Source organism: Sphingobacterium sp. FBM7-1 (assembly GCF_020687765.1).
Taxonomy (GTDB): Bacteria; Bacteroidota; Bacteroidia; order Sphingobacteriales; family Sphingobacteriaceae; genus Sphingobacterium.
The window spans coordinates 1-57671 of the sequence record NZ_JAJEWJ010000006.1 but is presented as its reverse complement, the minus strand read 5'-3'; the positions used below and the strand labels follow the sequence as shown (position 1 = coordinate 57671).

Genomic DNA, 57671 nt, shown 5'->3' with positions numbered 1-57671 from the left:
AAAAAAATCAACAAAAACAATTTTTCCTTCATATATTTGTAACCTAATATTTGAGGAGAGAAATGATAAACGAAAGATTACCGGAACAAGGGCTGTACAATCCTGATTTTGAACACGATGCGTGTGGTGTGGGCTTCGTAGCGCACATCAAAGGCAAAAAGTCTCATCAGCAAGTTAAAGATGCCCTCACCATGTTAGAAAACATGGAGCACCGGGGTGCATGTGGCTGTGACCCCGAAAGTGGTGATGGAGCGGGGATTATGATCCAGCTGCCGCATGAATTTTTGTGGGAAGAGTGCATCAACCTCGGTATCCAGCTAGAAGAACCTGGGTATTACGGCACAGGAATGGTTTTCCTTCCGAAGGAGGAAGAATTGAACCAACTATGTCGTTCGGTCATTATCGAAGCGACGCAAGAAAGGGGCATGAAATTCCTAGGCTTCCGCGCCGTACCGGTAAACCGCGAAGGCATCGGCCCGACGGCTTTGGGCGCTGAACCGGAAATTGTTCAGTTTTTTGTTTCCCGTCCGGATGGTGTTTCATCCACAACAGATTTCGAACGAAAACTGTTCGTATTGAGACGCCTGATTATTCAAAAAATAAAAACACATCAATCCTATCCCCTACCTTTATATATTGCATCATTATCCTGCAAGACCATCATTTATAAAGGTCAGTTGACGACTTATCAAGTCGGTTCGTATTTCGAAGATTTGAGAGACCCACGCGTTGTATCCGCATTCGGATTAGTACACTCGCGTTTTTCTACAAACACTTTCCCTTCATGGTCGTTGGCACAGCCGTTCCGTAATATTGCTCACAATGGTGAGATCAATACCTTGACCGGAAACCTAAACTGGTTCTATGCGGGAGCGAGATCCCTTTCTTCACCTTATTTTACAGAAGAAGAGATGGAGATATTGCTTCCGGTTGTAGACCGTGGACAATCGGATTCGGCTTGTTTAGACAACGTCGTGGAATTGCTTTTACATAGCGGAAGAAGCTTGCCACATGTCATGCTGATGCTCGTACCGGAAGCGTGGGATGGCAATACCCAAATGGATCCACTGAAGAGAGCATTCTATGAATACCACGCGACGTTAATGGAACCATGGGATGGCCCTGCTGCCTTGTGTTTTACCGACGGCAATACGATTGGTGCCACGCTAGACCGAAACGGTTTAAGACCACTACGCTTCGCCGTCACATCTGATGACCGCGTGGTTGTAGCTTCTGAAGCGGGGGCATTACCTGTACCGGAAAGCTTGATCATTAAGAAAGGTCGTCAACAGCCCGGTAAAATCTTCGTCGTGGACATGGAAAAAGGCTGTATTCGTTCTGACGAGGAAGTCAAAGGCGAACTTATCCGCCAACAACCTTATGGCGAATGGTTAGATAATTACAAAATCCGCATGGCGGAATTGGAAGCACCTCGTGTTACCTATACGTACCTTAAAAAAGAATCGGTATTCAAATACCAACAAGCATTCGGTTATTCGCGCGAAGATTTAGAAAGCATCATCACGCCGATGGCAGTGACGGGTTATGAGCCAATTGGCTCGATGGGCACGGACGTTCCGTTGGCGATTCTATCAGACCAACCACAGCACCTGTCCAGCTATTTCAAGCAATTCTTTGCGCAGGTGACCAACCCACCAATTGACCCGATCCGGGAACGTATGGTCATGAGCTTAGCGACATTCATCGGGAATGCGGGCAACATTCTGGTAGAAGATAAAAAATTCTGCCACAGTGTAAAATTGGAGCATCCGATATTGACATCGAGCGAACTGGAAAAATTACGTTCGATTGATACGGGTATATTTCAGGCAAAAACGCTACAGACTTATTTCAAAGCAGACGGCAAACCCGGCTCTTTGGAAGCTGGTCTCGAAAGGCTATGCCGATACGCCGATGATGCGGTACGTGATGGCTTTGAGGTTATCATTCTTTCGGATCGCGCTATTGATTCGCAACATTGTGCCATGCCATCCATATTAGCGGTATCCGCGGTACATCACCACCTTATTAAAACAGGGAACAGAGGTGCGGTAGGCTTAGTGGTAGAAGCGGGTGATGTTTGGGAAGTACACCACGTTGCTTGTCTATTGGCATTCGGCGCGACAGCCATCAATCCTTATATGGCATTGGCTTCGATCCGAACCATGAAAGAATTAGGCCAGATCGAAACAGAACTGACTTGGGAGGAATTGCGTAAAAATTACGTAAAAGCTATTTGTGCAGGTCTGCTAAAGATATTCTCGAAAATGGGTATCTCTACCCTTCAATCATACCACGGAGCACAGATTTTCGAAGTATTGGGTATCGACAAATCCGTTGTCGACAAATATTTCTGCGGCTCGGTTTCCCGGATTGGCGGACTGACCTTAGATGATATTGCGACAGAAGCTTTATCCAAACATTGGCGCGCTTTCGGTCAATCACGCGTAGAACAGAAACTATTGCCAGAAGGTGGTATTTATCAATGGAAACGTCGTGGAGAGCGCCACTTGTGGAACCCGGAAACGGTACACCTTTTGCAAAAGGCTTGTCGCACAGGTGATTTTGAATCCTACAAACAATACGCAGCGTTTATCAACAATCAAAAAGAACGCATGTATACGCTACGCGGATTACTTGATTTTGCGAAGCATAGAACACCTGTTCCATTGGAAGAGGTCGAACCTGCGGAAAACATCATGAAACGTTTTGCTACAGGTGCTATGTCCATGGGTTCCATTTCCACGGAAGCACACAGTACCCTAGCCATCGCCATGAACCGTATCGGCGCGAAAAGCAACACCGGTGAGGGTGGTGAAGATGCGGCCCGCTTTAACCGATTACCTAATGGCGATTCGATGCGCTCGGCCATCAAACAGGTAGCATCTGCACGTTTTGGCGTGACATCACACTACTTAACCGAAGCGGATGAAATCCAAATCAAGATGGCTCAAGGTGCAAAACCAGGTGAAGGTGGTCAGCTACCGGGACATAAAGTAGATGAGTTTATTGCTCGCTTGCGCCACGCAACACCGGGCGTAGGATTGATTTCTCCTCCACCGCATCACGATATTTACTCTATCGAAGACTTGGCGCAATTGATTTTCGACTTAAAAAATGCCAATCGCCAAGCTAGAATCAACGTTAAACTGGTTTCTAAGGCGGGCGTGGGCACGATCGCCGCTGGGGTAGCCAAAGCGCATGCGGATGTGATCCTGATCGCCGGATTCGACGGCGGTACAGGTGCTTCACCGTTAAGTTCGGTAAAACACGCTGGCTTACCTTGGGAATTAGGATTAGCTGAGGCACACCAAACACTTGTGCAAAACAAATTGCGAAGCCGGGTGGTATTGCAGGCAGACGGACAGATGAAAACCGGACGTGACATTGTCATCGCTACCTTATTGGGAGCAGAAGAATGGGGTGTAGCTACCGCGGCTTTGATTGCCGGTGGCTGTATTATGATGCGCAAATGCCATTTGAATACCTGTCCGGTAGGTGTGGCTACCCAAGATCCGGAATTGCGGAAACTATTCTCCGGAAAACCGGAAGATATCGTTAACCTATTCCGTTTTCTTGCCGAAGAAATACGGGAGACCATGGCACAGCTCGGTTTCCGTACCATTAATGAAATGGTGGGCCGCGCCCAGTTCTTGAAGAAGCGTGAAAACATCGACCACTGGAAAGCGGCAAAAATCGATTTCTCGCAAATATTACACGTTGCGCGAAACGAACCCTCTGAAAGCTTATACAATACACAGGAGCAGGATCACGGAATGAGCATGATTTTGGACTGGGGATTATTGAACCAAGCAAAATCTGCTATCGATACGAAGACACCGGTATTTGGCACTTTCAAAGTAAAAAACACCGACCGAACCATAGGGACCTTATTATCAAACGAGGTATCCAAAACACACGGAGCAGACGGGTTGCCGGATAATACCGTCAACTTTAAGTTTGAGGGCTCCGCAGGCCAGTCGTTCGGCGCTTTCGCAGCTAAAGGACTTTCCTTTGAATTGGAAGGTGAAGCGAACGACTATGTAGGCAAAGGACTTTCCGGGGCACAACTCGCTATTTACCCTACAGCAGATAGTCCGCTAGTCGCCCATGAGAACATTATCATCGGTAACGTCGCTCTGTATGGTGCAACTTCCGGACATCTCTTCATCAACGGTATGGCGGGCGAGCGTTTTGCCGTGCGGAATTCGGGAGCTACAGCCGTCGTGGAAGGAATCGGCGATCACGGCTGTGAATACATGACCGGAGGACGTGCGCTGATCCTGGGCGAAACAGGCCGTAACTTTGCTGCTGGTATGAGCGGTGGTATCGCCTGGATTTATGACATAGCGGGCAACTTCCGTGCTAACTGTAACCAGGAGATGGTAGACCTTGATCCTCTGGATACCGAAGATGAAAACAGCATCATCGCTTTATTGAAACGCCACATAAATCTCACCAACAGTGAGCGGGCCAATTTCATCTTGCAGAACTGGGCAAGCGAAAAAAGTAAGTTTATCAAAGTATTCCCACGTGAATACAAAAACGTGTTACTTAAAAAATTAATGGAAGCTTAATTAGCGGAGGAACAATCATGGGAAAACCAACAGGATTTTTAGAATTTGAAAGAGTGCTTCCGCAGAAAGAATCGGTAGCGAGCAGAAAACAAAATTATCAGGAGTTTGTACACAGCTACTCCGACGAACAACTCAATCATCAAGCAGCACGCTGTATGAATTGTGGCATCCCTTTTTGTCATTCGGGATGTCCTCTAGGGAATGTCATCCCGGAGTTTAACGACGCTGTTTATGACGCTCGTTGGGAGGAAGCTTATAATATATTGGTTTCAACCAATAACTTTCCGGAATTTACGGGACGAATTTGTCCGGCGCCATGTGAATCGGCCTGCGTACTAGGGATCAACAAACCTCCGGTCGCGATCGAAGAGATTGAAAAACACATCATCGAAATTGCGTACAAGAAAAACTATGTACAACCGAATAAAAGCTATATCAAGACGGGTAAGCGCGTAGCGGTAGTAGGTTCTGGCCCTGCTGGATTGGCTGCAGCTGCACAATTGAACAAAGCGGGACATGATGTCGTGGTATACGAACGTGATGATAAAGTCGGCGGTTTGTTACGTTATGGCATTCCAGATTTCAAGCTGGATAAATCGGTCATCGACCGCCGGGTGGAAGTCATGGAACAATCGGGTGTCGTGTTTAAGACAAACGCGGAGGTAGGGGTGAATGTTCCGGCTAACGAATTGCAGGATTACGACGCGGTAGTATTGGCAGGCGGCTCGACCATTCCGCGCAACTTGCCAATTCCGGGACGTGAACTGAAAGGAGTTCACTACGCGATGGAGTTCTTAAAACAGCAGAACAAACGAGTGGGCAACTCTCCTATTGAGGTAGAGGAAATCTTAGCGACGGATAAAAATGTATTGGTAATAGGTGGTGGCGATACGGGCTCCGACTGCGTTGGAACATCCAACCGTCACGGGGCGAAAAGTGTCACGCAATTCGAGCTGATGCCGCAACCACCACAGGAGCGTACCGAAGCGATGCCTTGGCCTACTTATCCGATGTTGTTAAAAACGACGACCTCGCACGAAGAGGGCTGCGAACGTAACTGGGCCGTAAGCACTAAGGCTTTCCTAGGTGATGAGAAAGGGCATGTACGGGCGGCCTTGGTCGTGGATTTGAAATGGGAGACCGATGCTTTGGGTAGACCGACTAAGTTTACGGAAGTAGAAGGATCGGAACGGGAGATTCCATGTGAGCTCGTTACCTTAGCCATGGGATTCTTGCATCCACAGCATGAAGGATTATTACAACAGCTTGGCGTAAAACTGGACGCCCGCGGCAACGTAGAAGCACGAGAGGGCGAATACAAAGCGTCGGCAGATAAGGTTTTCGTAGCGGGGGATATGCGCCGCGGACAGTCGCTTGTGGTTTGGGCGATCTCCGAAGGTCGTGAATGCGCTAGAAAAGTAGATGAGTTCCTAATGGGATACTCGGAACTGGAATGCAAGGATAAAGCAGTTTCGTACGCCTAGTTATAGAATTACTTATTTAAAACAACGAAGCCGGACAGTGTCCGGCTTCGTTGTTTATTAATGCAATTTTCGGTTGATTATTCTTTTCTCCCGGTTTTCGATCTTGATTTTCACGTAAGGATACACGAAGACCGCTCCTAAAATAATCAATGCTCCGATATAGAATCCGAGACTCATCGTTTCTTGTTGGCCAAATATAAGTACGGCCAAGATAATACCGTAGATGGGTTCCATATTCGTGGTCAGCGCGACGGTGAAAGCGCTGAGCTCTTTCATCACCGCAACGCCCAACACGTAGGCAACGGCAGTACAGACTACACCAAGTAGCAAAATATACGCCCAGTCGGCGTCCTGTAGCCACATTTTTTCATTGAAATCGCCCATGAAAACCATGATCAGGGAGACCCAGAAAAATGCGCCCAGCATCTCGTAAAATGTAATCACGGTAGGGCTGGTCGATTTCACCATGCGGGCATTGAGGATGGAAAAGATGCTAGCGCACAAGGCCGCAGCTAGCCCAAATACGATTCCCCATACATACTGAAACTCAAATTTAAAGATCAGGTAGATCCCCAAGATGATAATCAGCCCGATCGCCACATCGGCTTTCGATATTTTCTTCCGGTTGATCAGCGGTTCCAGGATGGAGGTAAAGAGGGTCAACGAGGATAGGGTTACAAGCGTAACCGAGACGGTGGAAATCTTGATAGAATGAAAAAACAAGACCCAGTGTACGCCCACAACACCTCCTACCATCAGAAACTGTAGCAGTTTTTCCTTCGTAACGTGTATCGATTTCTGTGTGAAGATAAAATACACAAAAAGGGAAAGCGCTGCAATCAGTACACGGTACCAAACCAAATGTACGGCGGATATAGACAAAAGACCGCCCAATACGCCGGTGAATCCCCAAATCAACACGGTGAAATGTAGGATCAGAACATTTTTATTTTTCACTATTTCGGTGCTTTATATTTAAGCCAAAGGGCCAGGATCAAAAACAAGATGTTCGGGATCAAGATGGCAATCAAGGGCGGTAAGCCGCCTTTGAGGGAGAACATCGTCGAAAACTGAACCAGTACCAGGAAAGTAAAACTCAAGGCAATACCTATCCCCAGACTCAACCCTATACCGCCGCGGACCTTTTTGGAGGACAGCGACACGCCCATCAGTGTTAATATATAGGCGGAAAAGGGGCCGATGTAACGCTTGTATTTTTCCAGCAGCAAATCGGTCATCATGCCGGTTCCGCGGGTTTCTTCTTTGGCGATCCGCTGATTGAGTTCGTGGGTGTCCATCGCTGTGAAAACATTGTCGTAGGTTTCGAAATCACGCGGGAGCATATCTAACGTGGTATCCCGGTCTGCCCCCTGCTCCATCCTTTCGTTCAAACCATCGATAATCCGCACGGTATAGTCTTTTATTTTCCACTTAGTGGCTACAGAATCCCAAGTGATACTTTGTGCCATCAACTTCTCCGTCAGGCGGTCGCCATCAAATTTCTCCAGCGAAAAATTATAGCCTATATTGCGTTTGGTATCAAAGTTATCGATGTACACATAGGTATTGGAATCAATCTGCATATGCGTAGACATCGTGGAGGTACTGATCTTATGTGGTTTTACGTACACATTTTCAAAATTCACCTTAACCTTATTGGTATAGGGGATAATCCATATATTGGATACTAAGGTGAATAAAAAGATAATACTGGCGGCAATCATATAGGGCCGCAGAAAGCGGTTAAAACTCATGCCACCACTCAAAATAGGCACTACTTCCGTTTGATCTGCCATTTTGGAGGTAAAGAAAATAACCGCAATGAAGTTGATCAGCGGCGTGAGCATGTTCAGAAAAAAGGGAATGCTACCTAATGCATAATATTCCAGAAATACCTTCGACATGGGAGCCTTATATTTAAGGAAGTCATCCAGCTTCTCCGATACGTCAAAAACGACGATCACAATAATAAAAATACCGACCGTGAACACAAAGGTGCTCAGGTATTTCTTAATGATATAACGGTCGATAATGTTCATTACTTACAATCGCTGTCCTAAAACTTTCACCATTTTTTCTTTCCATGTATAAAACGTGCCTTCGATAATTTTTTCGCGGGCTTGTTTCACTAGCCACAAGTAAAAATGGAGATTATGTAATGACGCAATTTGCGCACCTAAAATCTCCTGTGAGCGAATTAAATGCCGTAGATAGGCTTTTGTATGGATTTGGTCGACCAATAGGTCGCTTTCTGCTTCGATCGGCGAAAAGTCGTCCTTCCATTTTTCGTTCTTAATATTAATGATACCGTTTTGGGTAAACAGCATCCCGTTGCGGGCGTTACGCGTCGGCATCACGCAATCAAACATATCGATACCCAACGCTATATTCTCCAATATATTAATTGGTGTACCTACCCCCATCAGGTAACGGGGTTTTTCTTGCGGCAGGATGTTGGTAACGACTTCGGTCATCGCATACATCTCTTCGGCAGGTTCGCCCACCGACAATCCGCCGATGGCATTTCCGTCCCGATTGAAAGAGGCGATTACTTCTGCCGATTTCTCCCGTAAATCTTTATATACTGAACCTTGGACAATCGGGAACAAGGTCTGCTCATAGCCATACAGTGGCGCGGTACTATCAAACTGATCGACACAGCGCTTTAACCAGCGGTGAGTCATATCTAAGGACTTTCGGGCGTAACTGTACTCGCAGGGATAAGGGGTACACTCATCAAATGCCATGATGATATCCGCGCCGATAATACGCTGTGTATCCATCACATTTTCGGGTGTAAATAAGTGTTTCGAACCGTCGATATGGGAACGGAACGTAACGCCTTCCTCCCGGATTTTACGCACTTCCGTCAAGGAATAGACCTGATACCCGCCTGAATCAGTTAATATGGGTCCGTCCCAATGGTTGAACTTATGCAGACCGCCTGCTTTATGTAAAACATCCAAACCAGGACGTAAGTATAAGTGGTAGGTATTCCCCAAAATAATCTGCGCCTGGATATCCTGCACCAGCTCGTGCTGATGTACCGCTTTGACCGTCCCTGCTGTACCAACAGGCATGAAAATAGGTGTTTGGATATTCCCGTGTGCAGTTTCTAAGACGCCGGCGCGCGCCCTAGATGCTTTGTCCTCTGCCTGAAGTGTAAATTTCATATATTCATGCAAATTTAGAATAAAATTGTCAGTAAAAGAACGAGACAATGTATCTTTGGCGTTTTATATGACGATATTAGAACCACTCTTACCCTATCTTCCATATACACCACTAGGCGTACTGGGTATTCTACTGCTCTTCCAGCTGTATTATATTTATTTTGTATATGGGAAATTAGCTTTCTATACGACCAAATCTTTTCGGGAGGCACCGCAACAACATCCGGTTAGTGTGATTGTATGCGCGCACAATGAGGAAAAAAACTTACAGGTATACTTACCGCAGTTATTGGAACAGGATTATCCGCTTTTTGAAGTGGTATTGGTCGACGACTGCTCAGACGACGAGAGCAAATGGCTGCTCAAAGAGTTTGCATCCCGATATCCGGAACGGCTTAAGATCGTGGAAATCAAGGAGCATATTCGCCTGAAACACACTAAAAAATTCGCAGTTACCATGGGGATCAAGGCTGCAAAATATGAACATCTTGTTTTCACCGATGCCGATTGCCAACCGGCAGGTCCCTTTTGGTTGGCAGAGATGGCTGGGGCATTCGCGCAGGAGAAAGAAATCGTCTTGGGTTACTCGCCTTACTTCAGGTATCCGGGATTATTAAACAGGTTGATCCGATTTGAAACTACCCATACAGCGATGAGCTACTTATCTTACGCATTACGCGGAAATGCCTACATGGGCGTGGGTCGGAATCTAGCCTATACGAAGTCTCTTTTTTATAAAGGAAAGGGCTTTAACAAACATATGCATATCAAATCGGGAGATGACGATCTTTTTGTCAACCATAATGCGACGCGTACGAACACCGTTATTTCCCTACACCCCGATGCACACATGTTATCGGTACCGAAAGAGACCTGGAAAAGCTATTACAAACAGAAAGCTCGCCATTCGGGCGCCTCGACACTTTATAAAAGCAGACATAAACGTATGCTGGCTACCCAGTTGCTGTCTGCGCTGTTGTTCTACCTGTTACTTACGGTGTGCCTTGTAGCATATCCGGCATGGTGGTACATCCCCCTCGGCATGTACGGCCTACGCCTGCTGAGTCAGTTTTTAATTTTCAACCGGGTATACCGTAAGCTACAGGTGCGGGATCTACTTATTTGGTTGCCTCTATTGGACGTATGCTATTATTTCTATATTTGCATCAACGGTCTGTTTAACCGGGGTAAGAAACAAACATCATGGTGATGAATACGCATATGAATCCTAACGTCGATATCATTTTCAAATACTTTCCGAACTTAACGGAAAAACAAAAACAGCAGTTTGCACAGTTGGCGGAGATATATCCTTTCTGGAATGATCAAATCAATGTAATCTCTAGAAAAGATATTGATAGCCTATATTTAAAACATGTGCTGCATTCGCTCGGTATTGCCAAGTTTATCCAGAAGTTTACACCGGGTACGCGCGTGCTCGATGTAGGCACGGGGGGCGGATTTCCGGGCATACCACTAGCCATTATGTTCCCGGACGTGCATTTTCATTTGGTCGACGCTATCGGCAAGAAAATTAAGGTGGTACGGGAAGTGGCAGCGGCTATCGGACTGGAAAATGTAGAAGCAGATCATATGCGGGCGGAGCAACTGGATGGCAAATATGATTTTGTGGTATCCCGTGCGGTAACGCGTTTGGGAGAATTTACTTCCTGGATCCGGAACCGTTTTGAGAAGCAGGACCGGAATGGTATTCCCAATGGTATTATCTACCTAAAAGGGGGTGATCTGCGGGAAGAGATTAAAGAATCGCGGCTCAAAGCAGAGCTGCACCCGTTATCGTCTTATTTTAAAGAAGACTTCTTTGATACGAAATATGTGGTCTATGTGACCATGTAACTATGCTGGCCGGCAGCCAGCCATCACTGGTTTGCTTGATCAATGTGCTGCCCCAGCAAATTCACCTCTTCATCCATTCCAAATAAGGGCAACTCGGTTTCAGGATTCAACTTTAACCAGGAGGTCTCGGTATCCCGTATAATCTTCACGTATTCTTTGCCTTCTTTGAAAACAAGGTACACATCTTTCTCTTCGGGAAAAACGGAATATACGATGTTTCCAATCTCGATATCAAAGGGTTCTTGAGCACCTTGTAATTCCATGGCTTTTTTCTGTCTATTTGTGTGTTAAGTAAATCTTGAACCTTACCATGCCACTGCGCGTGCAGCAGGAGGGTTCGAGAACGTTTTAATTTTAACCAAAGTTAGGGTTTTTATATAAAATTCCTTAGTTTTAGGTTTCTGAATTATGAACATGCTCAAACAAATAGCCCTTACTAAGATTAAAGGGGTAGGCGCCAAGACGGCGCGTACCTTACTGGAACATTGTGGTTCGGTGGACAATATTTTCGAAGCGAAAAAAAAAGAACTACTTGCTATTCCCTATATCCGGAACGCAACCGTAGACGCCATTCTTTCTAAAAATTCACTAGCTGAGGCCGAACGCGAGCTGGCTTTCATCGAAAAACACCATATCCAAGCCCTATGGATAGAAGACAACAATTACCCCAGACGACTCCGGGAGTGCGAAGATGCTCCGCTTTTGTTGTATTACAAAGGGTCCGCTGATTTAAACCCAGAACGATGCGTCAGTATTGTGGGTACGCGAAATGCGACCGCCTATGGAAAACGGATTTGCGAAGAGTTGCTTTCGGCGTTGCAGGATTATGGGGTACAGGTGGTAAGTGGACTGGCGTATGGAATAGATATACAGGCGCATCGGCTGGCACTCCGACATCATATACCGACGATCGGCGTACTGGGGCATGGACTCGATCGAATATATCCGGCTGTTCATCGGGATGCAGCCTCTCGCATGCTGGAAAACGGCGGCCTACTTACCGAGTACGCGTCGGAGACGATCCCGGACCGCAACAATTTCCCAGCTAGAAACCGCATCATCGCTGGCCTAGCCGACGTTACCGTGGTCGTCGAGGCAGCAAAAAAAGGCGGCGCACTGATTACGGCAGAAATTGCTAACAGCTATAACCGAGATGTATGTGCTTTTCCTGGGGGGATAGATCAGGAGTATTCTGCCGGCTGCAATTATCTCATTAAAACACATCGGGCACATCTCATCCGGCATGCGGAGGATCTGGCCTACCTCATGGGTTGGGAAAAATCCGTTCCGGTTAACAAGGAAGGAATACAGTTGCCGCTGTTGACAAACCCACTAAGCAAAGATGAACAACAGGTTTATCATTTTCTGAGCGAACGGGAGCAGGCTTCTGTAGATGAGATCGCGCGTCATTTGGATTGGCCCCTGAGTAAATTAGCCTTTCTATTACTAGGAATGGAAATGAATAACATCGTCCTTTCTTTACCCGGGAAAATATACCGGATACTATAAAACAGGCACGTCGAGATTATTTATAACTGAAAGTCAAGCCCGTAGGTAATGGTTCATAAAAAGTTTTCCCGGAAACGATTTTTTTACTACTTTTGTGGCAGGCAAGTCTCCTACGACCAGCTCCCTTTGACTCCCCCAGGTTGGGAACAAAGCAAGGGTATTAGGTTGAGCGGTGCGATAGGAGTAGCTTGCCTATTTTTTTTTCTTTCTTCTTCTTTTTACTTCCCTAATTTCATCATTCCTTTATTTTTTAAATTAAATATTGATTGTAGGTTGCTACTATCGGTAATTTTTTCCCCTTGGCATTCGTGAATGCTAGGCATTTTATCTAAGTTTGTAATCCGAATTATCGTGATCTTATGAGTTGGTTTAAAAGAAACAAGGCAGGAATCAGTACTGCGACCGAAAATAAAAAGGAAGCGCCTGACGGCATGTGGAATAAATGTCCAAACTGCAAAAAGCCGCTATTGAACAGCGAACAAATTGAAAATCAATATGTCTGTCAATATTGTGATTACCATATCCGTATTGGCTCTGCAGCCTATTTTTCTATCCTTTTCGACAACAACAATTACACCGAGCTATTTGAAAATTTGACATCGGGAGATCCGCTTCAATTTGCTGACACGAAACCCTACCCGGTCCGCTTAGCGGATAGCCAGGCGAAAACGGGTTTAAAAGATGCTATCCGTTGTGCGCAGGGCAAGATGAATGGAGCAGATATCGTGATTGCCTGTATGGATTTCACGTTTATCGGCGGGTCGATGGGATCGGTGGTTGGCGAAAAAATCGCGCGCGCTATTGATTATTGTATTGCCCATAAAATCCCGTTCATGTTGATATCGAAATCTGGCGGGGCACGCATGATGGAAGCAGCGTTTTCTTTGATGCAAATGGCGAAAACATCAGCAAAATTAGCCTTGCTAGCGCAGGCCAAAATACCTTATGTATGTTTATTGACTGATCCGACGACGGGGGGAGTAACGGCTTCCTATGCGATGCTGGGTGATATTAATATTGCTGAACCCGGCGCGTTGATTGGATTTGCTGGTCCGCGTGTAATTAAGGAAACAATCAAAAAAGATTTGCCCAAAGGCTTTCAAACATCAGAATTTGTATTGGAACATGGTTTCCTAGATTTTATTGTAGACCGACGGAATCTTAAAGATAAAGTATCGAGTTATTTACGATTGGTTAAATAGGGAAAAACCTTATGACGGCATATAACGAAGACAGTATACGTTCCTTAGATTGGAAAGAACATATCCGTCTACGTCCGGGTATGTATATCGGTAAGTTGGGTGATGGCTCTGCTTATGATGATGGCATCTACGTCTTGCTGAAGGAGATTGTCGACAACTCGATTGACGAGTTTGTCATGGGAGCTGGAAAAACCATAGAAATCACCGTACACGATAATAAAGTGGCTGTACGGGATTATGGCCGCGGTATTCCGATCGGCTCGGTGGTGGACGTGGTTTCGAAAATCAATACCGGCGGTAAGTATGATAGTAAAGCTTTCCAAAAATCTGTGGGACTAAATGGTGTGGGTACAAAAGCCGTTAATGCGCTTTCCGATCAGTTTACCGTGCAATCATACCGACAGGGGATTACGCGTATCGCGCAATTTCAGCGTGGCGAATTGGTAAACGACGAGCAGAAAGAAACAACGCAACGAAACGGCACCGCAACAAGTTTCTATCCGGATGAGACTATTTTCCGAAATTATAAGTTCCGCACGGAGTTTGTTGAAAACATGATATGGAATTATGTATTCCTTAATTCGGGGCTGACTATCAGTTTCAACGGACAAAAGTTTGTTTCGGAAAACGGTTTAAAGGACTTGCTGGAGCGCAATATTGATGCGGAGTCTATGCGTTATGGTATTATCCACTTGAAGGGAGAGGATATTGAAATAGCGCTGACCCATGGACAACAGTATGGCGAGGAATACTATTCGTTTGTCAATGGACAACATACCACACAAGGTGGTACACACCAAGCGGCTTTCCGTGAAGCGATCGTTAAGACCATACGCGAATTTTATAAAAAAGAATTTGATGCATCCGATATACGCTCCTCCATTATTGGCGCCATTGCCATTAAAGTGCAGGAGCCGGTATTCGAGTCGCAGACGAAAACAAAACTCGGTTCGCAAAACATCGGACCGGACGGTCCAACCGTACGTACGTTCATCAACGATTTCGTAAAGAAGGCGCTGGATGACTATCTGCATAAAAACGCGGCTACGGCAGAGGCCCTGTTAAAACGTATTTTGCAATCGGAGCGGGAGCGAAAAGATATTGCTGGCATTAAGAAGTTGGCTAATGAGCGTGCTAAAAAAGCTTCTTTACATAATCGAAAACTCCGCGACTGCAAGATTCACTTTAATGACAAAAATGAACGCAACCAAGAAACAACCTTGTTTATTACCGAGGGAGATTCTGCGAGTGGCTCCATTACAAAATCACGGGATGTACAGACCCAGGCGGTGTTCAGTTTGAAAGGTAAACCGCTCAATTCCTACGGCATGTCGAAGAAGATTGTCTATGAGAATGAGGAATTTAATTTATTGCAACACGCGCTGAATATCGAGGACGGACTGGATGGCTTACGGTATAATAATATCGTCATCGCGACGGATGCGGATGTCGATGGTATGCATATCCGTTTGCTGCTGCTCACCTTCTTTTTGCAATTTTTCCCAGATCTGGTGAAGGCGGGGCATGTATCTATTTTGCAAACACCCCTATTCCGGGTGCGCAATAAAAAGGAAACAATCTACTGCTACTCGGACGAGGAACGCCAACGAGCAATTGCTAAATTAGGAGGTAAACCAGAAATCACCCGCTTTAAAGGCTTGGGTGAAATATCTCCGTCTGAATTCGGACTTTTCATTGGTAAAGATATGCGGTTAGACCCCGTTATTCTATCGAAAGAGAATAAACTACCGCAATTACTGGAGTATTATATGGGTAAAAACACGCCCGACCGACAAAAACATATTGTTGAAAACCTCCGTATCGAAATCGATCTAGAAGAAGAACTTGCGAAAGCTGCTGTTGCGTCTTAAAAAACGCGACAGTTTTTATGATAACATAAATAATGAACAACCAAACCTTAATATTAATCCAGTGCCAAGATGCAGTGGGCTTGGTCGCCAGTGTGGCTCAAGTAATCGCTAAGCATCACTTGAATATTGTCACAATGCGTGAGTTTGTGGATGAAGAAAACCGAAAATTCTTTGTCCGTGTGGTATGCAGTGGCGTACCCGCTGAAGCCTCCTTACTACAACAGGATCTGGAGATCAACTTGCCTGCCGGTGCTCAGGTTTCCATCAACCCGGCCCGCGAAAAGAAGATTGTTATTTTGGTTACTAAAGAGCATCATTGCCTGGCGGATATCTTAGTTCGCCATTTTTTCATGACACTGAATGCGTCTGTACAAGCCGTTATCGGAAACTATGAAGTGCTGAAGGAGTTTACAGAAAAATTCGATATTCCCTATCATTATGTTTCGCACGAAGACAAAAGCCGAGAAGCGTTTGAACAAGAGCTGGCAGAAACGATTATGCCCTATCAAACGGATTATATCGTCCTAGCGAAGTTTATGCGGATCCTCTCTCCTACTTTCGTGGCGAAATTTGAGAATAAGTTGATCAATATTCACCATTCTTTCCTTCCGGCATTTATCGGTGCTAATCCCTACCGGCAGGCGTATAAACGGGGGGTGAAGATTATCGGGGCAACGGCGCATTATGTCACGAACGACCTCGATGAAGGTCCTATCATTGTGCAACGTACGAAATCGATCAACCACAGCTACGATGTGCCTGACCTGGTTACCGCCGGGAAGGAAATCGAAAAAGCGGTGCTCAGCCAAGCGATTCAGTTACTGACGGAAGACCGAGTGATGCTACAGGGTAATAAGACCATTGTTTTCGAGTAAATAGCTGGCTTTTGGCATTCGTTTTGCAATCTATATCATATACAAAATCTAGTTTTGATATGAAAACAATATTATTTACTGGCTTAGCCGCTTTGGCATTTTTAAGCTCCTGTGAAAGTGATGACTCTAAAACAAATAGAACTCCGGTATCGGTAAAGATAACGGACGCACCCGGGCGATATGATGCCGTATTGCTCAATATCGATAAGATTGAGATATTGACGAGTAACGGGCGTACAACTCTTGATGTTGACGACAATGAACCTTTCGACATTTTAGAATTCTCGATGGGTAAAGACACGTTGTTAGCCAATGAAACGGTAGCTTCGGGCCGCTTGCAAGAAGTCAGATTGATATTGGATGATGAAGGCAATGAAATTATCGTCGACGGTGAACATCACCCGTTGTTCACCCCAAGCGGGCAAAGTTCTGGTGTTAAAATTAAAGTACATGACGAATTAATTCCTAACGTAGCGTACACCCTTTTGTTGGATTTTGACGTCGCGAATTCCATTGTACAACAAGGTAATGGCGAATATAGCCTAAAACCCGTCGTTCGGGCAATACCGGAGGCTGTTTCGGGGGCTATACACGGTGTGGTCATGCCTTTGGACGCTGCGCCCAAAACATATATTGTAGTTGATGGTGAGCGTATTGGTGCCGTTACAAATGCAGATGGCAAGTTTTACTTTCCGGGTGTAGAAGACGGGACATACACCATTATTATCGAACCTGAAAATGATGCATATGAGAATAGTACCATGGAAGGGGTTATCGTCGAAACAGGTATTGCGAAGGATGTAGGCACGATTACGCTCGATCTAACTTCTTGATAATATTTTGAAATAGCATTCGGGTTCTATTCATGCCATCGAATAGTGGCCCGGATGCCGTCTTTATCCTCGTCCATCGCAATATTCGACTTTTTGTCAAAAAATGACCTAAATCATTTTTATATAGTGCGAACGTTATTTTATCATCCTCTCGGATTCCCTTATTTTGTAGGGATACACAGTAGATATGAAACACACGTTCCACATTCCCGTTTTAGGGTTAGCTTTTTCCATAGATTCGCCTTTAAAAGTGGCGAAATTCGGAATATCTTCGGTTATGTCTATTGTAGACGACGAACTTATCGAGCGTATTCGGGCATTCTATGCAAAGGAGAATCAGTTCTATTATAGTCCGATCAAAAAGACGGAAGAGGATTACCGAGCAAAACGAATTACCGCATACCTCAATCTCGTACAACAAATTATCGACAACCAAATCTTTCATATTAAGCAGGAGGATTTTTCGCCAAATTCGGACTTAACCAAATATTTTGAGCTCTTGCCGGAGCACGACTGGAGTAAACAGCGCTATAAAAAAATGCTCGGCACGCAAGATGTTCTCGAACAAAAAGCCTTACAGGAAGAACTTAAAGCGTCGATTGTCCCGGGAGATATCGATGTCAATATCATGGCAAAGGTTGATAAGCTGAATGTGGATGCTAAAGGAAATATGTTAGACGAAAAATATTCGGACGCGTTAGCGGCATTACGTGGTTTCGCCAATTCCAATTTACGTTCTTCCGTAGTCCTCTCGGCAGGGATGAATCCGCGTCTTTATAATTACCTAACGGAACTTCCTTCATTTTTTCCCAATCGACACGGGGTGTTGGAAAAGAAAATTATCTTAAAAGTATCGGACTACCGTTCGGCTTACATTCAGGCAAAATACCTGGCAAAAAAAGGACTTTGGATTTCGGAATTCCGTATTGAATCGGGTTTAAACTGCGGAGGACATGCCTTTGCAACGGAAGGTTACTTATTAGGACCTATCCTAGAAGAGTTTAAACAAAAGAAAGACGAGCTTATTCAAGAGCTTGCTGCTATTTATAAAACAGCGCTTCTGGAAAAAGGTATATCGGACTACCATACGCTACCCATCAAATTTGCGGTACAGGGAGGGATAGGAACGGCAGAAGAACAGGCCTTTCTTTTAGCGCATTACGGCCTTGATAGTGCCGGCTGGGGTTCGCCTTTCTTATTGGTTCCCGAGGCAACGACGGTGGATGAGGACACCTTAACTAAATTAATCGCGTCGGATCAATCAGATTTCTATTTAAGTGATTCTTCTCCACTGGGGGTTCCTTTCAATAATTTCAAAGGCAGCACAGCGGAACAGAAAAGGATGGAACGTATCGCTAAAGGCGTTCCGGGAAGTCCATGTACAAAAAAATACCTCGTGTCTAATACGGAGTTTACCGACGAACCGATATGTACTGCTTCCCGTGTCTATCAACACGCTAAAATCAAAGAATTACACCGTCTAGAACTTCCGGAAGCTGTGTTTCAGGAACGCTTCGATAAGATCACGGCAAAAACTTGTTTATGTGAAGGGCTCGCCGTGTCTGCTTACCTAAAATACGACATACAGAAGCCCAGAGAAAATACCGCAGTATCGATCTGCCCAGGCCCCAACACCGCATATTTTAAGGGGGCATATACCTTAAAAGAAATGGTCGACCATATCTATGGTCGCCGGCCATTGGCGCTCAAGGAAAGATCCCATATTTTTCTGAACGAATTACAGCTTTATGCAGATTATCTAAAAAATTTAATGAAAGATAGCGCAGACGATGTAAAAAAGCAAAAGGTTGTTCAAAAATTCCGAGATCAAATGATGAAGGGCTTGGCATACTATCAAACCCTTACAAGCGACATGGAAAAGTTCGGCTTTAAAGAAACGGCTAGCTTCTTATCGAGTCTAGGTGCTTATGAAACAGACTTACAAATACAGACGACATAGCGAATTAACCTACTATTTTCCGAAATTTCCCAAATACGCCTAACGGAAGCTTCTTTCCTGCCGTGGCCTGTAAATAGAGTTCTCCTATTTCCAGGTTTTCTACCTGTGGGAAAGCAGTCCGTATAAGGTTCTCCACAATAACCGATGAGAATCCTAAAGAATAGGTATTTAAAATAAGAAAATGTTCCTTCGGATCCAATAGTTGTACCACCTCCCGCATCATCTCCATAATATGGTCTTCGAGCTTCCACTTTTCTCCTTTAGGTCCATGTCCGTAAGCTGGAGGGTCTAATATGACACCTTGGTATTTATTACCGCGCTTCAGTTCTCTTTTCACGAATTTCAGGGCGTCCTCTACGACCCAACGGATATTATCCAATTGCGATAGTTCCTGATTCTCGTTGGCCCAGGTAACTACTTGCTTGATAGAATCGACATGCGTGGTGTCCGCTCCAGCCGCTTTAGCGATCAGGGACGCTCCGCCGGTATAGGCAAATAGGTTAAGTACTTTGGGATTGGGCGTATGAAATGATTTAACAGATTCGGAAATATAATCCCAGTTTACAGCCTGTTCGGGAAATATCCCTACGTGCTTGAAAGACGTTAATCCCAATCTGAACTTAATAACGACGTCGTTATTGCGGTATTCGATGTGCCATCGGTCTCGCATGTTGGGGCGCTTCTTAAGCCACTCTCCTGAAGTTGCTGAACGACCTCTAAAACGGATATGATGTTTATTTGTCCACTCCGCTTCGGTTAATGTTTTTGGCCACACGGCTTGGGGTTCCGGACGAATGAGTATCACATCGCCAAAGCGTTCGAGCTTTTCAAAATCGCCACAGTCGATGAGTTCATAATCCTCCCAATGTTGGGGCGTAAGAAGTTGTATGTTTGTTGTAGAAGTCAATTTCCGCAGTTAAAGTCAAAGATTTAAAAAAACGTCACAAAGATAATAAGGAAATGTGGCATTATTTAATGGAATCTCGTGCAGCTTTCATGAGTGGACTAGCAAAAACAAAATCATTTAACTCCTGAATATCCGAACGCAACATTTCCTCGTTCGATCCCTCCCAAAATTTTTGTCCTTGGTACAAAAACAGGATGTAATCGCCTATGCCCATGACGGAGTTCATGTCGTGCGTTACCACCACGGTCGTACATTGATATTCTTCCGTTAGTTCCTGAATCAACTCATCAATCAATATCGCAGTAGCCGGGTCGAGCCCGGAGTTGGGTTCATCGCAAAATAAATACTTCGGACTCATACTGATGGCCCGTGCGATACCTACCCTTTTTTTCATACCTCCAGAGAGTTCCGATGGATACAGCTTATTGACATTTTTCAGATTCACCCGGTCCAAGCAGAAGTTGGCCCGTTCTATTTTCTCTGCGCGGCTCATATCGGTAAACATATTCAAGGCGAACATAATGTTTTGTTCGACAGTCATGGAGTCAAACAGCGCAGAATTCTGGAACAACATACCAATGTTTCGGCGAATCGGCACACGTTCTTCAAAGTCCATTTCGGTAAATGCTTGCTGATCGAAAAACACCTTTCCTTGATCGGGCTCATGAAGCCCGACAATACATTTTAACAGCGTACTTTTGCCCGATCCGGATCCGCCGATAATCAAGTTCACTTTACCCGGCTCGAAAATGGCATCAATTCCTTTTAAAACGTCGTTATCTCCAAATGATTTGTATATATTTTGAATCTCAATCATAAAATAAATGCTACAACATTAACGCGGTTATAATATAATCACATGCTAAAATCGCAATACAGCCTATTACTACTGCTTTTGTACCAGCTTGCCCCACTTCCAATGCTCCACCTCGAACGTAGAAGCCTTTGTATGCTGGAACCGACGTGATGATAAACCCGTAAATAATGGCTTTCACGATGGCAACGGCTACGGTAAAACCATTAAACCCTTCTTGTATGCCTAGAATATAATCTGACGGGGCAACTGCACCCGACAGCCCCCCTCCTATCAATCCCCCGGTGATCGCACAGAAAATAGCAATAATCACTAAAACGGGAACCATGATAACGCCAGCAATGATTTTTGGTAAAATCAAAAAACCGGGTGCATTGATACCCATAATTTCTAAGGCATCGATCTGCTCGGACACACGCATGGAGCCAATCTGAGAGGAGATGGCTGATCCAACTTTCCCCATTAGTACCAAACCCGAAATGGTTGGGCCTAATTCTAAGATATTAGAATCTCGGTTAATTTGCCCAATAACCGTTGTAGGAATAAGATCCGACACCAACTGAAAAGCGATTTGCAGCGTCATCACAGCTCCGATGAATGTGGAAATAATCAAAATTAAACTGAGGGAACCTAGCCCAATTTCATTCATCTCATGAAAAATCTCTTTTAAATATATCCGCCAATTTTCCGGTCTTTTGAAGACTTTTCTCAATAACAAAATGTAAGAGCCAAAGTGATGAAATATCATAGAATAATCGAACTTTCGTTAAATAATATTGCAATATACGCATTTGCATGGAAGATATTTCACCGACGTAATGTATTATTTCACCGAAATTTTTCGTCTTATGACCTAAAATAGATGGCATAAAAAATGGATAACTTGTAGTTTTGTGGAGCATTTTAGTTAGGTTTACGAGGAAATAGCGAGTATGGAGAATAAGATAACATCGGGCATTTGGTTTGTCTTTATAGGCTTGGTGCTTTTATTGCATAACCTGGATATCATACATTTTAATTTTTGGGCTATTATTAAATACTGGCCTTTGCTAGTTGTTATTGCGGGTATTAACCTTATTGTCCAGCATAAAACGTACGGCAATTATATCAAAATTGGCTCCAATGTTTTGTTTCTGGCTTGGATGCTGTATGTGGGCATGACTGCACCAAACACAAATTGGTCTGAACAACTTTTTAATAGCAAACATATACACGTGGGTGATATCGAAGGCGATGGGCCCATGATCAACGCCGTACACAGTCCTTTCGATCCGGCAATAGAAGAAGCCACATTGGAGTTTAACGGCGGAGCCGGAAAATTTGAAATGCAGACGCAAGAAAGTACAAACTTGGTTTCAGCTCGAGCAAAGACGGACGATATGGGTATGAATATCCGTACGACACGCGAGGGAGCCCATCAAAAAGTAGTGATTAATGCGCAGCCGACTGCTAAAACCAAAAAATCAAACACGGTACTCGTCGATCTTCATCCGGAGGTGCTCTGGAACATCCAACTGAATTATGGTGCAGCTACCATTAATAACGACATAGCCGCACTCCGATTTAAGCATCTGGAAGTGAACACTGGTGCCAGTAAAATGACGCTCACCTTGGGCGTTCCCCAGGTAGGTAGCTCAAAAATCGATATTGCTACGGGGGCATCAACTATCCTTCTCCATATACCGAAAGCGGCGGCTGTAAAAGTGGAATATACGTCGATCCTGTCAAAAAATTCCTTTGAAGGTTTTGAAAGCAATGAAAATGGGGTAGCAAAAACTGCAGGTTACGATCAAGCGGTCAACAAGTTTGATATTGAACTGGAAGGCGCCGCTAATAATTTCACCATAACTCGATATTGATGACGGACGGTACACCGCACTATCCATCATTAACCTTAGAGGTCGCCTCCGGATGTTTGAGACATGTAGAAGCTTCCCCTTTGCACTACAATCCTACTCAAATATCCGAAGCGACGATTTTTTGAAGTACTTTTTTCTAAAAAAAGTACTCCTAAAAAAACACTAACTTTGTACCTAGGTATGGATACAAAAGACACAAGCATTTTATCTGGAGAATATTGTAATTCCAAAACATCTTATAGTCGGTTTTTGACTCGGGAGGTTACGGTAGGTAACATTCCTATGGGAGCAAACCATCCTATACGGATTCAAAGTATGACGACCGTTGACACGATGGATACATTGGGCTCCGTGGAACAGACCATACGCATGGTGGATGCAGGATGTGAATATGTGCGGATTACTGCACCAAGCATCAAAGAGGCGGAGAATTTAGCGAATATCAAGAAAGAGCTGAAATCACGAGGTTACGATGTCCCGCTTGTGGCAGATATCCATTTTACACCTAATGCCGCAGAGGTAGCGGCCCGTATCGTCGAAAAAGTCCGGGTCAATCCGGGTAATTATGCGGATAAGAAAAAGTTTGACGAGATTGTGTATACCGACGCTGCTTACCAGCAGGAGTTGGATCGTATCTATAAAAAGTTTGCACCTCTAGTCAAAATTTGTCAAACGTACGGCACCGCGATGCGTATCGGCACGAATCATGGGTCGCTCTCCGACCGCATCATGAGCCGTTATGGCGACACGCCTGAGGGGATGGTCGAATCTGCCTTGGAATTCATTCGTATCTGTGAAGATTTACGGTACTATAATCTGGTGGTGTCCATGAAGTCTTCCAATCCACAGGTCATGGTGCGGGCTTACCGTTTATTGGTTGAAAAAATGCAGGCGGAAAACATGAATTATCCGTTACATTTAGGCGTAACCGAGGCGGGAGATGGCGAAGACGGACGTGTTAAATCTGCGGTAGGGATCGGTACCTTGTTAGAAGATGGGTTAGGCGATACGATCCGGGTATCGCTAACTGAAGAACCCGAATTTGAAGTTCCCGTTGCAAAAGCTTTAGCCAATCGTTATGTAGACCGACAGGCAAAACTGGCGCAGGTACCTGCTCCCGACATCATTAATTTGTCGGGACATACCAAGACTACTCCTTATCAAGCGCTAGAAGTTAATGCTTTTATAGGCGGGGCTATGGTTCCACGGATAGTCGTTGATATTTCACGCGAAAATCTGAAAGATCCCTTTGTATTAAACGCCGTGGGGTATCGCTACGACGCCTTATTGGATAAATATCATATGGGTGAGCAATCGGTGGATTTTGTGTATCTCGGTTCGCAATTGCCCTCTTTCGCACTGCCGGGAAATCTCAAAGTGTTATATGATTATGATACCTGGCAAACTTTAGCAAATAAAGCGAACAAGCATCCTGTTTATTCGTTGAAACGCTTTCAGGAAGCTACGGTGCATGATCCGGTCTTGAATTTAATACTCCTATCAAACGACGATTTAAAAAGTGAATATTTTGCTAATCTAGCTATAGATAACACGGTTGTCTTTATCTCGGAAACGAACAGGTTACATGGTATGGCCGATCAACGGCAGTTTTTCAACAATTTGCAGGCTATCGGTATACATAATCCAGTTATTATCAAACGGCATTATTCACCATCGGATTTTTCAGGTCCGGTAGGTGACGTTATGGATCCGGAAGAACCAATTTCAAAGATACAATTGTATGCGTCTACGGATATGGGAGCTTTATTAGTAGATGGATTGGGTTCGGGTATATGGATTGACTCACCAGCGACGCCGTTAGCGAAGCTGGCATCCTTATCATTTGGTATACTGCAGGCAACACGTTCCCGCATTTCTAAAACGGAATATATTTCTTGCCCTAGTTGTGGAAGGACGCTTTTTGATCTACAAGAAACCACACAGATGATTAGAAGCCGCACCAATCATCTAAAAGGATTAAAGATCGGTATTATGGGTTGTATTGTTAACGGACCAGGAGAAATGGCGGATGCAGACTATGGTTATGTGGGGGCTGGCCCGGACAAAATCACCTTGTATCGAGGCAAAGAAGTGGTCAAAAGAAATGTAAGCTCGGCCGATGCCCTGGATGAACTGATAGAAATTATTAAAAATGATGGATTATGGGTAGAGGCCGAGGAGTGATCGCCGCAGTTATCGTACAGAAATACGTTTTACGACGGTTTCTGTACCGGAAGAGACTCTAACAAAATAAAACCCTGCCGTAAGCTTGCCATCCGTATCAAAGGAGAGACTTTGCAAACCTTCTTCCAAACGACCATTCAGCAGGTTCAAGACCTCATTTCCTAATGCATCCATCACTTTAATGACGACGGTATGCTGTTGGCTCAGTGTAAAGTTTAACGTAATTTGCTCGGCAACCGGATTATAAAACACCTTAACGTTATTGATCAACTTTTCGCTTTCTTGCTCTGCCGTTATTCCGTATAACGCATGAGTGGCAGCAGCTGCATTTTCCGAAATAGGATGAATAGTCATAGCTTTCCCCACACTAAGCACAGCGATGCTTGCGAGAGTAAATAATGCTATTTTTTTTCTTAATCCTATCATGCTGGAATGTTCCTTAAATATAGATTGGTGTAATTGATATAAACAAAGTTACTTTTTTTGTGGTATGGTTGGATATTTTTTTTCTTTTTTTTCACCCCTTTAACAATTTTTAACAAGAATATACGTTGTGTGCATTTGACGGTATAAAAATAATCGTGTTTTAGCGTATGTTTGTATTATAATTTTTGAAGCATGAAACTCCAGAAGCGTCCCGATGCGAATAAGCTCAGTTTAGCTGGTTTATTAATTAGTTTAGGCATCATTTTCGGAGACATCGGCACTTCTCCCCTGTACGTTGTGAAAGCTATTTTCAGTCAGGGAACTATCGAAAAAAACCTTATTTTAGGTAGTCTTTCCTGCGTTTTCTGGACGTTAACTTTACAGACGACCATAAAATATGTATGGATTACTTTGCAGGCGGATAATAAAGGAGAGGGTGGTATCCTTTCCCTATATTCCCTCGTGCGCAAAAAGGCGAAATGGCTAATTATACCGGCAATTATTGGCGCTAGCGCCCTACTTGCGGATGGTATGATCACGCCGGCAATCACGATTTCATCGGCCATCGAAGGACTAGCTATCCGAAATCCAGACATACCCACGGTTCCTATCGTGGTAGTCATTATAAGTTTATTGTTTCTCATCCAGCGGTTTGGGACCTCGGTGGTTGGACGTGTTTTCGGTCCGCTGATGCTCGTGTGGTTCAGCATGATCGGTATCTTGGGCTTGTTATACATTGTGCGTGCACCAGAAGTCTTTCAAGCGTTAAATCCGTATTACGCTATCAAAACAATTGTGGATCATCCGCAAGCTCTTTTCCTCGTCGGCGCTATATTTTTGTGTACAACCGGGGCAGAAGCACTTTATTCTGATATGGGACACTGTGGGAAAGCCAATATCCGCGTCAGCTGGCTATTTGTTAAACTGATGCTTGTGTTTAATTATTTTGGTCAGGGCGGGTGGTTAATGGAACATGTAGGAACACAAATGGGGGATGTAAATCCCTTCTACGCCATTATGCCGAATGCCTTTGTAGGCTATGGTATTATTATCGCAACCGTAGCAGCAATAATCGCGAGCCAGGCCATGATATCAGGTTCTTTTACCCTTATTTCGGAAGCTGTACGATTAAATATTTGGCCTAAAGTAGCGATCCGCTACCCGAGCGACCATAAGGGGCAGCTATATGTCCCCTCGATAAATCTTATTTTATATATCGGTTGTATGTTGATCGTCGCTGTTTTTCAGCATTCCTCGCGCATGGAAGCTGCTTATGGATTGGCGATCAACTTAACGTTTATTACCACGACCATTTTAATGTGTGTATTTTTGTTGCGCGTACATATATCCAAGATATGGATCGTGATTTTTGGCGTATTTTATTTCACGATAGAAGTCGTATTTCTCGCCGGAAATTTAATAAAATTGACGCATGGCGGATGGTTAACCTTATTACTTGCAAGTACTCTATTTACGGTAATGTTTGCCTGGTATGGCGCACGTAAGATAAAAAATAGTTTTGTACGTTTCGTCGATATCCGGCCGTATTTCCCGATTATTGCTGAACTGAGCGAAGACCAATCCGTCCCGGTTTTCGCTTCCCATCTGGTATATTTAACAAGCGCTAATAATAAAAATGAGATTGAGTCCAAAATCATGTACTCCATTCTGAATAAAAAACCTAAAAGGGCCGATGTATACTGGCTAGTACATGTAGACGTTATGGATAATCCGCACACCCGCGAATATGCGGTTGAACAACTGATACCGCAAAAGCTGATTCGCATTGATTTCAAACTAGGTTTTAGAGAGGAACAACGTATTAGCTTATTGTTTCGAAAGGTAGTGGAAGATATGGTCGAGAAAGGGGAAATTGACATCACCAGTAACTATAACACTTTACGGAAACATGGCTTCTCTGGAGATTTCAACTTTGTCGTGCTGGAAAAAATAATTGCTAAAACACATGCTTTGAAATGGCATGAAAAAATTATTCTAGAGATATACAAAACGCTGAAGCGATTTAGTTTATCGGAAGAAAAGGGATTCGGATTAGACAGTAGCTTTGTAACGCTCGAGCGTGTTCCCTTGAATATCCCTACTACAAAGGATGTTGCGATAAAAAGACTGCAATAGATCGTATTTCTAAATTTCGTACCTTTACGACAAAATAAATTAACAATTCATGTCGCATAAAGCAGGATTCGTCAGTATAATCGGAAAACCAAATGCAGGGAAATCGACCTTAATGAACGCATTGGTCGGGGAAAAAATGTCCATTATCACCCCTAAAGCACAAACTACTCGACATCGAATCATGGGGATTGTGAACGATGACGATCATCAAATTATATTTTCGGATACACCCGGGGTGATTACACCCAACTATTCATTACAAGAATCGATGATGAATTTTGTACAGGGTTCTTTGATTGACGCAGATGTAATTCTATTTGTGACCGATATCCACGAGAAATTTGACGAGAGTGATGTCGTAGAGAAATTGCGTAAAACATCTTCTCCGATTGCCGTTCTTATCAATAAAATTGATAAATCCTCGGAGGAAGAAGTAAGAAGCAAAATTGCATTCTGGCAGGAGAAGCTAAACCCAGATGCTATTTTTGCTATTTCCGCACTGCTCAATCACGGTGTGACGGGCATCATGGAATATATCAAGGAGAAGCTTCCGATCCATCCGCCTTATTATGAAAAAGATGAGCTAACGGACAAAAGCATGCGTTTCTTTGTATCAGAAATGATTCGTGAAAAGATCTTTAAGCTCTACGATAAAGAAATTCCGTATAGCACCGAAATAGTTGTAACGTCCTATAAAGAAGAAGACACCATCACAAGGATTGCTGCAGAAATTATTGTAGAACGTGATTCACAAAAAAATATTTTGATCGGAAAAAGTGGATCAATGATAAAAAAAGTAGGCACTTATGCCCGACAGGATATCGAAGCGTTTATCGATGGAAAGGTATTTTTAGAACTTTTCGTGAAGGTCATCCCCGACTGGCGACGCAAAAAGAACTATCTTAAAAAGTTTGGGTATGAAGATTAATTTGTTCTTTTTCCCGTAAAAAGAACCAAAACCTCGTCGCTTAAAAACTTTGAATGGAGGGGATAGTACTAAGGATGAATTTCTACATATTTCAAAATTTTTGATGCGACATTAAATGTTAAAGTGGGATGGTGCAATTGTTTAGCGTTCTAGACGAAATATTCGCGGAGTGCTGTGACCTGTTTCCGGGTAAGCACTTTGCTTAGTTCCTCGTCCGATGCTTCTTTCACTTTCTTAGTCGATTTAAAGGTCTTTAGAAGTTTTTCCACCGAGGTCTTCCCTATCCCAGGTATATTTTCCAATTCAGAGACAAAGGTTTTCCGGCTACGTTGGTTACGGTGAAAAGTAATTCCAAAACGGTGGGCTTCGTCACGTAGATGCTGGATAACTTTTAACGTCTCAGACTTTTTATCAAGGTACAAGGGGTATTGATCGCCTGGGTAATACAATTCTTCCAAACGCTTGGCGATGCCAATAACCGTCATTTCTTTTTCGATCCCTAATAATTTCAGACTTTTCATTGCTGCTCCCAACTGTCCTTTCCCGCCGTCAATCACAATTAATTGAGGAAGTGGCTCGTTTTCGTCCAACATTCTTTTATAACGTCGAAAAACGGCTTCCTCCATCGTCGCAAAATCATTCGGACCGACGACCGTCTTGACATTAAAATGCCTATAGTCTTTTTTGGAAGGTTTTGCATCCTTGAAAACGACAATAGCCGAAACAGGATAACTTCCCTGAATATTCGAATTATCAAAACACTCGATATGCTTGGGAAGTACATTCAAGCGTAAGTCTTTCTGCATTTGCTTTAAAATACGCTCTGTTTTTACCTCGGGATTCAACTTCTCGTATTGCAACATTCGCTCCTTTTTGAAATACGCAACGTTCTTTCGGGACAATTCCAACAGATTCTTCTTTTCACCCGCTTTGGGTATGGTAAACTTTATAGCAGTATTCCCTTCGATATGGATGTCGAAAGGAACAATGATCTCTTTGGACGTGCTTTTGAAACGCTCCCTAAATTCAGGAATGGCAAGCGCCAGCAACTCCTCTTCAGACTCATCTAAACGCTTCTTCATCTCTAACGTCTGCGTCTGGATAACCACGCCATGTACAACTTTCAAATAGTTTACAAAGGCGTAATTGTCCTCTGATGCAATGTTAAATACATCCACATTAGTAATAGAAGAACTAACAACGGTAGATTTACTTTGATAATTCGCAAGCTTTTCCAATTTCGTTTTTAGCTTATGTGCGCCTTCGAAATCCAATGCTTTCACTGCCTCGTTCATTTGAGCTTTAAGACGACTGGTAACCATCGCTATCTTACCATTTAATATATTTTTTATATCGGAGAGGTTTTGGTCGTAGTCCTCCTCCGACTGATATCCTTCGCAAGGTCCTTTACAATTACCAATTTGATATTCTAAACAGATTCTATATTTGCCCTTGGCTATATTTTCGGGAGAAAGGTTAAGGTTACAGGTACGTAAGGGAAAAAGCTCCCGGATCATATCTAAAATGATGTGCATCATGCCTACCGAGGCGTAGGGTCCATAATAGCGTGAGCCGTCTCGGATATACTTGCGGGTCCAGAAAACACGTGGAAAATGTTCCTGCTTAATAACAATCCATGGGTAGGTTTTGTCGTCCTTCAATAGGACATTGTAACGTGGCTTATGTTTTTTAATCAGATTATTCTCCAAAAGCCAAGCGTCTATTTCCGTATCGACAATGGTAAAAGCGATACGGTTTATTTTCCTTACAAGTACTCGGGTTTTACTGTTTAGCTGTGTCTCATTAACGAAATATGAACCGACCCGATTACGCAGATTCTTAGCTTTCCCTACGTAAATAAGCTCATTATTTTTATCAAAGTATTGATAAACACCTGGCTTATGAGGGATTTTCTTTAATTCTTCTCTGTAATCGAATACGCTCATATCAAAAAAGTGCCGAACAACAAATTTCGTTAAAACTTGCTGTTCGGCGTTTATAAATTCAATTATAATTAACCCAAAAAATTAGAACCCCAATCGGTCGTCGTCTAGGGAACCTTCATTAGCAGGTGAACCTAAAAACTCCCGATACTGATTACAATCGAGTTCACGCGTCAACCCGTCCGGAGGAAGCGGGAAATCGTCCTGGGTATAATTTAAATTTTTGTCCGCATATACCTTTTTCATGTACAAGCCAAAGATAGGCAGAGCAGCTTGGGCACCCTGACCATAAGCCATACTATGGAAACGAATCCCACGGTCTTCCGCTCCCGTCCATACTCCCGTCACCAATTCTGGCGTAATTCCGATATACCAGGCATCAGAGTTATCGTTTGTCGTTCCGGTTTTTCCACCCATCGGATTTTTGAACCCACCATATTCGGCACGCCGCAAACGAGATCCTGTGCCGCCGTCTACGACACCTTTTAACATATCCACCATGATATAGGCAGATTCGCTATTCAATGCTTTCACCACAGTAGGCGTTTTTTCATAGATGGGTGTGCCATTTTTATCTTCGACACGTAAAATCATCGTAGGCTCAATCCACGTACCGTGGTTGACAAATGCCGAATAGGCACCCACCATATCATATACAGAGGCTTCATATGCCCCCAGCGCAATAGAAGGGTAACTAGGAACGTTAGATGTAATTCCCATACGCTTCGTCAGGGAAGCGACTGTCGCCGGGGTCACCTCATTTATCACATAAGCTGACGCAAAGTTTTGCGAGTACTTCAAGGCATTTTTCAACGTGATAGGATCACCTCCTTGCGCCGTTCCCCGAGGTGTCCAATTACCATAGGTACGCGAGTGATTGGGCACCGGAAAACAAGGTGAGTATCCATTATCTATCGCAGCAGCATAAGTAAAGGGTTTCGCTGTAGAGCCCACTTGTCTTTCAGCCAGCTTCACATGATCAAACTTAAAATGTTCGAAACTAATACCGCCCACCCATGCCTTGATATGGCCTGTTTTGGGTTCCATGGACATCACCGCATTCTGGAGAAAAAGCTTATTATAACGAATCGAATCCATAGGCGTCATGACCGTATCTACATTCCCTTTATAGGTAAATAGGGTCATCGGTACTTTTTTATTAAATTCTTGCTTAATTTCCTCTGCCGACATGCCTGCTTCTTTCAGAACCCGGTACCGATCAGAGCGCCTCATTCCCGTCGTTAACAAGTTAGCATTTGCGCCTTTAAATGGGTCGGTATTCCGATATTGTCTATCAAAATCCCGCTGTAGTTTTTCCATCCATTCTTGCTGAGCTTCCTCGGCGTATTGCTGCATCGCATAATTAATCGGTGTAAAAACCCTCAATCCGTCGCGGTCTAAATCATAAGGGGTCCCGTCGGCTTTCGTAATGGCCAAGCGTTTAAATTCCTTCTTTAATTCCTCTTTCAGCACCGCACGAAAATAGGGTGCCATACCTTCCCCGTAATTCGCTATCCGTAGCTTCAGGTTTAACTCCTGTTCTTTCGCGGTTTGTCCTTCTTCCTTGGTCATAAAATTTTGGTCAACCATGTTATTGAGGACCGTGTTACGACGTCTTATAGAGTTTTCCGGAAATCGTACCGGCGAATAGATATATGTACCTTTCAACATACCCACAAGTGTGGCAGCCTGCGCAGGGGTCAATTGATCTGGAGTAGTATCGAAATATGTACGTGCAGCTGATTTTATCCCGAATGTGTTATAGGCCCCAAAATCAACCGTATTGAAATACATTGTGATAATCTCTTCTTTTGTATAACTTCTTTCTAGACGAACTGCGGTAATCCATTCTTGAAACTTTTGCATGATCCGCTTAAAGGTGTTACGCTCCCGCCGTTCGGAGAAAAGATTCAATGCCAATTGTTGCGTAATTGTACTTCCTCCTTGTTTTTTATTGAGTAAAGTGGTGTATAGCGCTGATGTAATGGTACGCGAATAATCGATACCAGCGTGATCATAAAACCGCTTATCTTCGGTGGATACCAAGGCATGTACCAAATGAGGGGATAATTCGCTATATTTTACATTAGAGCGGTTATGTTTGTAATATCGACCTAACACCTGTAAGTCGTCGGTCAATATTTCTGAGGCTAAATTACTCTTCGGATTTTCTAATTCTTCAAAAGAGGGCAATACACCAAAAACTCCCAAGCGTACACTGGTGAGGAAAAGTATCCCTAGCACAACAATACTCACTAATATTGTCCAGAAATTTCGGGTATACCGCTTGATATCAATGTCTGTCAACTTCTGCTTTGATTCTCTCTTCATAGCATCTATGATACGATTTTAGTACAAAGTTAACATTATCGTCTTAATAGTTTTAAAAAAGTTTAGAACGATCCCGTATTAAAATTTTACATTAGCCGAATTATTCAATCCGTCTGAATTATAAGTTATGCATAAGAAAAACAATGCGGGATTATTCTTTATTTTTCTAACGGTCGTGATTGATACCATCGGTCTAGGTATTATTATTCCGGTACTCCCGTCTCTCATCAAGGAACTCATACAAGGGGATCTTAGCGAAGCTTCTTATTACGGAGGCTGGCTTATGTTTGCTTATGCCTTTACACAATTTATATTTGCCTCCGTACTCGGAAACTTAAGTGACACCTACGGCAGGCGCCCGGTGTTGCTCATCTCTCTGTTAGGGTTTTGCATCAACTATATTTTAATGGGACTTGCCCCCAGCATCTTATGGCTGTTTGTCGGACGTCTCATTGCAGGGGTGACGGGAGCTAGTCATACCGTGGCAGCAGCCTATATTGCCGACATCAGCTCTCCAGAAAAGAAAGCACAAAATTTCGGGTTGCTCGGCGCTGCTTTTGGACTAGGCTTTATTATCGGACCTGTTATCGGCGGATTATTAGGCCATTACGGTGCTCGTATTCCATTTTTCGCGGCAGGCGCACTAAGCCTCTTTAATTTTATATACGGCTACTTCGTGGTACCCGAGTCACTTACAAAAGAAAATAGGCGCTCTTTTTCTTGGCGAAATGCGAACCCCATCGGAGCGTTTAAACATATGAAACGCTATCCTCAAATATATGCATTACTTAGTTGTATTATTCTAATTAACCTCGCCGCGCACGCGGTTCAGAGTACATGGTCTTACTATACGATGGAAAAATTTGCGTGGGATGAAAAGATGGTGGGTATCTCACTCGGGTTCATTGGCATTTTACTTACTATTGTCCAAGCCGGCCTGTTACGGATTATCATTCCAAAACTGGGTTTATCCAAATCCATTCTAATCGGGTTATTTTTGTTAACAGTAGCCTTGCCCTTAATCGGATTGGTTTCTTCGAGTGGGATGCTATTTGCAGCCAGCGTCCTCTATGTTTGCGGAGGTATCGGCGGTCCTGCCCTTCAAAGTCTAATTTCTAACCTTACTCCCCACAATGAGCAGGGACAAATCCAAGGCGGAATTGCTTCCGTAATCAGCTTGACCGCCATATTCGGCCCATTAATGATGAGTAATCTATTTGCCTTTTTCACCAAGGATAACACTAGTATTTATCTCCCAGGAGCGCCTTTTATTATGGGAGGTATACTAACACTCGCAGCTTTTTTTATTGCTTATATTTATTTTCGACAGAAATCTATACCTTCTCAATAAGGCATACGGCATATGCTACAACCCCCTCTTCCCTACCAATAAACCCCATCGTTTCATTCGTCGTTGCTTTGATCGAGATATCGTCCATATCAATGCCTGCTGCTTTCGCGATATTTTCTTTCATGGCGGAGATATATGGTTTTATTTTCGGTGCTTCCAAACATAGCATACTATCAATATTACCCAATCTAAACCCCCGCTCTTTTAAAAGCTTCACACACTCTTCAAGTAAAAGAAGACTGCTAATACCTTTCCATTTAGGATCGGTATTCGGAAAATGATAACCAATATCCTCCAAATTGGCGGCACCCAAAATTGCATCACAAATGGCATGTGCAAGCACATCTGCATCCGAATGCCCAAATGCTCCCGCGTGGTGGTCTAACTGTACCCCACCCATCACAAACGGATGCCCTTCTTTTATTTGATGAACATCAAAACCAAAACCTACTTTTATCTTCATAACAACGCGAACATACAAAAATTTATTTGCTACTTTTGATTTGTCATCAACTTGATGAAAAATTAAAATTAATCCAGCGTAATAGGTTACTATTTGATTAAAGAGGTATTAATAAGTGAGTAAGGAAAAAAGCGATATACAGATTGATGCTAGCATCATCGAAGGCATTAGAGACGGGGACAACCTTGCTATCCAGCAATTATATCAAATACATTTCCCTCCTATTGCTCAGATGATCATCACCAATCGTGGTAGCAGAGAGGAAGCTCAGGATATTTTTCAGGAAACCGTGATGGTGCTGTATACTAAAATCAATAAAGGTGATTTCGTACTGAGCAGCAAATTACAAACATTCTTGTATGCCATCTCTAAACGTTTGTGGCTTAAACACCTTACTCGTGGCGAAGCGAAATACCGTAAAGACTCGATAGATGATTATGGCGACACGCTAGCAGTTGAAGAAGCTATAGAGAACCATGAGATTATAGAAGAACGGCTTCTGCATATGGAAGGCTCATTAAACGGTTTAGGAGAACCTTGTAGAACCATCTTATATGATTTCTATATACGGGGAAATTCTATGGCGGAAATTTGTGAGAAATTTGGTTATACAAATACAGACAATGCCAAGACTCAAAAATATAAATGTCTCCAACGCTTGAAAAAGATTTTTTTTAAAAAGTATAGTTAAAATAGTCATGAAAGGCATAAATGAACAGGATTTCTTAGCGTGGGCAGACGCCTATCTTCGGGAAGAACTTTCAGAAGAAGAAAAACGACAATTTGAAGCGTATTGTGAAGCAACTCCTGTACATGCGGTATTATTCAAGCAACACCAGGCTTTAGTAAATGACATGAAAGTTGCGGATGCTCGTTCGAATTTTAAACGGGATCTGCAACGCATGGGACAAGCCTACCATCAAACCCGTCAGCCCAAATCATCAACCAAAGTTTTTGGCTTATGGGATAGATTTAAATTTAGCGCTGCGGTAGCCGCCGCCATTGCTATCGTATCCGTATTTTCGACTTTATGGTTAACAGGATATTATAAAAATCTGAAAAAGACTACCTCGGATTATAGTGCATTACGGCGGGATATGAATACCGTAAAACGTAATGTAAATGCGCAGAACGTTGCTATCCAAAACATGCATAATTCAAAAGATAATGCAAGAGAAACCATGCATTATGGTGCAACGGGATTTATGATTACAAAGAATGGATACGTCGTCACGAATTACCACGTCATCACGGGTGCTGATTCGGTATATTTACAGAATCATAAAGGAGAATCTTTTAAAGCAGATATTGTCTTTACGAATCCGGAGAAAGATTTAGCGATTCTACATATCAGCGATTCTACTTTTAAATCGGCTAAAAACATCCCTTATACATTTAAAAAACAAGATTCTGACATGGGAGAAGATGTTTATACAATCGGTTTTCCGAGAGATGAAGCGGTCTATGGGCAAGGTTACCTGAGTTCTTCTACAGGATATGCCGGTGATACACTTGCCTATCAGATATCCATTCCCGTAAACCCGGGTAATAGTGGTGGCCCGCTATTGGATAAAGATGGGAATGTGATCGGGATTATCAGCGGAAAACAAAAAGGGATAGACGGAGCTGCTTTCGCGATCAAAACGAAGGCGTTAATCGAAACCCTGAACAATATTCCCGCCGACTCACTAAACGGCAAGAATGTCGTTTTAAATAATAAAAATGTATTGCACAGCCTGTCACGGACAGATCAAATCAAAAGACTACAAGATCATATTTATATCGTGAAAGTATATTAACAAAAAACGGGCAAAATTTTATTTTGCCCGTTTTTTGTTATTTATTTGGCTGAGGTGTAACCCTTAAATACGGCTTTATCTCGGTATACCCTTTCGGAAATTTCGCCGGAATATCCGCTGTTTTTATAGCGGGAACTACAATTACATCTTCGCCGTCTTTCCAATCAGCAGGTGTGGCAACAGAATATTCGTCCGTCAGTTGAAGCGAATCTATAACCCGCAAAATTTCAAAGAAATTTCGGCCCGTAGAAGCAGGATAAGTTAGGGTCAATTTGATTTTCTTATCGGGTCCGATAACGAATACAGAGCGTACAGTTGCCGTAGCAGACGCATTGGGATGAATCATGTCATATAATTCCGAAACCCGACGATCTTTATCGGCAATGATCGGGAAGTCCACATCACAATTTTGCGTTTCGTTAATGTCTTTAATCCAACCTAAATGATCCTCTACGGAATCCACACTTAACGCCAAAACTTTGGTATTTCTTTTTTCAAACTCCGATTTCAATTGAGCGGTACGCCCCAGTTCAGTTGTACATACGGGTGTGTAATCGGAAGGGTGCGAATACAAAACTGCCCAACCGTCACCAATATATTCGTAAAAATCAATTTTTCCTACGGAAGTCTCTGCCTGAAAGTTAGGAGCGACATCACCTAATTTTAAACTCATATCTTAAAAATTTAAAGGTTTTAATTAAACAACTACATTGTCTACAAATTTAGTAGATTATCATTGCTTTATCAAAATAATCCGCTCTTATTTCTGCAATTATCCGACCATAAATGTCAGATTACGGTAATCTTCCACAAAACCGGATATTACTGACAGTAAAACAATTACCGGATTTGACCATCTCCGGTAATGTACCATTTCTCCGTAACTAATTTCTCCAACGCGAACGGTCCTCTGGCATGAAGCTTTTGCGTGGAAATCCCTATTTCTGCTCCTAATCCAAAAGCGCCGCCATCTGTAAAACGCGTCGAGGCATTGGTATAAACCGCAGCAGCGTCGACTGTTTCCATATAGGTATGGATGCGTTCTGCATCGGTAGAAACAATACACTCCGAATGTTTCGAAGAATGCGTTGCGATATGATCTAAAGCTTCTTCAAAAGAATCTACCACTTTAATGGAACACTGTAACGAGAGAAACTCCCGCCCAAAATCTTCTTCTGTTGCTAATTCCAAAAAAGGGTAACCAATTTCCTGCAGAATCGTATAGGCAGCTTGGTCAGCATAGATTTTCACACTACTATCTTTAAAATAGGGAGCCACCTGTTCAAGCAGACTGGGGGCTACCTCGCGATCTATCAAAACAGTATCCAATGCATTACATACAGATGGACGCTGTATCTTGGCATTTGCAATAATTTTTGCTGCCTTTTCGAGATCCCCAGAGCGCTCCACATAGGTATGACACACACCAGCCCCCGTTTCGATAACAGGTACTTTTGCTTGTTCGCGCACTAAATCGATCAGCGCCTGTGACCCTCTTGGAATAATAATATCTACATATTCCGTAGCAGATAGAAGTTCGCTCACGAAAGCCCTGTCGGTCGGCAGCAACTGAACAATGTTGGTATCTAAATTATTGTTCCGTAATTCATCCTGTATAATTTCAACCAAAATACGATTGGTATACCACGCGTCTGACCCCCCGCGTAATACACAAACATTTCCCGAACGGATGCATAACGCAGCTACGTCTACGGTAACGTTGGGTCTAGATTCATAGATTACACCGACCACTCCTAGCGGAACCGTTTTCTTCTCCACGAGCAGTCCATTCTCCAACTTCTTACTAGAAATTAACAATCCTGTAGGATCTGGTAAATTGGCAACATCCTTTAAACTCGTCGATAAAGCTAAAATCCGATCTTTATTTAGCAATAGCCTATCGTATCGTGGATCTTCTTGATCCATACGCTCCAAATCTTTCTTATTCTCTTGGATAACTTCGTCTATACGTTTCTCCAGCGAATCTGCGATTCCTGTTAGCAATTGTTGTTTTTCTGCGTCTTGCAAGCGCTTTACGGCTATTGTTGCTTCATGTGCCGCTTTTAATTCTTCTTGTATATTCTCCTTCATCATCAAAAATCCCTTTCTTTTTTATTATGTTACCATCTGTACAGACTTCTTTTCCGTCTATACAACTATTCATTCTCTATCTGTTCGTTATGTATATTCTCCAATAATTTACAGGAGTACTATATCGTCAGCATGTGCAATAGCTACGTTTTTTTTGCGACTAAACGACTCCACGTCCGCAACATCAATTTTTGATTTCGCCACCGCAAAAACCTCCCCTTTTTCATTAGCAATCTGGAACACCTCACCTGTTTCTAAGGCTTGATTTATGGACATAACACCGACAGCTAGTAGGCTTTTACGGTTCTGAATGGCCTGGGCTGCTCCTTCGTCCACCTGCACTAAGGCTTTGATGAGACTGCCTGTCGCCAACCACTTGTTTCTCGAAGATACCTTTTTTTTCTGGGGTAAACAAATCGTTCCTGTTTGGCCCCCTACAGCTTTTAAAATTCCGTCGGGAGTCTGCATGCTGAAAATAACGGTCTGAATACCCATTTGATTGGCAAGCCGTGCAAAATTAAGTTTAGACGTCATCCCGCCTAGACCGACAGCCGACTTTTCTTTTTTCACCACCGAAAAAACCTCTTTATTAATCACCGAAATCTGTGGAATAACTTTCCCCTCACTGTCCAAAACACCCGGTACAGAAGTACTGAAGAGCAATTGCTCTGCCCCAAACCCCACTGCTATTAAAGTTGCCAACTCATCGTTGTCGGAAAATTTAAGTTCTTTATTACTCACCACATCATTTTCGTTGGCGATAGGAATAATATTATTTTTCCAAAGTTCATGATACGTATCTTTGAGCTGAAGAAATTGCGCGCGATTCGCAAAATGCTGCCGTTCACATAAGCTTTGCGCTAAGGCAATATGGAAAGGTTTAAAATACGTGCTATAAGTACGCACGAGCAAGGGGTTACCTATAGCGGCTGCCGCCTTTCTGGCAGATAAACTACCGTCATAATTCTTTAGGTATTTTTTTCCCGCTGCAACGGCACCTGACGATACCAAAACAATATTATATTTCGACTGCAACTGCGCTACCTGCCGTGCAATCTCCAACACGATACGCTCGTCCACATCTCCCTCTTTGGTCGTAATCGCAGCGGAACCAAATTTTATAACCAATACTGGCTTTTTCATTTATTTTAGCAATTGAAAACAAAAAATGTATAAAATGTATAAAAGAAATGTAAATGTAGTAAATATCCATTTATTTAAATCAGACTTGGTATGGTTTATGAACATCAATTCGTAAAAGATTAAAATAATGAAGTACATCATACTGACGTTGATTTCAACTGCACTTTGGTCCTGTCAAAGTTCCGGAAAAAAAGAGACCGCTAACGACACCGCTTCTTCGCTGGCGCCCATCGGCGGCGCGAAGGACAATCATGGATGTTTAATCTCTGCTGGGTATATTTGGTCGAAAATCAAAGAAGACTGTATCCGCCCGTGGGAAGGCACCATTACGATGAACATTACAGACACGTCGACGAATTTTGAAACCGCAGCGTTCGTCTTGTTAGACGCTACCAAGCAGCAAGCTGAACTTTTCATAAAAGAAGAGCGTGAAAGCGTATTATTAAATGGTGTAAACGCACACCTATATGCGAATAAGCAGTACCAGTTAATTGAAGAAAACCATTGTTGGTCGTTAATTCACCAAGAACAGGTCCTGTATGAGGAGAAAAAATAATGCTACCGTTATTTTACTTTATTTCTTTCCCAAAGCGTTCTTTGTAATGCTTTTCCATGGCGAACATCTCATCACGCAACTTTGCCGCTTCCAAAAAATCTAAACCTTTGGCCGCTTTTTCCATCTTTTTCCGCACATTATCAATCGCCTTTTTCATCTCCTTTTCCCCTAAGTATTCCATTACCGGATCAGCGGCTATCAGAGACGCAACGTCAGGTTCCACGTAAGCCTTGGCTTCACCAGGTTTAAAGTCAGCCACCGAAGTCTGTTCTAAAATTTCCTCTCGTGTTTTACCCACTGTCCGCGGCACGATTCCATGCGCTGCGTTATACGCCATCTGTTTTTCTCTTCGGCGGTTGGTTTCTTCGATCGTTACCCGCATACTTTCCGTCATTTGATCGGCATACATGATAACCCTACCCCTGTCGTTACGAGCCGCTCTTCCTATAGTTTGGATCAGTGAACGCTCTGAACGCAAGAATCCCTCTTTATCTGCGTCCAAAATAGCGACCAAGGTCACCTCGGGCAAATCTAGCCCCTCCCGAAGTAGGTTAACACCAACTAATACGTCAAACTCCCCTAATCGCAGGCCGCGTAATATTTCCACACGCTCGAGGGTTTTTATCTCCGAATGGATATAACGAACTTTAATGTGCAATCGGCTCATGTATTTGGTTAATTCTTCCGCCATACGCTTCGTTAATGTGGTCGCTAACACCCGTCCGCCATCTTTAATAGTTTTATCCACTTCTTCCAGGAAATCATCAACTTGGTTAATCGCGGGGTGCACTTCGATTATAGGATCCAGCAAACCTGTAGGACGAATTACCTGCTCTACAACGACACCCTCCGTCTGTTGCAATTCATAATCTCCTGGTGTTGCAGAAACATAGATCGTCTGATTCGTTAGCGACTCAAACTCCGGAAAGTTAAGCGGTCTATTATCTAGCGCTGCTGGCAGCCGGAATCCGTGTTCGACCAACGAAATCTTCCGAGAGCGGTCCCCCCCATACATGGCCCGCAATTGTGGTAGCGTAACGTGACTTTCGTCAATCACTAAAAGATAATCGTCTGGAAAATAATCCAATAAACAGAATGGGCGCATGCCCGCTTGCCGGCCATCAAAAAAGCGTGAATAATTTTCAATACCTGAACAATATCCCAACTCACGCATCATTTCCAAGTCGTAATTCACCCGCTCTTCCAAGCGTTTTGCTTCTAACAATTTACCGTCCCCCTCTAATTGTGCTTTACGCTGCTCAAGTTCTTCCTGTATAGCCCAAATGGATTGTGTAAACTTTTCTTTTGGGGTTACAAACAAATTAGCCGGAAACAGAGCGATATCATTCATGCGTGATATGGTTTGTCCAGAAATCGGGTCAATTTCACTTAACTCATCAATTTCATCACCAAAAAATGAGATTCGGAAAGCGTAATCTAAATAAGCCGGATACACGTCCACGATATCCCCCTTTACACGAAAAGTGCCGCGTTTGAAATCTCCGGTTGTTCGTGCGTAAAGTATCTCTACCAAACGATGTAAAAACGCGTTTCGACTGATCGTAATTCCTACCGAAAAACGAAAAATAGAACGTGAAAAATCATCGGGATTTCCCATACCATATATACAGGACACGGAAGATACAACAATGATATCTCGGCGACCCGACATCAACGCGGACGTGGTTGCCAGCCGTAGCTTTTCAATCTCCTCGTTAATAGCTAAATCTTTTTCGATATAGGTGTTCGAAGAGGCGATAAAAGCTTCTGGTTGATAGTAATCGTAATAGGACACGAAATAATTGACCGAGTTTTCTGGAAAGAACTGTTTGAATTCTCCATACAACTGTGCGGCTAGTGTTTTGTTGTGACTTAAAATCAATGCGGGACGCTGAGTCTCCTGTATGACATTTGCAACGGTAAAAGTTTTACCCGAGCCGGTCACACCTAATAGTGTCTGGTACTGATCGCCTTCCTGCACACCTGTTACCAATTCTTTGATGGCCTGAGGTTGATCTCCCGTAGGCTTATATTCCGACGTTAAATTGAATTTCATGTAGAATCTTCCGTTTATGGAAATATAAAGTTAGGAAAAAGGCGCTTAAATCACTAAATTGCTGATATCAAATATAAAGCTATGGTAACGATCCTTACAAAAGAAAACAGTATTGCCAACCATTATTTGGTAGAATTGCGTGACATCAATATACAAAAAGATAGAATGCGCTTTAGACGAAACCTCGAACGTCTAGGAGAAATTATCGCTTACGAGATCAGCAAAACGCTCGATTACCAACCTCTTACTGTTCAAACGCCATTAGGTACTGCTTCCCATAGTGTCTTACTGGAGCAACCTGTTTTGGCAACAATCATTAGGGCGGGACTACCTTTCCACCAGGGCATGCTGAACGTATTTGATCATGCCGACAGTGCCTTTTTAGCCGCGTATCGGCATACCAAAAAAAGTGGAGAGATGGAAGTCCACAAAAAATACGTCAACACCCCTAATCTGGATGACAGAACCCTGATCATGATCGACCCCATGCTCGCTACGGGTCAGAGCTTGGTGCTGTGTTGCAAGGATTTACTCGCTGAGTATTCAATCAAAGAGCTACATATTGCAGTGGCTATCGCTTCTGAAGAAGGCATACAACACGTCCGTGCTTTTCTACCAGAGGCACACCTTTGGGTAGGCGATGTGGACAATGAACTGACCTCCAAATCCTACATTGTTCCTGGGCTAGGCGACGCTGGAGATTTGGCTTATGGAAATAAAGAATAAACTAAACGGATAACAAAAACATAAAACGTAATTAACACATAATGAACAGTGTAACTTTATATTTATTCAAAAATATCATCAACTATGGTTTGGCAAAAGTACAATGGCGAAAAAATCCGTATGTCTATCATCGATGCCGTTGAAGACATCATTCAAAGGGAAAGCGCTCTCGGCAATCGACTTAAAGTGTATATCGGCACGGATTCGCAGGTAAAACGCGGCATCGTCGAGTTTGCCACAGTTATCGTTTTCCTTCGCGAACATAAAGGGGGCTTTATGTTCATCAACCGCGACAAAATTACCCGTCGGCTAGGTATTAAAGAACGTATGCTTACCGAAGTCCAAAAATCGATCGACATCGCTTACCAATTATGTCCCATACTAGACTTATACCATATCGACCTTGAAGTACACGCCGACATCAATACTAATCCCAGTTTCGAATCCAATATTGCCTTAAAAGAGGCCATGGGATATATTCTGGGCATGGGGTTCCAGTTTCGTGCGAAGCCTGAATCCTTCGCCAGTACAAATTGCGCCAATAAGATCGTGCAATAATCGATTGCATTCTTTAGACAGGTTTTGTATAATTGTAAAAACAGTTATACATTGAGTGATATTAAAAAAATCGCGATTGTCGGTCCGGAATCAACGGGAAAATCGACAATGGCGCAGCATCTTGCACAGGTTCTCGGAACGGTATGCGTTCCAGAGTTCGCACGCTATTACTGCAAGAATCTGAACAGAAAATATACGCTACAAGATGAAGTGAATATGTTCTACGGGCAAGTTGCCTTAGAAGAATCATTGATTCCGTTAGCCCAAAATAATATATTAGTCTGCGACACGACCATCCTTACCGTGAAAATCTGGTGTGATCACCTTTTCGGGAATACGCCTACAGAAGTAACTGAAGAAATCAAATCAAGAAAATACGACTTGTATTTACTCATGGATATCGATTTACCGTGGGAAGATGATCCGTTAAGGGATTTCCCGCTGCAACGGGAACACTTTATGACGGTTTGGAAAAAAGAACTAGCGGCACTAAATGCTCCGTATAAAATTGTTTCGGGGGTGGGCGAAGCTAGACTCGAACACGGCGAAGCAATGATTATTTTATAAAAAAACCTGTCGAACGATCGACAGGTTTTTTTAAAGGATATATTTGTTATTTTAATAACGGTACGCTTCTGGCTTATACGGTCCATCCACGGTCACGCCAATATAAGTGGCTTGGTCTTCCGTTAAAGTATCCAACTCCACCCCGATATGCGCCAAGTGTAAACGAGCTACTTTCTCGTCCAAATGCTTGGGTAAAGTGTACACTTTCTTTTCATACTGATCGCTATTAACCCATAGCTCAATCTGAGCCAACGTTTGGTTCGTAAATGAATTTGACATAACGAAAGATGGATGCCCCGTAGCACACCCCAAATTCACTAAACGCCCTTCTGCCAGTAAAATAATATCGCTACCATCGATGGTGTATTTATCTACTTGCGGTTTGATCTCTACTTTCGTAGTGCCGTAATTGCTATTTAACCACGCGACATCAATTTCATTATCGAAATGCCCAATATTACAGACAACAGCTTTGTCTTTCATCACTTTAAAATGCTCCGCACGAATAATATCTTTATTACCCGTAGTTGTCACAATGATATTTGCTTCTTTCACCGCATCTGCCATTTTTTTCACTTCGTATCCCTCCATGGCCGCCTGCAATGCACAAATAGGATCAATTTCTGTCACGATCACACGCACACCTGCCGAACGCAAAGATTCCGCAGATCCTTTACCCACATCGCCGTAACCCGCAACGACTGCCACCTTTCCAGCCAACATTAAATCGGTCGCCCGACGTATAGCATCTACTAATGATTCGCGACAACCATATTTATTATCGAACTTCGATTTTGTAACAGAGTCATTTACATTAATAGCCGGCAAATGCAACGTGCCTTTTTTATATCGCTCATAAAGACGATGGACACCGGTAGTTGTTTCCTCCGACAATCCTTTGATTTCGTCGATTAACTCCGGAAATTTATCAAAAACCATATTCGTCAAATCTCCACCATCGTCCAAGATCATATTTAATGGCTTACGGTCTTCTCCGAAAAACAAGGTTTGTTCAATACACCAGTTAAACTCTTCCTCTGTTAATCCCTTCCATGCGTATACAGGAATACCAGCGGCAGCTATAGCAGCAGCAGCATGGTCCTGTGTTGAAAAAATATTACAAGACGACCAGCTCACCTCTGCGCCCAGCTCCACTAAAGTCTCTATCAAAACAGCAGTTTGAATAGTCATATGTAAACAGCCTGCAATTCGAGCGCCTTTCAGCGGCTTGGAAGTTCCGTACTCTTCGCGCAGACTCATTAATCCGGGCATTTCCGCTTCGGCCAATTCTATTTCTTTTCTTCCCCACTCCGCCAAAGAAATATCTTTTACTTTGTAAGGAACATACGTTGTTTCAACTGTTGACATAGTTATTATAATTTTAGAGAAACACAAAAATAGCTGATACCCAAGTCAAATCAAAAAGAATACACATTATTCCCTTAAATCTGACATTATCTTGAGGATAACATCTTGATTAGCGAACGATAATCCGCTATCTTTGTTTAACGGTAGCACGAAATAAAGAGTTGCCTGTATTTTTTAACATATACTTTAAGAGAGATGTATCCAGAATATTTAGTAGCTCCTATGCGCCAAGAGTTGGTAGACGCGGGATTTCAAGAGTTAAAAAGCAGAGAAGAAGTTGATACCGTCATTCCATCCGAAGGAACGGTCTTTGTAGTTGTCAACTCCGTTTGCGGATGTGCGGCAGCGAATGCGCGTCCTGCGGCACGGTTTGCAGTAGAAAACGGTAAAAAACCTGCTAAACTAGTAACTGTTTTTGCAGGCATGGAAAAAGAGGCCGTAGATAAAGCACGGGAGTATATGCTTCCCTACCCACCTTCTTCGCCAGCGATGGCCTTATTCAAAGATGGAAAATTAGTACACATGATTGAAAGACATATGATCGAAGGACGGCCTGCGCAGATGATTGCAGATAACTTGATCGCAGCTTTCGACGAGCACTGCTAGTCATATATTTTGATTTTTTGAATGAAAGGCTCTCCTGTATTGTATTGGAGAGCTTTTTATTTGATGATTAATATCAAAGATTCCATACGCCATCCCATGAAGTTGATTCAAACTATATTGCTCATTTCTTCAGCCTTTCTTTTGGTGCAGTGTACAACCAATAAAGAGGTTGACCTTATTGTCTATAATGCAAAAGTTTATACCGTAGACTCCGTATTTTCCCTAAAAGAGGCATTTGCTATAAAAGGAGGCATATTTGTAGATATGGGCACCTCCAGAGAAATCCAAAGTAAATATGTAGCGAAGGAAGTCATTGATGCAGAAGGAAAGGCTATATATCCTGGATTTTATGATGCTCACGGACATTTTTTAATGTTAGCAGAAGCGCTCGAACGTATCGATTTGCATGGAGCCAAATCTTTTGATGAAATACTCGAAAAGCTTACTGCTTATCAACGCAATAATCCGGATCAGCGGTGGATTATTGGATCGGGATGGGATCAGAACCTGTGGGAAAATAAGCGTTTTCCGACAAAAGATAGTCTGGACAAATATTTTCCAGAAACCCCCGTTTTTCTATCACGCGTTGACCACCATACAGCTTTAGTAAATAGCCAAGCGCTGCATATCGCTCAATTAGACACCATACGTTCCGTCCCGGGAGGGCGGATGGCGGTCGATAGCATGGGGAACTTGACCGGCCTTTTGATGGACAACGCTGTAAAATTGGTTTCGCGGCACATACCAGTGCCGGAAGAATCCCATTTACTATCAGCCCTACGCAAAGCGCAGGATTCTTTATTCTCTGTTGGACTAACGTCAATTGTAGATGCCGGCATGTCTCTAGAAGCATTAGAGCATCTAAAGAAATTTTATCAGCAAGATTCTTTAAAGATAAGAAACTACGCGATGATTGGTGGAAGTATCCGTGATATTGAAAGGTATATTAAAGAAGGTATATACGAATCTGAACGCCTAACAATCCGTTCTGTTAAGCTGATGGCTGATGGAGCGTTGGGTTCTCGTAGCGCCTATTTACTAGAACCTTATAGTGACGATTCCCTTAGTCGTGGCTTTCTTTTGCAAGAGCCTGAAATCTTAGATAATATTATTAAAAAAATAGCCAAAACGCCCTTTCAGGTTAGCACCCATGCCATCGGAGATGCGGCAAACAGATTGGTATTAGATATTTACGGTAAATATTTGGAAGGCGACGGGAAAAGACGATGGCGAATCGAACATGCGCAAGTAGTCTCTCCTACTGATTTTGAAAAATTTGCACGATTCAACATTATTCCCTCTGTTCAGCCAACACATGCTACTTCCGATATGTACTGGGCAGCGAGCCGTTTAGGGCCTGACCGGATAAAGAATGCTTACGCTTATAATATATTATTGCATCACTACGGTAAGTTAGCCTTAGGAAGTGATTTTCCTATAGAACATTTTAATCCCCTGTACGGATTCCACGCTGCTGTAACCCGCGTAGATCAAAACGGATTCCCGACGGGAGGTTTTCAAATGGAAAATGCCGTTACAAGAGAACAAGCTCTCCGCGGAATGACGATATGGGCGGCGTTTGCATGTTTCCAAGAGAAGAAAAGGGGTAGCATTGAACGGGGGAAAGATGCAGATTTCGTTATATTAAGCGACGATATTATGACAGCTCCCGACAATCAACTACGCGGTATAAAAACAATACGTACCGTAATCGCGGGAGAAACCGTTTTTCTACAAGAATAAATACAATGTATCTTTCTTACTTACTGCATATCAAACAAATGCTTTTCTGCGTGATACGAAGAGCGCACTAAGGGTCCTGATTCAACATATTTAAATCCCATCTCCAAACCTATCTGCTGGTACTTTGCAAATTGTGCTGGTGTAATCCATTCCACTACGGGATGGTGAGCTTTTGTCGGCTGCAGGTATTGTCCTATCGTAAGGATATCTACACCTACATTATATAAGTCTTGCATGGCTTCGATAACATCCTCCTCCGTTTCGCCAAATCCTAACATAATACCCGATTTGGTACGCAAGCCCGCCTCGGCAATGCGACGCAAACATTCCAACGAACGATCATATTTTGCTTGAATACGTACCTCACGTGTCAACCGCCGTACAGTTTCTAAATTATGCGAAACGACTTCCGGACGTACTTCCAAAACGCGTGCTAAGTTTTCCCATTGCCCTTTAAAATCAGGAATCAACGTTTCCAAGGTTGTTTCCGGACTCTCTCTACGGATAGCCTTTACCGTCTCTGCCCATATGATTGATCCACCATCTTTCAAATCATCCCGATCTACCGATGTGATGACACAATGCTTCACCTGCATTAACTTGACTGACTGTGCTACCCGATTAGGCTCATCCAAATCTACAGCTAGTGGGCGACCCGTTGCTACGGCGCAAAAAGAGCATGAACGGGTACAAATATTCCCTAATATCATAAATGTAGCCGTCCCAGCACCCCAACATTCTCCCATATTTGGACAATTTCCACTCTCACATATAGTATGCAGTTTATGCTCATCTACGAGACTACGAACATGGCGATATTCTTTACCAACGGGAAGCTTCACACGCAACCAATCGGGTTTACGCTGCGTTTCGGTTGCTGGAATTACAGGTAGTTCAATCATGTCACAAAGTTACACATTATTCTCCTAAAAAATAGTCCTATCATATGTCACGGTTATTCCATGTTTCCTTGGAAGAATTCCCATAGCGGATAAAATGTCAGCCTATACCCTACAAAAAATATTAGTTTTCAAAATAAAGCATATTTATATCAAAAAAGATGTAACTTTGCACTCCGACAAAGCAGTCGGAATACTTCCCTCTAAAAGGCATTTTTTCGTTTGCTTTTGTCTACAACAAATTGATAATTAATTTTTTGAACAAGAGAAATAATGCCTAGAAACACCTCCATTAACTCCGTTTTAATTATTGGTTCAGGTCCTATCGTTATCGGTCAAGCCTGTGAATTTGATTATTCTGGATCACAAGCTGCTCTTTCTTTAAAGGAAGAAGGTATTAAAGTGTCCATCATCAATTCCAATCCTGCAACAATTATGACCGACAAGGTTATTGCAGACCATGTTTATTTATTACCCCTTACTTGTGAGAGCATCGAACAGATTCTCCAAGAACAACAAATTGATGCGGTACTCCCCACTATGGGTGGGCAAACAGCCTTAAACCTCTGTATAGAGGCTTCCAATATCGGCTTGTGGGATAAATATAACGTAAAAGTTATCGGAGTTGATGTAGCCGCTATTGAAAAAACAGAGAACCGAGAAGAGTTTCGTCAACTCATGGTGGATATCGGTGTAGGCGTTGCAAACTCAAAAATTGCAAATTCTTTCTTGGAAGGTAAAGAAGCTGCACAGGAAATAGGTTACCCGTTAGTTATCCGCCCATCCTATACATTAGCAGGTACAGGAGGTGGGTTTGTTCACAAAAAAGAAGATTTTGACGCCGCGCTAAATAGAGGTTTACATGCCTCTCCTACCCACGAAGTACTCGTAGAGCAAGCTGTATTAGGATGGAAGGAATTTGAATTAGAGTTACTGCGTGATACAAACGATAATGTAATTATTATTTGTACGATTGAAAACTTTGACCCTATGGGTATCCACACAGGAGATTCGATCACAGTGGCTCCTGGTATGACCATTAGTGATAAATGTTATCAAGAAATGCGTAATCAAGCTATTCGCATGATGCGCTCTATCGGCAACTTTGCTGGTGGATGTAACGTACAGTTTTCGGTAAACCCTGAAAACGAAGACATCATCGCGATCGAAATCAACCCTCGCGTATCGCGATCTTCTGCGTTAGCTTCGAAAGCGACAGGTTATCCTATTGCAAAAATCGCCGCGAAACTCGCTATTGGATACAATTTGGATGAGCTACAGAATCAAATCACAAAGACGACATCCGCTTACTTTGAGCCTACTTTAGACTACGTCATTGTTAAGATTCCACGTTTTAACTTCGACAAGTTTAAAGGCGCGAATAAAGAGCTAGGTTTACAGATGAAAGCGGTCGGTGAAGTTATGGCAATTGGTCGTACTTTTATAGAAGCACTACAAAAAGCATGTCAATCGTTAGAAACTAATCGCGGAGGATTGGGGGCTGACGGCCGTCAACTACGCAACTTAGAGGAAATCATGGATAGCTTGGAGCATCCAAGCTCCGATAGGGTATTCCACATCAAAGATGCATTTGAGCTTGGAGTTCCTTTGGAATCTATTCGTAAAGCAACCCGTATAGACAAATGGTTTTTAATTCAGATTCAAGAACTGGTCCAGCTGGAAACCGAACTACGTAGGTATCAGTTAAACAACATCCCACGTGACTTCTTCCTCACACTAAAACAAAAAGGTTATTCCGATTTACAAATCTCTTGGTTACTAGGTAATGTAAGCGAAGATGATGTATATGCACGTCGAAAAGAACTAGGTATCAATCGGGTATACAAAATGGTGGATACTTGTGCAGCAGAATTCCCTGCACACACACCTTACTACTATTCGACTTTCGAGGACGAGAACGAATCCGTGGCTTCCGACAAAAAGAAAATCATTGTATTAGGTTCTGGCCCTAACCGTATAGGTCAGGGAATTGAATTCGACTATTCTTGTGTACACGGACTAATTGCCGCTAAAGAGGCTGGTTATGAATCCATCATGGTAAACTGTAACCCAGAAACGGTATCTACAGACTTTAACATGGCCGATAAGCTATATTTTGAACCGGTATTCTGGGAACACGTACGTGAAATCATTGAGTTAGAAAAGCCCGAAGGAGTTATTGTACAACTAGGTGGACAAACTGCTTTGAAAATGGCGGAACGTTTACAGGCACTCGGCGTTAAAATTATCGGCACCTCCTTTAACGACATGGACTTAGCCGAAGATCGTGGTCGTTTTTCCGATCTGTTAAAAGAGTTAGATATTCCGTATCCGAAATATGGTGTTGCGACCTCCGCTGAAGAAGCATTGAAAGTGGCTGAACAAGTCGGATATCCGGTATTGGTTCGTCCTTCGTATGTTTTGGGTGGACAAGGAATGAGTATCGTTATCAACGATGAGGATTTAGAAAAAGCGGTCGTTAATTTATTGAAAAACTTACCGGGTAATCAAATTCTAATTGACCATTTCTTAGATCGCGCCGAAGAGGCAGAGTCAGACTCTATCTGTGATGGCGAAGATGTCCATATCATTGGTATGATGGAACATATAGAACCCGCAGGTATCCATTCCGGCGACTCTTCTGCAGTACTTCCTCCGTTTAGCTTGTCCGAAAACGTGCAACAGAAGATGGAAGAATATTCTATTCGGTTAGCAAAAGCACTTAACGTAAGAGGATTGTTGAATATCCAATTTGCCGTAAAGGGTGAAGATGTATATGTGATCGAAGCTAATCCACGCGCTTCCCGTACTGTTCCGTTTATCGCAAAAGCCTATGACGTTCCTTATATAAACATTGCTACCAAAGTAATGTTAGGCGTTAATAAGCTGAAAGACTTTAAAATTGAACGGAAGTTACAGGGATATGCTATTAAAGAGCCGGTATTCTCCTTTAGCAAATTCCCTGAAGTCGATAAACAGCTAGGCCCCGAAATGAAGTCGACAGGTGAGGCGATTCGATTCATCAAAGATTTACATGATCCTTATTTTAGAGAACTATACAATAAAAAGTCGATGTTCTTGAACGCACAATAAAACAATAAAACCCGTCTTCAAGACGGGTTTTATTGTTTTATTGTACTTTCCACAGTGTCCACGGTTAATAAGACTCTCCTAGGCGGTTTTAAAAATCTATCTGCCCCACAAGTTCTTTCAATTGTATTTCGGACAACTTCGCTTGGAGCTGAGCTGCATTAAATCTAGCAATCGCATTTATAAAATTTTCTTGAGCATCCCTGAACTCCACCGCGCTAATCGAGCCGATTGTGTATTTCGCCAACGTAATTTCTAGATTTTCACGTGCGATATTTTCATTCTTCTCCTCCAATTTAACGAGTTCTATATTGGTGAGGTATGTCTCATAAGCTGTCTTTAAACCGGTTTGCACCGCTAAACGTTGTTGCTCAACCTGTAATGCCGCGTTATCGATTTGAATTTTAGCAATACGTTCGTTACGGCGTTGGTTCAAGCCATCAAAAATATTGACCGACGCCGTCAATCCATAGGTCAGCCCTCGCGAATTAGAACGCGCGACGAACCCTAAGCTAGATTCTGACCGGCCAAAGTTATAGCCGCTATTTAGACGTACCGTAGGGTAACGTGTCGATTTCACTTCTTTCAAATCCAATTCAGCAAGCTTTTTATTGAGGACAATCATCTGTAAATCGGGATTAAACTGATCCGCCCTTTCCAACAAATCTCCATATATCAGTTCTTCGTCGATACCCACTTCGGTATCAACAAGGAAGTCTATATCTAAATCTCTAGCGAGTATACTATTCAGCATAGTCTTTAAATTCGTTACCGTTTCTACCTGTCTCAACCGGGCGGAAATATCCTCATTTAAATTAACCTGCACATTCAAAACTTCCAATTTCGCAGCTTTACCGATAGAAAACCTGTTTTCCGCTGTGCGGAGTCGCTCTTTCGAAATAAGAATACTAGAATCCAACGCCGACAAGAGATTTTGTTGTTCCACAATCGTATAATATACCGTAATAACATCCCCTACCGTGGTCAATACCGTTTTCTTCAAATTTAAATCGCCTTGCTTTTCTAATTCTTGAAGTTTTTCATAGCGAGCGAACATTCCCAAACCATCAAAAATTGTCCAGCCTAAGTTTATCCCATAGTTTAAGTTATTATTTCGGGCATTATCCAACGAACGTTCTAGGCCGCTACTCTGCAGTTGCGTAGTATTTTGCACACTATTATTCTGCACCAAGTCTGCGGTTACCTGGGGGAGCATTCCGGCGTTACCATAGGTTTTGTTTTCCTGCGCGACAAGTAAAGCATTTTGAGACAACTTTATGTCATAATTATTTTCCAATGCAAGTTCCACAGCCTGCCGAACACGCAATAACTCTTGTCCCCTAGCCGAACACAAAAAGCCTAAACCAAAAGACAATAAAATCAATATCCTCTTCATAAACCTATTTCTCGATATTATCAAACTCCGGTCGTTTTTTTCGAGACCTGGACATCATTAAATAAAAAGCAGGAATAACATATAGCGTCAAAATTAACGAAAACATCGTTCCCCCAACAATAACGACCCCCATACCAACGCGACTGGTGGAGGCAGCTCCCAATGAAAGTGCGATTGGGAGCGCACCCAATGCTATAGCTAAAGACGTCATTAATATCGGCCGTAAACGTGCTTCCGAGGCTTGAACAACAGCTTGATATTTCTCATAGCCCTGATCCCGTAGTTGGTTAGCAAACTCCACAATCAAAATCCCATTTTTCGTCACCAGACCAATTAACATGATCGTCCCTATTTGACTAAAAATATTCCAACTTTGCCCAAATAACCATAAAGAAAACAAGGCTCCTCCTACAGCCATAGGCACGGTAAGCAAAATAATAATTGGGTCAATAAAGCTCTCAAATTGTGCAGCAAGTATAAGAAAAATAAGAAGTACCGCGAGGCCGAAGGCAAACATCGTATTGGAACTACTTTCAACAAAATCCCGTGCTTCTCCCCCTAAGTCTGTCGTAAAGGTAGCATCCAACACCCTCTCGCTGATAGCGTCCATAGCAGCGATACCGTCTCCCATGCTATATCCAGCCGCCAAGCCGGCTGATACAGTCGCTGACATATAACGATTATTATGATACAACTGAGGCGGGCTACTGCGTTCCTCTATTTCGACCAAGTTATCTAATTGAATGAGAAGACCATCTTTATTTTTCACATAAATGGCGGCTAGATCCATGGGAGTTGCTCTATCCTTTCTATCAAACTGTCCCATAACTTGATACTGCTTTCCGTTCATCATAAAATAACCAAATCGTTGTCCCGACAGAGACATTTGTAGGGTCTGCGCGATATCCAATACCGAAACTCCCATGGAATGTGCCCGATCCCGATCAATCGTTACATAAACTTCTGGCTTATTAAATTTTAAGTTAACATCCACCACCGAAAATGTTCTGTCTTTCGACAGCTCTTCCATAAACTCCGGAATTTTTTCTTCCAACTTCTCAAAATTAGGCGCCTGAATAATGTATTGCAAAGGCAACCCGCCGCGCCTATTAACAGATATCGTGGGTTGCTGTGACACCGAGACCCTTGCTTCGGAATAAGACTTGGTCAATCGCGAAAGATCCGCTGCAATTTCCTGCTGTGTACGCGAACGTTCATCAGGCTGTACCAACCCCAACCTCACAAAACCACTATTGGCAGATGCTGTACCAAATCCGGGAGAAGTTACCACGAGACTGACGTTTTTTTCAGGAACAGAATCATTAATAAGCGTTGTTAGCTCGGTCATAAAGCGATCCATATAATCGTAAGAAACACCTTCTGGCGCAGTAGCATTTAAACGAATATAACTTCTATCATCATAAGGCGCCGTCTCTTTTGGAAGTACTAAATAAAAGAAATAGATCAGTGCAAAACATCCTAAAATCACGCCAAAACTTAACCATTTTATTTTCAAGAATCCACGCAAAGAATTTTCATATTCTTTATTCATCATCTGAAAATAGCGTTCTGTTTTGTTGTAAAATTTAGATTTTTGCTGCTCCCCGCCTTTCATTAAGTAAGCGTTGAGCATCGGTGTTAGGGATAAGGATACAAATGCAGAAATCAAAACAGCAGCCCCAATAACGACGCCAAACTCCCTAAATAGACGTCCGACGAAACCCTCCAAAAATATGACAGGCAAAAACACAGCAGCTAAGGTTATAGAAATTGAAATAACCGCAAAAAAAATCTCATTGGAGCCTTTTATAGCTGCTTCAATAGGCGGCATACCCCCCTCTACCTTCTTAAAGATATTCTCCGTAACCACAATACCGTCATCCACCACTAGCCCCGTAGCCAACACAATAGCTAACAATGTCAGCACATTGATCGAAAAGCCACAAAGGTACATAATGAAAAAAGTAGCAATTAAAGACACCGGGATGTCGACCAATGGCCGGAAAGCAATCGACCAGTTACGGAAGAATACGTAGATAATCAACACCACCAAAACGATCGCAATAATTAAAGTTTCCACAACTTCAAAAACGGAATTTCGGACGAATTGCGTGTTATCCATCGCAATATTCAATTCAAAACCCGGTGGCAAATCCTCTTGCAACTTATCATATTCTTCGTAAAACTGCTCTGCGATCTCAATATAATTGGTGCCTGGTTGCGGAATAATCGCTAGCGCAACCATCGGGTATCCCGAGTCAGACATCTTTGTCTCGAAATTCTCCGCTTCCATTGCCGCTTGCCCGACGTCTGCCAGGCGCACCACTCTATTTTTCTCTGCTCGAATAACGATATTATTAAACTCCTCCTCGGTAGACATATTCCCTAGCGTTTTAACAGCTAGCTCTGTATTTGCGCCCGTCAATACTCCCGACGGTAGTTCCACGTTTTGATTATTCAAAGCAGTGCGCACATCCAATACAGTAAGCCCGTAAGACGCCAGACGAACAGGGTCAATCCAAAGACGCATAGCATATTTACGTTGTCCCCAGATACGCACCGAACTCACACCCGGAATAGTTTGTAAGCGCTGTGCTATTACATTGTCAGCATAGTCCGATAACTCCAATACATTTCTTGTCGTGCTTTGAACGGTCATGGTGATGATCGGCTCCGAGTCGGCATCCGCTTTAGACACCACGGGAGGAGCGTCAATGTCCTGGGGTAAATTCCGCAGCGCTTGAGAGACCTTATCACGCACATCGTTAGCTGCTGCCTCAAGATCCTTATCTAAGTTAAATTCGATAGTGATATTACTCGCTCCCTGACTACTCGAGGACGATATATTACGAATTCCATCGATTGAATTAATAGATTTTTCAAGAGGTTCCGTTATTTGAGATTCAATAATATCCGCATTTGCACCAGCATAATTTGTGCGTACAGAAATTTGAGCAGGATCAATGGAGGGGTATTCCCTTACTCCTAGAAATGTATACCCGATAATCCCGAAAAGGATTAACAGTAAATTCATAACAATCGCTAGAACCGGACGCTTTATACTTAATGTAGATAAACTCATGACAACCCTTTATTTACCGCAAAGTTACATGCACTGGACTTCCGTCACGTAATGACATAACACCCGATGTCAACACAGTATCTCCTTCATTTAAACCTTTAGACACTAAGACATCCGCATCTGTACGCGCGCCTGTTTCGACCAAAATCTCCTTTGCCACTCCATCTTTCTTAATAAAAATCTTTTTACCATTTTGGATAGGAATTAACGCCTCTGCCGGAACCAACAAACCATTTTCTATCGTCCCTAATGGGAAAATAACATTTGCAAACGTACCCGGAATAAGGCGACTATCTCTATTGTCCGCCAATGCCCGAACACGTAAGGTCCGTGTTGCTGTTTCTACTAATGGCTCCACCGCGTATATCTTTGCTGTAAATGCAGCATTTGTACCTTGTACGGTAAAACGTACGGAAATACCATTTTTTACTTCGGCCGCGTAACGTTCTGGAATAGCAAACTCTAACTTTACTTTACTGACATCCACGAGTTGTGCAATATCGGTAGTAGGTGTAATATAACTTCCTTGCGATATATTCCGCAAACCGATCGTTCCCGAAAAGGGGGCACGAATAGCGGTTTTAGTTAATTGTGCCGCAATAAGCTGAATTTGTGATTCCGTCGTGCGGTAGTCGGCGCTGGCAATGTCATATTCCTCCTGACTAATGGCTTCCTTCTCTAAAAGAAGCTTCGCTCTCCGCTCATTCTCTTCCGCCAAACTATTGGCTGTTTTAGCCTGCGCTAGTTGCGCCTTTAATTCAGCATCATTGATTTTAATCAATAATTGGCCTTTAGAAACGTTACCACCCTCTGAAAAGTTCAACTCTTCTACAATTCCCGAAATTTCTGAACGCAAACCAATAACTTCATTAGGCTCTATAGAACCCGATAAAGACAAAAAGTCAGAAAACGGCTTCCCCGTCACCACCATACCATATATTTTGGAATCTACGCGTCTCTGACTTAACGCATTTTCGGCATCTTTTTCACTATTTTCTATCAAGCGATAGGTCACCAACCCAGCTATTATCAATACGATAACAATAAAAACCGTTGCAAATCTCTTCGTCATAATTATCTTGAAACTTCATCTATAAGGAGACAGCCTACAAGATACCGTAATTTGCTGGGATTAATTTGTAAAAATTTCATTATAAAAAAAGCCCCTGCAGCTAACTGCAGGGGCTTGTATAAAATTTGGCGCCGACCTACTCTCCCACCTGTTACGGCAGTACCATCGGCTCTGGCGGGCTTGACTGCTCTGTTCGGAATGGGAAGAGGTAGACACCGCCGATATAGGCACCTGAA

The 57671-nt window shown here is 43.0% G+C and carries 44 protein-coding genes, 1 rRNA gene and 1 other RNA gene; 25 read left to right on the top strand and 21 right to left on the bottom strand.

The window, feature by feature from the left end:
- Positions 1-62 precede the first annotated feature (62 nt).
- Together gltB and LKO28_RS11320 are read left to right on the top strand one after the other, a co-directional pair.
- A complete protein-coding gene (gltB, locus tag LKO28_RS11325) occupies positions 63-4577 on the top strand; it encodes a glutamate synthase large subunit (RefSeq protein ID WP_227694982.1) in 4515 nt (1504 codons plus the stop codon).
- Positions 4578-4594: 17 nt separating this feature from the next.
- Complete coding sequence (locus LKO28_RS11320) at positions 4595-6061, top strand: glutamate synthase subunit beta (RefSeq protein WP_227694981.1); 1467 nt, start codon at positions 4595-4597, stop codon at positions 6059-6061.
- A gap of 57 nt (positions 6062-6118) precedes the next feature.
- Here the strand turns inward: LKO28_RS11320 and LKO28_RS11315 are convergent, their stop codons facing one another.
- Genes LKO28_RS11315 through tgt form a run of 3 tightly spaced genes read right to left on the bottom strand, consistent with a single transcriptional unit; the run spans position 6119 to position 9234 of the window.
- Entirely contained in the window at positions 6119-7021 is a 903-nt protein-coding gene (locus tag LKO28_RS11315) for an EamA family transporter (protein WP_227695125.1), read from the bottom strand.
- Entirely contained in the window at positions 7018-8100 is a 1083-nt protein-coding gene (locus LKO28_RS11310; RefSeq protein ID WP_227694980.1) for an LptF/LptG family permease, read from the bottom strand. The genes LKO28_RS11315 and LKO28_RS11310 overlap by 4 nt, the downstream gene beginning before the upstream one ends.
- A 3-nt stretch (positions 8101-8103) precedes the next feature.
- Positions 8104-9234, bottom strand: a complete 1131-nt coding sequence (gene tgt, locus LKO28_RS11305; protein ID WP_227694979.1) for a tRNA guanosine(34) transglycosylase Tgt — start codon at positions 9232-9234, stop codon at positions 8104-8106.
- Positions 9235-9301: 67 nt separating this feature from the next.
- Between tgt and LKO28_RS11300 the strand changes: the two genes are divergently transcribed.
- Positions 9302-10444: a glycosyltransferase gene (locus tag LKO28_RS11300; protein ID WP_227694978.1), complete on the top strand. Its 1143-nt coding sequence runs from the start codon at positions 9302-9304 to the stop codon at positions 10442-10444.
- An 11-nt stretch (positions 10445-10455) separates the two neighbouring features.
- Positions 10456-11091, top strand: coding sequence for a 16S rRNA (guanine(527)-N(7))-methyltransferase RsmG (rsmG, locus tag LKO28_RS11295; RefSeq protein WP_227695124.1), 636 nt, complete (start codon positions 10456-10458; stop codon positions 11089-11091).
- Between the two features lie 23 nt (positions 11092-11114).
- Here rsmG and LKO28_RS11290 read toward each other — a convergent pair whose 3' ends face one another.
- Positions 11115-11354, bottom strand: a complete 240-nt coding sequence (locus LKO28_RS11290) for a hypothetical protein (RefSeq protein ID WP_227694977.1) — start codon at positions 11352-11354, stop codon at positions 11115-11117.
- Between the two features lie 145 nt (positions 11355-11499).
- Between LKO28_RS11290 and dprA the strand changes: the two genes are divergently transcribed.
- The 7 genes from dprA to LKO28_RS11255 all read left to right on the top strand — a co-directional run bounded on the left by dprA (position 11500) and on the right by LKO28_RS11255 (position 19341).
- Entirely contained in the window at positions 11500-12600 is a 1101-nt protein-coding gene (gene dprA, locus LKO28_RS11285) for a DNA-processing protein DprA (RefSeq protein WP_227694976.1), read from the top strand.
- A gap of 99 nt (positions 12601-12699) precedes the next feature.
- Positions 12700-12797: signal recognition particle sRNA small type (gene ffs / locus LKO28_RS11280), an RNA gene on the top strand.
- Between the two features lie 162 nt (positions 12798-12959).
- Positions 12960-13802 (top strand): acetyl-CoA carboxylase, carboxyltransferase subunit beta, encoded by an 843-nt coding sequence (gene accD, locus LKO28_RS11275; RefSeq protein ID WP_227694975.1) that lies wholly within the window; start codon positions 12960-12962, stop codon positions 13800-13802.
- Between the two features lie 11 nt (positions 13803-13813).
- Positions 13814-15673 carry a DNA topoisomerase IV subunit B gene (locus tag LKO28_RS11270; RefSeq protein WP_227694974.1) on the top strand — a complete coding sequence of 620 codons (1860 nt, stop codon included), beginning with the start codon at positions 13814-13816 and terminating at the stop codon, positions 15671-15673.
- A 32-nt stretch (positions 15674-15705) separates the two neighbouring features.
- A complete protein-coding gene (gene purU, locus LKO28_RS11265) occupies positions 15706-16548 on the top strand; it encodes a formyltetrahydrofolate deformylase (protein WP_227694973.1) in 843 nt (280 codons plus the stop codon).
- Between the two features lie 59 nt (positions 16549-16607).
- A complete protein-coding gene (locus tag LKO28_RS11260; RefSeq protein ID WP_227694972.1) occupies positions 16608-17381 on the top strand; it encodes a DUF4382 domain-containing protein in 774 nt (257 codons plus the stop codon).
- A gap of 187 nt (positions 17382-17568) precedes the next feature.
- On the top strand, positions 17569-19341 hold the full coding sequence (locus LKO28_RS11255; protein WP_227694971.1) for a hypothetical protein: 1773 nt from the start codon (positions 17569-17571) through the stop codon (positions 19339-19341).
- A gap of 4 nt (positions 19342-19345) precedes the next feature.
- Here the strand turns inward: LKO28_RS11255 and LKO28_RS11250 are convergent, their stop codons facing one another.
- From LKO28_RS11250 to LKO28_RS11240, 3 genes are all read right to left on the bottom strand, one after another.
- Complete coding sequence (locus LKO28_RS11250; RefSeq protein WP_227694970.1) at positions 19346-20248, bottom strand: class I SAM-dependent methyltransferase; 903 nt, start codon at positions 20246-20248, stop codon at positions 19346-19348.
- Positions 20249-20309: 61 nt separating this feature from the next.
- Positions 20310-21065 (bottom strand): ABC transporter ATP-binding protein, encoded by a 756-nt coding sequence (locus LKO28_RS11245; protein WP_227694969.1) that lies wholly within the window; start codon positions 21063-21065, stop codon positions 20310-20312.
- A gap of 10 nt (positions 21066-21075) precedes the next feature.
- Complete coding sequence (locus tag LKO28_RS11240; RefSeq protein ID WP_227694968.1) at positions 21076-21810, bottom strand: MlaE family ABC transporter permease; 735 nt, start codon at positions 21808-21810, stop codon at positions 21076-21078.
- A 184-nt stretch (positions 21811-21994) separates the two neighbouring features.
- Between LKO28_RS11240 and LKO28_RS11235 the strand changes: the two genes are divergently transcribed.
- The gene (locus LKO28_RS11235; protein WP_227694966.1) at positions 21995-22921 is read left to right on the top strand and encodes a LiaI-LiaF-like domain-containing protein; all 927 of its coding nucleotides are present in this window, start codon (positions 21995-21997) and stop codon (positions 22919-22921) included.
- Positions 22922-23101: 180 nt separating this feature from the next.
- Positions 23102-25105: a (E)-4-hydroxy-3-methylbut-2-enyl-diphosphate synthase gene (gene ispG, locus LKO28_RS11230; protein ID WP_227694964.1), complete on the top strand. Its 2004-nt coding sequence runs from the start codon at positions 23102-23104 to the stop codon at positions 25103-25105.
- A gap of 9 nt (positions 25106-25114) precedes the next feature.
- Here ispG and LKO28_RS11225 read toward each other — a convergent pair whose 3' ends face one another.
- Positions 25115-25531: a T9SS type A sorting domain-containing protein gene (locus LKO28_RS11225; RefSeq protein WP_227694962.1), complete on the bottom strand. Its 417-nt coding sequence runs from the start codon at positions 25529-25531 to the stop codon at positions 25115-25117.
- A 192-nt stretch (positions 25532-25723) separates the two neighbouring features.
- Here LKO28_RS11225 and LKO28_RS11220 point away from each other — a divergent pair, with 192 nt between their 5' ends.
- Both LKO28_RS11220 and era read left to right on the top strand, forming a co-directional pair.
- Positions 25724-27667: a KUP/HAK/KT family potassium transporter gene (locus LKO28_RS11220; RefSeq protein WP_227694961.1), complete on the top strand. Its 1944-nt coding sequence runs from the start codon at positions 25724-25726 to the stop codon at positions 27665-27667.
- A gap of 49 nt (positions 27668-27716) precedes the next feature.
- Positions 27717-28595 carry a GTPase Era gene (gene era, locus LKO28_RS11215; RefSeq protein WP_227694960.1) on the top strand — a complete coding sequence of 293 codons (879 nt, stop codon included), beginning with the start codon at positions 27717-27719 and terminating at the stop codon, positions 28593-28595.
- Positions 28596-28744: 149 nt separating this feature from the next.
- Here the strand turns inward: era and uvrC are convergent, their stop codons facing one another.
- Both uvrC and LKO28_RS11205 read right to left on the bottom strand, forming a co-directional pair.
- Positions 28745-30541, bottom strand: a complete 1797-nt coding sequence (uvrC, locus tag LKO28_RS11210) for an excinuclease ABC subunit UvrC (RefSeq protein WP_227694959.1) — start codon at positions 30539-30541, stop codon at positions 28745-28747.
- An 81-nt stretch (positions 30542-30622) separates the two neighbouring features.
- Positions 30623-32869, bottom strand: coding sequence for a penicillin-binding protein 1A (locus LKO28_RS11205; RefSeq protein WP_227694958.1), 2247 nt, complete (start codon positions 32867-32869; stop codon positions 30623-30625).
- 127 nt (positions 32870-32996) lie between these two features.
- Between LKO28_RS11205 and LKO28_RS11200 the strand changes: the two genes are divergently transcribed.
- Entirely contained in the window at positions 32997-34220 is a 1224-nt protein-coding gene (locus tag LKO28_RS11200; protein ID WP_227694957.1) for a TCR/Tet family MFS transporter, read from the top strand.
- On the opposite strand, the gene ispF is transcribed toward LKO28_RS11200, so the two are convergent.
- Positions 34204-34683 (bottom strand): 2-C-methyl-D-erythritol 2,4-cyclodiphosphate synthase, encoded by a 480-nt coding sequence (gene ispF, locus LKO28_RS11195; RefSeq protein ID WP_227694956.1) that lies wholly within the window; start codon positions 34681-34683, stop codon positions 34204-34206. The genes LKO28_RS11200 and ispF overlap by 17 nt on opposite strands.
- A gap of 115 nt (positions 34684-34798) precedes the next feature.
- On the opposite strand from ispF, the gene LKO28_RS11190 reads away from it, so the two are divergent.
- Both LKO28_RS11190 and LKO28_RS11185 read left to right on the top strand, forming a co-directional pair.
- Positions 34799-35374, top strand: coding sequence for an RNA polymerase sigma factor (locus tag LKO28_RS11190; RefSeq protein ID WP_227694954.1), 576 nt, complete (start codon positions 34799-34801; stop codon positions 35372-35374).
- Positions 35375-35381: 7 nt separating this feature from the next.
- Positions 35382-36482: a S1C family serine protease gene (locus LKO28_RS11185; RefSeq protein ID WP_227694953.1), complete on the top strand. Its 1101-nt coding sequence runs from the start codon at positions 35382-35384 to the stop codon at positions 36480-36482.
- 37 nt (positions 36483-36519) lie between these two features.
- Here the strand turns inward: LKO28_RS11185 and LKO28_RS11180 are convergent, their stop codons facing one another.
- The 3 genes from LKO28_RS11180 to proB form a co-directional block, all read right to left on the bottom strand.
- Positions 36520-37155 (bottom strand): peroxiredoxin, encoded by a 636-nt coding sequence (locus LKO28_RS11180; protein WP_227694951.1) that lies wholly within the window; start codon positions 37153-37155, stop codon positions 36520-36522.
- Between the two features lie 167 nt (positions 37156-37322).
- Complete coding sequence (locus tag LKO28_RS11175; RefSeq protein ID WP_227694950.1) at positions 37323-38576, bottom strand: glutamate-5-semialdehyde dehydrogenase; 1254 nt, start codon at positions 38574-38576, stop codon at positions 37323-37325.
- Positions 38577-38681: 105 nt separating this feature from the next.
- Entirely contained in the window at positions 38682-39716 is a 1035-nt protein-coding gene (proB, locus tag LKO28_RS11170) for a glutamate 5-kinase (RefSeq protein WP_227694948.1), read from the bottom strand.
- Between the two features lie 127 nt (positions 39717-39843).
- Between proB and LKO28_RS11165 the strand changes: the two genes are divergently transcribed.
- Positions 39844-40272: a hypothetical protein gene (locus tag LKO28_RS11165; protein WP_227694947.1), complete on the top strand. Its 429-nt coding sequence runs from the start codon at positions 39844-39846 to the stop codon at positions 40270-40272.
- Positions 40273-40285: 13 nt separating this feature from the next.
- Here LKO28_RS11165 and uvrB read toward each other — a convergent pair whose 3' ends face one another.
- Positions 40286-42328: an excinuclease ABC subunit UvrB gene (uvrB, locus tag LKO28_RS11160; RefSeq protein WP_227694946.1), complete on the bottom strand. Its 2043-nt coding sequence runs from the start codon at positions 42326-42328 to the stop codon at positions 40286-40288.
- Positions 42329-42409: 81 nt separating this feature from the next.
- Here uvrB and upp point away from each other — a divergent pair, with 81 nt between their 5' ends.
- The 3 genes from upp to LKO28_RS11145 all read left to right on the top strand — a co-directional run bounded on the left by upp (position 42410) and on the right by LKO28_RS11145 (position 44179).
- Positions 42410-43054: a uracil phosphoribosyltransferase gene (upp, locus tag LKO28_RS11155; protein WP_227694945.1), complete on the top strand. Its 645-nt coding sequence runs from the start codon at positions 42410-42412 to the stop codon at positions 43052-43054.
- An 84-nt stretch (positions 43055-43138) separates the two neighbouring features.
- Positions 43139-43612, top strand: coding sequence for a ribonuclease H-like YkuK family protein (locus tag LKO28_RS11150; protein WP_227694944.1), 474 nt, complete (start codon positions 43139-43141; stop codon positions 43610-43612).
- Positions 43613-43663: 51 nt separating this feature from the next.
- Complete coding sequence (locus LKO28_RS11145) at positions 43664-44179, top strand: AAA family ATPase (RefSeq protein ID WP_227694943.1); 516 nt, start codon at positions 43664-43666, stop codon at positions 44177-44179.
- Between the two features lie 51 nt (positions 44180-44230).
- Here the strand turns inward: LKO28_RS11145 and ahcY are convergent, their stop codons facing one another.
- Entirely contained in the window at positions 44231-45547 is a 1317-nt protein-coding gene (gene ahcY, locus LKO28_RS11140) for an adenosylhomocysteinase (protein ID WP_227694942.1), read from the bottom strand.
- Positions 45548-45742: 195 nt separating this feature from the next.
- On the opposite strand from ahcY, the gene LKO28_RS11135 reads away from it, so the two are divergent.
- Both LKO28_RS11135 and LKO28_RS11130 read left to right on the top strand, forming a co-directional pair.
- Positions 45743-46153: a BrxA/BrxB family bacilliredoxin gene (locus LKO28_RS11135; RefSeq protein ID WP_227694940.1), complete on the top strand. Its 411-nt coding sequence runs from the start codon at positions 45743-45745 to the stop codon at positions 46151-46153.
- A 21-nt stretch (positions 46154-46174) separates the two neighbouring features.
- The gene (locus LKO28_RS11130) at positions 46175-47896 is read left to right on the top strand and encodes an amidohydrolase (RefSeq protein ID WP_227694939.1); all 1722 of its coding nucleotides are present in this window, start codon (positions 46175-46177) and stop codon (positions 47894-47896) included.
- Positions 47897-47916: 20 nt separating this feature from the next.
- Here the strand turns inward: LKO28_RS11130 and lipA are convergent, their stop codons facing one another.
- Positions 47917-48798 carry a lipoyl synthase gene (gene lipA, locus LKO28_RS11125; RefSeq protein WP_227694938.1) on the bottom strand — a complete coding sequence of 294 codons (882 nt, stop codon included), beginning with the start codon at positions 48796-48798 and terminating at the stop codon, positions 47917-47919.
- Positions 48799-49068: 270 nt separating this feature from the next.
- Between lipA and carB the strand changes: the two genes are divergently transcribed.
- Positions 49069-51888 carry a carbamoyl-phosphate synthase large subunit gene (gene carB / locus LKO28_RS11120; RefSeq protein WP_227694937.1) on the top strand — a complete coding sequence of 940 codons (2820 nt, stop codon included), beginning with the start codon at positions 49069-49071 and terminating at the stop codon, positions 51886-51888.
- 88 nt (positions 51889-51976) lie between these two features.
- Here carB and LKO28_RS11115 read toward each other — a convergent pair whose 3' ends face one another.
- The 4 genes from LKO28_RS11115 to rrf all read right to left on the bottom strand — a co-directional run bounded on the left by LKO28_RS11115 (position 51977) and on the right by rrf (position 57670).
- Entirely contained in the window at positions 51977-53281 is a 1305-nt protein-coding gene (locus tag LKO28_RS11115) for a TolC family protein (RefSeq protein ID WP_227694936.1), read from the bottom strand.
- Positions 53282-53285: 4 nt separating this feature from the next.
- The gene (locus tag LKO28_RS11110; protein ID WP_227694935.1) at positions 53286-56363 is read right to left on the bottom strand and encodes an efflux RND transporter permease subunit; all 3078 of its coding nucleotides are present in this window, start codon (positions 56361-56363) and stop codon (positions 53286-53288) included.
- Between the two features lie 13 nt (positions 56364-56376).
- Complete coding sequence (locus LKO28_RS11105; RefSeq protein ID WP_227694933.1) at positions 56377-57435, bottom strand: efflux RND transporter periplasmic adaptor subunit; 1059 nt, start codon at positions 57433-57435, stop codon at positions 56377-56379.
- Between the two features lie 123 nt (positions 57436-57558).
- Positions 57559-57670: ribosomal RNA gene (gene rrf / locus LKO28_RS11100) — 5S ribosomal RNA — on the bottom strand.
- Between the last annotated feature and the right edge of the window lies 1 nt (position 57671).

Bases quoted from the DNA above. Each gene is read 5' to 3' on its own strand.
- LKO28_RS11205 (WP_227694958.1), bottom strand. From the start codon at position 32,869: ATGAAGAGAGAATCAAAGCAGAAGTTGACAGACATTGATATCAAGCGG.
- LKO28_RS11245 (WP_227694969.1), bottom strand. From the start codon at position 21,065: ATGATTGAGATTCAAAATATATACAAATCATTTGGAGATAACGACGTT.
- LKO28_RS11200 (WP_227694957.1), top strand. From the start codon at position 32,997: ATGCATAAGAAAAACAATGCGGGATTATTCTTTATTTTTCTAACGGTC.
- LKO28_RS11110 (WP_227694935.1), bottom strand. From the start codon at position 56,363: ATGAGTTTATCTACATTAAGTATAAAGCGTCCGGTTCTAGCGATTGTT.
- LKO28_RS11180 (WP_227694951.1), bottom strand. From the start codon at position 37,155: ATGAGTTTAAAATTAGGTGATGTCGCTCCTAACTTTCAGGCAGAGACT.
- LKO28_RS11175 (WP_227694950.1), bottom strand. From the start codon at position 38,576: ATGATGAAGGAGAATATACAAGAAGAATTAAAAGCGGCACATGAAGCA.
- LKO28_RS11130 (WP_227694939.1), top strand. From the start codon at position 46,175: ATGAAAGGCTCTCCTGTATTGTATTGGAGAGCTTTTTATTTGATGATT.
- LKO28_RS11320 (WP_227694981.1), top strand. From the start codon at position 4,595: ATGGGAAAACCAACAGGATTTTTAGAATTTGAAAGAGTGCTTCCGCAG.
- LKO28_RS11150 (WP_227694944.1), top strand. From the start codon at position 43,139: ATGGTTTGGCAAAAGTACAATGGCGAAAAAATCCGTATGTCTATCATC.
- dprA (WP_227694976.1), top strand. From the start codon at position 11,500: ATGAACATGCTCAAACAAATAGCCCTTACTAAGATTAAAGGGGTAGGC.
- LKO28_RS11105 (WP_227694933.1), bottom strand. From the start codon at position 57,435: ATGACGAAGAGATTTGCAACGGTTTTTATTGTTATCGTATTGATAATA.
- purU (WP_227694973.1), top strand. From the start codon at position 15,706: ATGAACAACCAAACCTTAATATTAATCCAGTGCCAAGATGCAGTGGGC.
- LKO28_RS11260 (WP_227694972.1), top strand. From the start codon at position 16,608: ATGAAAACAATATTATTTACTGGCTTAGCCGCTTTGGCATTTTTAAGC.
- upp (WP_227694945.1), top strand. From the start codon at position 42,410: ATGGTAACGATCCTTACAAAAGAAAACAGTATTGCCAACCATTATTTG.
- LKO28_RS11255 (WP_227694971.1), top strand. From the start codon at position 17,569: ATGAAACACACGTTCCACATTCCCGTTTTAGGGTTAGCTTTTTCCATA.
- LKO28_RS11135 (WP_227694940.1), top strand. From the start codon at position 45,743: ATGTATCCAGAATATTTAGTAGCTCCTATGCGCCAAGAGTTGGTAGAC.
- LKO28_RS11225 (WP_227694962.1), bottom strand. From the start codon at position 25,531: ATGATAGGATTAAGAAAAAAAATAGCATTATTTACTCTCGCAAGCATC.
- LKO28_RS11290 (WP_227694977.1), bottom strand. From the start codon at position 11,354: ATGGAATTACAAGGTGCTCAAGAACCCTTTGATATCGAGATTGGAAAC.
- era (WP_227694960.1), top strand. From the start codon at position 27,717: ATGTCGCATAAAGCAGGATTCGTCAGTATAATCGGAAAACCAAATGCA.
- tgt (WP_227694979.1), bottom strand. From the start codon at position 9,234: ATGAAATTTACACTTCAGGCAGAGGACAAAGCATCTAGGGCGCGCGCC.
- proB (WP_227694948.1), bottom strand. From the start codon at position 39,716: ATGAAAAAGCCAGTATTGGTTATAAAATTTGGTTCCGCTGCGATTACG.
- ispF (WP_227694956.1), bottom strand. From the start codon at position 34,683: ATGAAGATAAAAGTAGGTTTTGGTTTTGATGTTCATCAAATAAAAGAA.
- carB (WP_227694937.1), top strand. From the start codon at position 49,069: ATGCCTAGAAACACCTCCATTAACTCCGTTTTAATTATTGGTTCAGGT.
- LKO28_RS11270 (WP_227694974.1), top strand. From the start codon at position 13,814: ATGACGGCATATAACGAAGACAGTATACGTTCCTTAGATTGGAAAGAA.
- LKO28_RS11240 (WP_227694968.1), bottom strand. From the start codon at position 21,810: ATGATATTTCATCACTTTGGCTCTTACATTTTGTTATTGAGAAAAGTC.
- LKO28_RS11300 (WP_227694978.1), top strand. From the start codon at position 9,302: ATGACGATATTAGAACCACTCTTACCCTATCTTCCATATACACCACTA.
- LKO28_RS11165 (WP_227694947.1), top strand. From the start codon at position 39,844: ATGAAGTACATCATACTGACGTTGATTTCAACTGCACTTTGGTCCTGT.
- LKO28_RS11220 (WP_227694961.1), top strand. From the start codon at position 25,724: ATGAAACTCCAGAAGCGTCCCGATGCGAATAAGCTCAGTTTAGCTGGT.
- accD (WP_227694975.1), top strand. From the start codon at position 12,960: ATGAGTTGGTTTAAAAGAAACAAGGCAGGAATCAGTACTGCGACCGAA.
- gltB (WP_227694982.1), top strand. From the start codon at position 63: ATGATAAACGAAAGATTACCGGAACAAGGGCTGTACAATCCTGATTTT.
- ispG (WP_227694964.1), top strand. From the start codon at position 23,102: ATGGATACAAAAGACACAAGCATTTTATCTGGAGAATATTGTAATTCC.
- LKO28_RS11310 (WP_227694980.1), bottom strand. From the start codon at position 8,100: ATGAACATTATCGACCGTTATATCATTAAGAAATACCTGAGCACCTTT.
- uvrB (WP_227694946.1), bottom strand. From the start codon at position 42,328: ATGAAATTCAATTTAACGTCGGAATATAAGCCTACGGGAGATCAACCT.
- lipA (WP_227694938.1), bottom strand. From the start codon at position 48,798: ATGATTGAACTACCTGTAATTCCAGCAACCGAAACGCAGCGTAAACCC.
- LKO28_RS11235 (WP_227694966.1), top strand. From the start codon at position 21,995: ATGGAGAATAAGATAACATCGGGCATTTGGTTTGTCTTTATAGGCTTG.
- LKO28_RS11185 (WP_227694953.1), top strand. From the start codon at position 35,382: ATGAAAGGCATAAATGAACAGGATTTCTTAGCGTGGGCAGACGCCTAT.
- uvrC (WP_227694959.1), bottom strand. From the start codon at position 30,541: ATGAGCGTATTCGATTACAGAGAAGAATTAAAGAAAATCCCTCATAAG.
- LKO28_RS11115 (WP_227694936.1), bottom strand. From the start codon at position 53,281: ATGAAGAGGATATTGATTTTATTGTCTTTTGGTTTAGGCTTTTTGTGT.
- ahcY (WP_227694942.1), bottom strand. From the start codon at position 45,547: ATGTCAACAGTTGAAACAACGTATGTTCCTTACAAAGTAAAAGATATT.
- rsmG (WP_227695124.1), top strand. From the start codon at position 10,456: ATGAATCCTAACGTCGATATCATTTTCAAATACTTTCCGAACTTAACG.